This window comes from Streptomyces sp. AM 2-1-1 (assembly GCF_029167645.1).
Classification (GTDB): Bacteria; Actinomycetota; Actinomycetes; order Streptomycetales; family Streptomycetaceae; genus Streptomyces.
Map to the genome: position 1 here is coordinate 3601918 of NZ_CP119147.1, position 57220 is coordinate 3659137.

At 69.2% G+C, this 57220-nt stretch carries 53 protein-coding genes and 1 riboswitch (2 of these 54 running past the window's edge); of the genes, 26 read left to right on the plus strand and 27 right to left on the minus strand.

The features are described 5' to 3' along the window. The 6 genes from gyrB to dnaA form a co-directional block, all read right to left on the minus strand. Window positions 1-169: the start of a DNA topoisomerase (ATP-hydrolyzing) subunit B gene (gene gyrB, locus PZB77_RS15645; protein WP_275493218.1), read on the minus strand. It extends 1901 nt beyond the left edge of the window; 169 of the gene's 2070 nt are visible here — the first part of the coding sequence; the start codon lies at window positions 167-169; the stop codon falls past the left edge of the window. A gap of 452 nt (window positions 170-621) precedes the next feature. Beyond that, on the minus strand, window positions 622-1116 hold the full coding sequence (locus tag PZB77_RS15650; RefSeq protein ID WP_275496079.1) for a DciA family protein: 495 nt from the start codon (window positions 1114-1116) through the stop codon (window positions 622-624). 128 nt (window positions 1117-1244) lie between these two features. Beyond that, window positions 1245-2369, minus strand: coding sequence for a DNA replication/repair protein RecF (gene recF / locus PZB77_RS15655; protein WP_275493219.1), 1125 nt, complete (start codon window positions 2367-2369; stop codon window positions 1245-1247). Window positions 2370-2407: 38 nt separating this feature from the next. Then, window positions 2408-3286 (minus strand): phosphogluconate dehydrogenase (NAD(+)-dependent, decarboxylating), encoded by an 879-nt coding sequence (gene gnd, locus PZB77_RS15660; RefSeq protein ID WP_275493220.1) that lies wholly within the window; start codon window positions 3284-3286, stop codon window positions 2408-2410. Between the two features lie 156 nt (window positions 3287-3442). Continuing rightward, entirely contained in the window at window positions 3443-4573 is a 1131-nt protein-coding gene (gene dnaN, locus PZB77_RS15665; protein WP_275493221.1) for a DNA polymerase III subunit beta, read from the minus strand. 1240 nt (window positions 4574-5813) lie between these two features. Then, window positions 5814-7601 (minus strand): chromosomal replication initiator protein DnaA, encoded by a 1788-nt coding sequence (dnaA, locus tag PZB77_RS15670; protein WP_275493222.1) that lies wholly within the window; start codon window positions 7599-7601, stop codon window positions 5814-5816. Between the two features lie 381 nt (window positions 7602-7982). Between dnaA and rpmH the strand changes: the two genes are divergently transcribed. From rpmH to PZB77_RS15715, 9 genes are all read left to right on the plus strand, one after another. After that, complete coding sequence (gene rpmH / locus PZB77_RS15675; RefSeq protein ID WP_112448007.1) at window positions 7983-8120, plus strand: 50S ribosomal protein L34; 138 nt, start codon at window positions 7983-7985, stop codon at window positions 8118-8120. An 18-nt stretch (window positions 8121-8138) separates the two neighbouring features. Next, window positions 8139-8510: a ribonuclease P protein component gene (gene rnpA, locus PZB77_RS15680; RefSeq protein WP_275493223.1), complete on the plus strand. Its 372-nt coding sequence runs from the start codon at window positions 8139-8141 to the stop codon at window positions 8508-8510. Continuing rightward, entirely contained in the window at window positions 8507-8884 is a 378-nt protein-coding gene (yidD, locus tag PZB77_RS15685) for a membrane protein insertion efficiency factor YidD (protein ID WP_275493224.1), read from the plus strand. Before rnpA ends, yidD begins: the two co-directional genes overlap by 4 nt. 3 nt (window positions 8885-8887) lie before the next feature. Beyond that, entirely contained in the window at window positions 8888-10141 is a 1254-nt protein-coding gene (gene yidC / locus PZB77_RS15690; protein ID WP_275493225.1) for a membrane protein insertase YidC, read from the plus strand. Between the two features lie 14 nt (window positions 10142-10155). Beyond that, on the plus strand, window positions 10156-10665 hold the full coding sequence (locus PZB77_RS15695) for a R3H domain-containing nucleic acid-binding protein (protein ID WP_275493226.1): 510 nt from the start codon (window positions 10156-10158) through the stop codon (window positions 10663-10665). Between the two features lie 100 nt (window positions 10666-10765). Next, window positions 10766-11482, plus strand: coding sequence for a 16S rRNA (guanine(527)-N(7))-methyltransferase RsmG (gene rsmG, locus PZB77_RS15700; RefSeq protein WP_275493227.1), 717 nt, complete (start codon window positions 10766-10768; stop codon window positions 11480-11482). Window positions 11483-11793: 311 nt separating this feature from the next. Further along, the gene (locus PZB77_RS15705) at window positions 11794-12870 is read left to right on the plus strand and encodes a ParA family protein (RefSeq protein WP_275493228.1); all 1077 of its coding nucleotides are present in this window, start codon (window positions 11794-11796) and stop codon (window positions 12868-12870) included. Continuing rightward, window positions 12867-13961 carry a ParB/RepB/Spo0J family partition protein gene (locus PZB77_RS15710; protein WP_275493229.1) on the plus strand — a complete coding sequence of 365 codons (1095 nt, stop codon included), beginning with the start codon at window positions 12867-12869 and terminating at the stop codon, window positions 13959-13961. The genes PZB77_RS15705 and PZB77_RS15710 overlap by 4 nt, the downstream gene beginning before the upstream one ends. A 156-nt stretch (window positions 13962-14117) precedes the next feature. Further along, complete coding sequence (locus PZB77_RS15715) at window positions 14118-14735, plus strand: GNAT family N-acetyltransferase (RefSeq protein WP_275493230.1); 618 nt, start codon at window positions 14118-14120, stop codon at window positions 14733-14735. Between the two features lie 161 nt (window positions 14736-14896). On the opposite strand, the gene trxA is transcribed toward PZB77_RS15715, so the two are convergent. From trxA to PZB77_RS15750, 7 genes are all read right to left on the minus strand, one after another. Next, complete coding sequence (trxA, locus tag PZB77_RS15720) at window positions 14897-15229, minus strand: thioredoxin (protein ID WP_275493231.1); 333 nt, start codon at window positions 15227-15229, stop codon at window positions 14897-14899. A gap of 43 nt (window positions 15230-15272) precedes the next feature. After that, window positions 15273-16244 (minus strand): thioredoxin-disulfide reductase, encoded by a 972-nt coding sequence (trxB, locus tag PZB77_RS15725; protein ID WP_275493232.1) that lies wholly within the window; start codon window positions 16242-16244, stop codon window positions 15273-15275. 129 nt (window positions 16245-16373) lie between these two features. After that, window positions 16374-17345, minus strand: coding sequence for a hypothetical protein (locus PZB77_RS15730; RefSeq protein ID WP_275493233.1), 972 nt, complete (start codon window positions 17343-17345; stop codon window positions 16374-16376). Further along, window positions 17342-18061 carry an RNA polymerase sigma factor SigM gene (sigM, locus tag PZB77_RS15735; RefSeq protein ID WP_275493234.1) on the minus strand — a complete coding sequence of 240 codons (720 nt, stop codon included), beginning with the start codon at window positions 18059-18061 and terminating at the stop codon, window positions 17342-17344. The genes PZB77_RS15730 and sigM overlap by 4 nt, the downstream gene beginning before the upstream one ends. 30 nt (window positions 18062-18091) lie before the next feature. Further along, window positions 18092-19786, minus strand: coding sequence for a serine/threonine protein kinase (locus PZB77_RS15740; protein WP_275493235.1), 1695 nt, complete (start codon window positions 19784-19786; stop codon window positions 18092-18094). A 131-nt stretch (window positions 19787-19917) separates the two neighbouring features. Then, entirely contained in the window at window positions 19918-22077 is a 2160-nt protein-coding gene (gene murJ, locus PZB77_RS15745; protein WP_275493236.1) for a murein biosynthesis integral membrane protein MurJ, read from the minus strand. Between the two features lie 48 nt (window positions 22078-22125). Then, a complete protein-coding gene (locus tag PZB77_RS15750; RefSeq protein WP_275493237.1) occupies window positions 22126-24420 on the minus strand; it encodes a DUF6049 family protein in 2295 nt (764 codons plus the stop codon). 183 nt (window positions 24421-24603) lie between these two features. On the opposite strand from PZB77_RS15750, the gene PZB77_RS15755 reads away from it, so the two are divergent. Beyond that, window positions 24604-26046, plus strand: coding sequence for a CCA tRNA nucleotidyltransferase (locus PZB77_RS15755; protein ID WP_275493238.1), 1443 nt, complete (start codon window positions 24604-24606; stop codon window positions 26044-26046). Between the two features lie 95 nt (window positions 26047-26141). On the opposite strand, the gene PZB77_RS15760 is transcribed toward PZB77_RS15755, so the two are convergent. The 3 genes from PZB77_RS15760 to PZB77_RS15770 all read right to left on the minus strand — a co-directional run bounded on the left by PZB77_RS15760 (window position 26142) and on the right by PZB77_RS15770 (window position 29364). After that, window positions 26142-27413, minus strand: coding sequence for an MFS transporter (locus PZB77_RS15760; protein WP_275493239.1), 1272 nt, complete (start codon window positions 27411-27413; stop codon window positions 26142-26144). A gap of 123 nt (window positions 27414-27536) precedes the next feature. Beyond that, complete coding sequence (locus PZB77_RS15765) at window positions 27537-28619, minus strand: inositol-3-phosphate synthase (RefSeq protein ID WP_275493240.1); 1083 nt, start codon at window positions 28617-28619, stop codon at window positions 27537-27539. Window positions 28620-28680: 61 nt separating this feature from the next. Continuing rightward, window positions 28681-29364 (minus strand): PadR family transcriptional regulator, encoded by a 684-nt coding sequence (locus PZB77_RS15770; RefSeq protein WP_275493241.1) that lies wholly within the window; start codon window positions 29362-29364, stop codon window positions 28681-28683. Between the two features lie 385 nt (window positions 29365-29749). On the opposite strand from PZB77_RS15770, the gene PZB77_RS15775 reads away from it, so the two are divergent. Continuing rightward, window positions 29750-32527 (plus strand): transglycosylase domain-containing protein, encoded by a 2778-nt coding sequence (locus PZB77_RS15775; protein WP_275493242.1) that lies wholly within the window; start codon window positions 29750-29752, stop codon window positions 32525-32527. Between the two features lie 132 nt (window positions 32528-32659). Beyond that, window positions 32660-34159 (plus strand): glycosyltransferase 87 family protein, encoded by a 1500-nt coding sequence (locus PZB77_RS15780; RefSeq protein WP_275493243.1) that lies wholly within the window; start codon window positions 32660-32662, stop codon window positions 34157-34159. A 24-nt stretch (window positions 34160-34183) separates the two neighbouring features. On the opposite strand, the gene PZB77_RS15785 is transcribed toward PZB77_RS15780, so the two are convergent. From PZB77_RS15785 to PZB77_RS15795, 3 genes are all read right to left on the minus strand, one after another. Further along, window positions 34184-35215 carry an alanine racemase gene (locus tag PZB77_RS15785; protein WP_275493244.1) on the minus strand — a complete coding sequence of 344 codons (1032 nt, stop codon included), beginning with the start codon at window positions 35213-35215 and terminating at the stop codon, window positions 34184-34186. A gap of 121 nt (window positions 35216-35336) precedes the next feature. Continuing rightward, on the minus strand, window positions 35337-36455 hold the full coding sequence (locus PZB77_RS15790) for a peptidoglycan bridge formation glycyltransferase FemA/FemB family protein (RefSeq protein ID WP_275493245.1): 1119 nt from the start codon (window positions 36453-36455) through the stop codon (window positions 35337-35339). 168 nt (window positions 36456-36623) lie between these two features. After that, window positions 36624-36953 (minus strand): hypothetical protein, encoded by a 330-nt coding sequence (locus tag PZB77_RS15795; RefSeq protein ID WP_275493246.1) that lies wholly within the window; start codon window positions 36951-36953, stop codon window positions 36624-36626. 276 nt (window positions 36954-37229) lie between these two features. On the opposite strand from PZB77_RS15795, the gene rpsF reads away from it, so the two are divergent. The 4 genes from rpsF to rplI all read left to right on the plus strand — a co-directional run bounded on the left by rpsF (window position 37230) and on the right by rplI (window position 38950). Further along, on the plus strand, window positions 37230-37520 hold the full coding sequence (rpsF, locus tag PZB77_RS15800) for a 30S ribosomal protein S6 (RefSeq protein ID WP_266706588.1): 291 nt from the start codon (window positions 37230-37232) through the stop codon (window positions 37518-37520). A 71-nt stretch (window positions 37521-37591) separates the two neighbouring features. Next, the gene (locus PZB77_RS15805; RefSeq protein ID WP_275493247.1) at window positions 37592-38203 is read left to right on the plus strand and encodes a single-stranded DNA-binding protein; all 612 of its coding nucleotides are present in this window, start codon (window positions 37592-37594) and stop codon (window positions 38201-38203) included. Between the two features lie 44 nt (window positions 38204-38247). Continuing rightward, window positions 38248-38484: a 30S ribosomal protein S18 gene (rpsR, locus tag PZB77_RS15810; RefSeq protein ID WP_003967857.1), complete on the plus strand. Its 237-nt coding sequence runs from the start codon at window positions 38248-38250 to the stop codon at window positions 38482-38484. Between the two features lie 19 nt (window positions 38485-38503). Beyond that, a complete protein-coding gene (rplI, locus tag PZB77_RS15815) occupies window positions 38504-38950 on the plus strand; it encodes a 50S ribosomal protein L9 (protein ID WP_266706586.1) in 447 nt (148 codons plus the stop codon). A gap of 205 nt (window positions 38951-39155) precedes the next feature. Here rplI and PZB77_RS15820 read toward each other — a convergent pair whose 3' ends face one another. Further along, the gene (locus PZB77_RS15820) at window positions 39156-40493 is read right to left on the minus strand and encodes an MATE family efflux transporter (protein WP_275493248.1); all 1338 of its coding nucleotides are present in this window, start codon (window positions 40491-40493) and stop codon (window positions 39156-39158) included. A gap of 476 nt (window positions 40494-40969) precedes the next feature. Here PZB77_RS15820 and dnaB point away from each other — a divergent pair, with 476 nt between their 5' ends. The 3 genes from dnaB (at window position 40970) to PZB77_RS15835 (ending at window position 44905) form a co-directional block, all read left to right on the plus strand. Beyond that, the gene (gene dnaB / locus PZB77_RS15825) at window positions 40970-42436 is read left to right on the plus strand and encodes a replicative DNA helicase (RefSeq protein ID WP_275496080.1); all 1467 of its coding nucleotides are present in this window, start codon (window positions 40970-40972) and stop codon (window positions 42434-42436) included. 321 nt (window positions 42437-42757) lie between these two features. After that, window positions 42758-43072 (plus strand): hypothetical protein, encoded by a 315-nt coding sequence (locus PZB77_RS15830; protein WP_275493249.1) that lies wholly within the window; start codon window positions 42758-42760, stop codon window positions 43070-43072. Window positions 43073-43522: 450 nt separating this feature from the next. Next, the gene (locus tag PZB77_RS15835; protein ID WP_275493250.1) at window positions 43523-44905 is read left to right on the plus strand and encodes a serine hydrolase domain-containing protein; all 1383 of its coding nucleotides are present in this window, start codon (window positions 43523-43525) and stop codon (window positions 44903-44905) included. 261 nt (window positions 44906-45166) lie between these two features. Here PZB77_RS15835 and PZB77_RS15840 read toward each other — a convergent pair whose 3' ends face one another. Further along, window positions 45167-45619, minus strand: a complete 453-nt coding sequence (locus PZB77_RS15840) for a GNAT family N-acetyltransferase (RefSeq protein ID WP_275493251.1) — start codon at window positions 45617-45619, stop codon at window positions 45167-45169. A 148-nt stretch (window positions 45620-45767) separates the two neighbouring features. Beyond that, window positions 45768-46229 carry a MarR family transcriptional regulator gene (locus tag PZB77_RS15845; RefSeq protein ID WP_275493252.1) on the minus strand — a complete coding sequence of 154 codons (462 nt, stop codon included), beginning with the start codon at window positions 46227-46229 and terminating at the stop codon, window positions 45768-45770. Window positions 46230-46367: 138 nt separating this feature from the next. Between PZB77_RS15845 and PZB77_RS15850 the strand changes: the two genes are divergently transcribed. Next, window positions 46368-47588, plus strand: a complete 1221-nt coding sequence (locus PZB77_RS15850; protein WP_275493253.1) for an MFS transporter — start codon at window positions 46368-46370, stop codon at window positions 47586-47588. Window positions 47589-47662: 74 nt separating this feature from the next. Further along, on the plus strand, window positions 47663-48091 hold the full coding sequence (locus PZB77_RS15855) for a heme-binding protein (RefSeq protein ID WP_275493254.1): 429 nt from the start codon (window positions 47663-47665) through the stop codon (window positions 48089-48091). A gap of 79 nt (window positions 48092-48170) precedes the next feature. On the opposite strand, the gene PZB77_RS15860 is transcribed toward PZB77_RS15855, so the two are convergent. From PZB77_RS15860 to PZB77_RS15875, 4 genes are all read right to left on the minus strand, one after another. After that, window positions 48171-49067 carry a GNAT family N-acetyltransferase gene (locus tag PZB77_RS15860; RefSeq protein WP_275493255.1) on the minus strand — a complete coding sequence of 299 codons (897 nt, stop codon included), beginning with the start codon at window positions 49065-49067 and terminating at the stop codon, window positions 48171-48173. Between the two features lie 213 nt (window positions 49068-49280). After that, window positions 49281-49760, minus strand: a complete 480-nt coding sequence (locus PZB77_RS15865; protein WP_275493256.1) for an NUDIX hydrolase — start codon at window positions 49758-49760, stop codon at window positions 49281-49283. A gap of 283 nt (window positions 49761-50043) precedes the next feature. Then, window positions 50044-51168: a cystathionine gamma-lyase gene (locus PZB77_RS15870; RefSeq protein WP_275493257.1), complete on the minus strand. Its 1125-nt coding sequence runs from the start codon at window positions 51166-51168 to the stop codon at window positions 50044-50046. 83 nt (window positions 51169-51251) lie between these two features. Further along, window positions 51252-51629, minus strand: coding sequence for a phage holin family protein (locus tag PZB77_RS15875; RefSeq protein ID WP_275493258.1), 378 nt, complete (start codon window positions 51627-51629; stop codon window positions 51252-51254). Between the two features lie 80 nt (window positions 51630-51709). Here PZB77_RS15875 and PZB77_RS15880 point away from each other — a divergent pair, with 80 nt between their 5' ends. The 4 genes from PZB77_RS15880 (at window position 51710) to PZB77_RS15895 (ending at window position 54213) form a co-directional block, all read left to right on the plus strand. Further along, on the plus strand, window positions 51710-52027 hold the full coding sequence (locus tag PZB77_RS15880; RefSeq protein WP_275493259.1) for a cupin domain-containing protein: 318 nt from the start codon (window positions 51710-51712) through the stop codon (window positions 52025-52027). A gap of 352 nt (window positions 52028-52379) precedes the next feature. After that, window positions 52380-52601 (plus strand): DUF5326 family protein, encoded by a 222-nt coding sequence (locus PZB77_RS15885; protein WP_275493260.1) that lies wholly within the window; start codon window positions 52380-52382, stop codon window positions 52599-52601. Window positions 52602-52903: 302 nt separating this feature from the next. After that, window positions 52904-53674 (plus strand): helix-turn-helix domain-containing protein, encoded by a 771-nt coding sequence (locus PZB77_RS15890; protein WP_327270630.1) that lies wholly within the window; start codon window positions 52904-52906, stop codon window positions 53672-53674. Between the two features lie 101 nt (window positions 53675-53775). Continuing rightward, window positions 53776-54213 carry an SsgA family sporulation/cell division regulator gene (locus tag PZB77_RS15895; RefSeq protein ID WP_275493261.1) on the plus strand — a complete coding sequence of 146 codons (438 nt, stop codon included), beginning with the start codon at window positions 53776-53778 and terminating at the stop codon, window positions 54211-54213. Window positions 54214-54250: 37 nt separating this feature from the next. Here the strand turns inward: PZB77_RS15895 and PZB77_RS15900 are convergent, their stop codons facing one another. Beyond that, window positions 54251-55582, minus strand: a complete 1332-nt coding sequence (locus PZB77_RS15900) for a YibE/F family protein (RefSeq protein ID WP_275493262.1) — start codon at window positions 55580-55582, stop codon at window positions 54251-54253. A gap of 71 nt (window positions 55583-55653) precedes the next feature. Next, window positions 55654-55785: riboswitch (TPP riboswitch) on the plus strand. On the opposite strand from PZB77_RS15900, the gene thiC reads away from it, so the two are divergent. Next, a protein-coding gene (thiC, locus tag PZB77_RS15905) for a phosphomethylpyrimidine synthase ThiC (protein ID WP_275493263.1) crosses the window boundary here: on the plus strand, window positions 55778-57220 show its 5' portion. 354 nt of this gene lie beyond the right edge of the window; the window shows 1443 of its 1797 coding nt (coding positions 1-1443); the start codon lies at window positions 55778-55780; its stop codon lies beyond the right edge, outside the window. Its footprint overlaps the riboswitch before it by 8 nt.

The window sequence follows — 57220 nt, forward strand, 5'->3', positions numbered from 1 at the left end:
AGCCGATGTACATGCCGGGTCGCTTACGGACCGCGTCCAGTCCTTCGAGGACGGTGATCGCGCTGGCGTCGTACGAGGCGGTGACCTCGCCGTGTTCGCCGGCTGTGGACGGGTTGTTCTCGTTGGGGTTGCCGGAATCGGCCACGAAGCGCCCTTTCTGGCACAGCACAGGCCGTTCTCCGGCAGGAGGAGCGGCTGCGTCGTTCGGCTGGTAATCGACGACACCCGCTCAGTAGCGGGATTGTTCATCAGTCTACCGCTAGCGCCGACCCGAATGGGGGTTTGCGGGTACCTGAGTCCGCATGTGCCGCCCTGAACCGGCGGCTGACGACTCCCCATATCCGGGACGGGGCCCTGAGAGGCTCACGCGGGCATTGAGCGCTTCCGCCTGTCAACCTCCCACTACGGTGAGGGACACCCGCTCGGCCCTCCGAGGTTTCAACCACCGCAGAACGGCACAAGCCGGAAGTCCTCGGGGCGCCGGCACCGCGCGGGCACCCGGATGCCGGACGGCGAAAAGGGCCCGCCGACCGGGTCGACGAGCCCTGGACATCCGGGCCGGAAACCGCCCCGGGGGAGGCGGCCCCTCACGGGGCCCGGCCCGGTGCGGACGGCGGACCGTCAGCCGTACGTGTCGCCGGGACCGGTCGAACCGGGGGCGCGCAGCGGCCCGTACCGGCGCTGCGGTCCGCCGGGACCGAGCACCTTGATCACGCGGACCGTGCCCTGCCCGAGGTCGGCGTTGAGCCGCGCCACCAGCTGGGGCGCGAGCAGCCGCAACTGCGTCGCCCACGCCGTCGAGGTGCACTGGACCGTCAGCACCCGGGCCTCGGGTGCCTCGTCGTACTTCAGCGGTACGCAGTGCTTGGCCAGGTCGGCGCCCACGATCTGCGGCCACCGGCCCATCACGCCGCCCACCGCGGCGGGCGTCTCCCAGCCCCGTTCGGTGATCAGCCGGTTGATCGCCGAGCCAAGGGCCAGCGGGTCCCGGCCGTCGGACCGGGCGCCGGAGCGCAGTCCGCCCCCGCGTCCGGCCTGTCTGCGCTGCTGGACCGCCGCGCCGCGCGCCGCGGCCTGCTCCTTCGCCGCCCGCAGCGCCACCCGGGCCAGGTCCACCCCGGAGGGCTCGGGCGCTTTGCCCGCGGAGCCCTTCCCGCCGGCCCCACCGCTCTCGGCCCTACCGCCGTCCGCCGCGCCGCTTCCGGGGGTTTCGGGGACGCCCCGCGGACCGTCTTCCCTCCCGCTCACAGCCGGGTCACCTCGCCGGCCGCGACCTCGTACCGGGTGCCCGCGAGGACCCCCGGCACGTCGTCGTCCACGGCGGCCGTCACCAGTACCTGCTCGGCCGGCGCCACCAGCTCCGCGAGGCGCTCGCGGCGCCGCGCGTCCAGCTCGGCGAAGACGTCGTCGAGGACGAGCACCGGTTCGTTGCCCTCCGCCCGCAGCAGCTCGTACGAGGCGAGCCGCAGCGCCAGCGCGTACGACCATGACTCGCCGTGGCTCGCGTACCCCTTCGCGGGCATCTGGCGCAGGCCCAGCAGCAGGTCGTCCCGGTGCGGACCGACCAGGGTCACCCCGCGCTCGATCTCCTGCTTCCGTACGCCGGCGAGCGCGGCCAGCACCTGCTCGTACAGCTCGTCGCGGGTGCGGGCCGGGTTCTCGTCCACCGAGCTGCGGTACTCCAGGCCCACCGGGCCGCCACCCGGTGCGACGTCGCCGTACGCCTTGTCGGTGAGCGGCTGGAGGACGGCGATCAGGTCGAGCCGCTGCGCGAGCAGTTCGGCTCCGACCCGGGCCAGGTGCTGGTCCCAGACGTCGAGCGTGGACATGTCCATGGAGCGGCCACCGTGGCGGCGGGCCATCGCGGCGGACTTCAGCAGGGTGTTGCGCTGCTTCAGCACCCGCTCGTAGTCGGAGCGGACACCCGCCATCCGGGGTGTGCGGGCGGTGACCAGTTCGTCGAGGAACCGGCGCCGCTCCCCGGGGTCGCCCTTGACCAGCGCCAGGTCCTCGGGGGCGAAGAGCACGGTCCGCAGGATGCCCACCACGTCACGGGGCCGTACCTGCGAGGAGCGGTTGATCCGGGCGCGGTTGGCGCGGCCCGGGTTCAGCTCCAGTTCGATCAGCTGGGAGCGCTCGCCCTGGGTCACCGAGGCCCGGACGACGGCCCGCTCGGCCCCCATCCGCACCAGGGGGGCGTCCGAGGAGACGCGGTGGCTGCCGAGGGTGGCGAGGTAGCCGACCGCTTCGACGAGGTTGGTCTTGCCCTGGCCGTTGGCCCCCACGAACGCGGTGACGCCCGGGTCGAGAGGAACCTCGGCCCGGGCGTACGAGCGGAAGTCGGCCAGCGAGAGATGCGTGACGTGCATGGTCGCGGGCCTTCCGTCCGTCCTGCTGTGCGTGCGTACTACTTCTTGTTCTCCACCGCGTGGCCACCGAACTGGTTGCGCAGCGCGGCGATCATCTTCATCTGCGGCGAGTCGTCCTGGCGCGACGCGAAGCGCGCGAAGAGCGACGCGGTGATCGCGGGCAGCGGCACCGAGTTGTCGATGGCGGCCTCGACCGTCCAGCGGCCCTCGCCCGAGTCGGCGGCGTAGCCGCGCAGGCCGTCCAGGTGCTCGTCGTCGTCCAGCGCGTTGACCGCGAGGTCGAGCAGCCAGGAGCGGATGACGGTGCCCTCCTGCCAGGAGCGGAAGACCTCGCGCACGTCGGTGACGGAGTCGACCTTCTCCAGGAGCTCCCAGCCCTCGGCGTAGGCCTGCATCATGGCGTACTCGATGCCGTTGTGGACCATCTTCGCGAAGTGGCCGGCACCGACCTTGCCGGCGTGGACGGAACCGAACTCGCCCTCCGGCTTGAGCGCGTCGAAGATCGGCTGCACCTTCTCGACGTCCTCGGGCTTGCCGCCGTACATCAGGGCGTAGCCGTTCTCCAGGCCCCAGACACCGCCCGAGACGCCGCAGTCGACGAAGCCGATGCCCTTGATGCCCAGCTCGACGGCGTGCTTCTCGTCGTCGGTCCAGCGGCTGTTGCCACCGTCGACGACGATGTCGCCGGGCTGCAGCAGCTCGGAGAGTTCGTCGATGGTGGACTGCGTGGCGGCGCCGGCCGGGACCATGACCCAGACCACGCGCGGGCCCTTCAGCTTGCCCACGAGCTCTTCGAGGCTGTGGACATCGGCGACGTCCGGGTTCCGGTCGTAACCGATGACGGTGTGGCCAGCGCGGCGGATGCGCTCGCGCATGTTGCCGCCCATCTTGCCGAGGCCGACGAGACCGAGCTCCATCAGAGATTCCTTAAACGTTGTGCCGATACGTTCCCGGCTCCGAGCCTACGCCCGGGGCCGGGACACGGAGCGGCGGGCAAGCTCAGCGCCGAGCCTGCCCGCCGGATCCTCTGTCTTGGGTACGGGTACCTCGTGCCGGACGGCACGGACAGCGGGTCAGCCGGAGAGGCGGACCGGCATGATCAGGTACTTGTACGCGTCGTTCGCCTCCGCGTCGACGGCCGGACGGCCGCTGAGCAGGGCGGGCTTCGTGGAGGTGGTGAAGGAGAGCTGGGCGACCGGGGAGTCGATGGCGCTCAGCCCGTCCAGCAGGAAGGTCGGGTTGAAGGCGATGGAGATGTCGTCGCCCTCCAGCACCGCGTCGACGCGCTCCACAGCCTGTGCGTCGTCCGAGGAACCGGCTTCCAGGATGAGCACGCCCTGCTCGAAGCTGAGCCGGACCGGGGTGTTCCGCTCGGCGACGAGAGCCACACGCTTGACGGCCTCGACGAACGGCGCGGTCTCGATCACCGCGATGGAGTTGAACTCGGTCGGGAAGAGCGTGCGGTACTTCGGCAGGTCGCCTTCGAGCAAACGGGTGGTCGTACGGCGGCCGGCCCCCTCGAAACCGATCAGGCCCTCGCCCGCTCCGGCACCGGAGAGCGCCAGCGTGACCGTGTCGCCGCTGGTGAGCGCCTTGGCGGTGTCCAGCAGCGTCTTGGCGGGCACCAGGGCCACGGCGGAGGCGTCGGGGTTCTCCGGCTTCCACTGGAACTCGCGGACGGCGAAGCGGTAGCGGTCGGTCGAGGCCAGCGTGACGGTTTCGCCCTCGATCTCGATGCGGACGCCGGTGAGCACCGGGAGGGTGTCGTCGCGGCCCGCGGCGATGGCTACCTGGGCGGCGGCGGAGGCGAAGACCTCACCGGGCACCGTGCCGGTGGCGGTCGGCATCTGCGGCAGCGCCGGGTACTCCTCCACAGGCAGTGTGTGGAGGGTGAAGCGCGACGACCCGCAGAGGACGGTGGCGCGCACACCGTCGGTGGAGATCTCCACCGGGCGGTTGGGCAGGGCGCGGCAGATGTCGGCGAGCAGGCGGCCGGAGACCAGGACCGTGCCGTCCTCCTCGACCTCGGCGTCGACGGAGACCTTCGCGGAGACCTCGTAGTCGAAGCTGGAGAAGCTGAGGGAACCGTCCTCGGCCTTCAGCAGAAGGCCCGCGAGGACGGGCGCCGGCGGACGGGCCGGGAGGCTGCGGGCCACCCAGGCCACCGCCTCCGCGAGTACATCGCGCTCCACCCGGATCTTCACCGGAACCGCCTCCTGCTGTTGCTCGCTCGCCCTGCTGGCCTCGTCGTCGATCGGGTCCGTCGGCCGGGGGGCCGGGGAGGACGCCGGGGTCCAGTCTGACCTACGGCACCGACACTCGTCGCTGCTCGGGGTCAAGTCGCCCGCAGCGGTCCGAAAGCTCGGCAGGCCAAGTTGTGCACAGCCCCCACTTCGAAGCTGATTCCTTGCTAACTCTGAGGGGTAGTAGTAGTAGGGCCTGTGGAAACCGTGGATAACGTCGTTTTCGCAGCTCAGAGCCGGTTTTTTGTCCACCGCCCCTGTGGGCGCGGTCAGTGGATAACCAGGCACTTCTGTGGACACCCGGAAGTTGTGCACACCCGATGCACAGGAGGGGTCTACTTCTCCCCAGGCCTGTCCCCAGCTTTATCCGGGTTCCCCACAGGCCCACCGGTCCCCTCGGTGTGACGCCTTTCACTCCTCGTGGTGAGGAGGGGTGTCGTGTTGCCGAACAGTGGACAGCGGTGTGGAGAAGGGCGTCTCTCCTGGGGACAAGCCAGCCGATCCTGTGAGTTGCCGGTGGACAACCGGGGCAGCGTCCTGTGGACAGAAAATTTATCCACAGGCTGTGGATCATTGTTGACCACAAATCCCCAGGCGGTTGACCTGGCCTGATGGAGTATCGGCAGCCAGCCCTGTGGAAGCAATCTGGACAACTTCCCAGTCCCCAGGCTGTGGAGGGAAGATTCCGGCTCCATCTGTGGAGAAGCCAGGTCCCAGCTGATCCGTGACCTTCTGTTCGAACGGTGAGAAGCGGCGACACCGGGCGGAACGAAGGCACCACGGCCCTCCGCAGTGCTCGAAAACCCGCGGGCGAGCCCGCTCGGGACGGCGGAGGAGGGCCAGAAGGGGTCGACGGGAAGGGCGGAGAGGCTGCGGAAGCACTCCGTGGGAGGCCCCCGACCGTGGGACGCCCCCGGACGGGGAGACGCCCTCGGCCGAGGGGCGCCGGTGGCCGCGCGGACAGTGGGGGTACTCACCGGGGGCGGCGGTGGCGCGCACCGGGAACGCCGAAGGCGCCCCACCGGACCGCGAACGGGTCGGGTGGGGCGCCTCGTTGTCCACCGTCTGTGGGTGGAGTGCGCCGGGTGGGGTGCGCCGGTCCGGGAACGCCGGTCCGGGAACGCGGGAGCACGGGACCGCGGCCGACGGGGCGGCACGTGGCCTGGCCGCCCTTACGCCTGCGGGTGCGCCTTGGGGCGCGTCAGCCGTTCTTGATGCGGTTGGTGAGCTCGGTGACCTGGTTGTAGATGGAGCGCCGCTCGGCCATCAGCGCGCGAATCTTGCGGTCGGCGTGCATCACCGTCGTGTGGTCGCGGCCGCCGAACTGCGCGCCGATCTTCGGCAGGGAGAGATCGGTCAGCTCACGGCAGAGGTACATGGCGATCTGCCGGGCCGTCACCAGCACCCGGCTGCGCGAGGACCCGCAGAGGTCTTCGACCGTCAACCCGAAGTAGTCGGCCGTCGCCGCCATGATCGCGGGTGCGGTGATCTCCGGAGCCGAGTCCTCGCCGCCGGGGATGAGGTCCTTCAGCACGATCTCGGTCAGTCCGAGGTCCACCGGCTGCCGGTTGAGGCTCGCGAACGCCGTCACGCGGATGAGGGCGCCCTCCAGCTCACGGATGTTGCGTGAGATCCGCGAGGCGATGAACTCCAGCACCTCCGGCGGGGCGTTCAGCTGCTCCTGCACCGCCTTCTTGCGCAGGATCGCGATCCGCGTCTCCAGTTCGGGCGGCTGCACATCGGTGGTCAGACCCCACTCGAACCGGTTCCGCAGCCGGTCCTCCAGCGTCACCAACTGCTTGGGCGGCCGGTCGGAGGAGAGCACGATCTGCTTGTTGGCATTGTGGAGCGTGTTGAACGTGTGGAAGAACTCCTCCTGCGTCGACTCCTTGCTCGCCAGGAACTGGATGTCGTCGACGAGCAGGATGTCGACGTCCCGGTACCGCTTGCGGAAGGTGTCGCCCTTGCCGTCGCGGATCGAGTTGATGAACTCGTTGGTGAATTCCTCGGAGCTCACGTACCGCACCCGAGTCCCCGGGTAGAGGCTCCGGGCGTAGTGGCCGATGGCGTGCAGGAGGTGGGTCTTGCCGAGGCCGGACTCCCCGTAGATGAACAGCGGGTTGTACGCCTTCGCGGGTGCTTCGGCCACCGCCACCGCCGCCGCGTGCGCGAACCGGTTGGACGCGCCGATGACGAACGTGTCGAAGAGGTACTTGGGGTTCAGCCGGGCGTGCGGCTCGCCCGGGCCCGGCGCCGGGGACTGCTGCGAGCCCTGTCCCGGCATCCCGCCGCCGGCCCGCCCGTTCCGGTGCTGCTGGTCCTGGAGGTCGTGCCGCTCGGACCGCTGGGGCTCGTACCCCTGCCGCTCCGGTGGCTGCGACCGGTAGTCGTGGGTGGGCTGCTGCGGACGGCCGGTGCCGCCGTACGGCTCGCGCCACTGGTCCGCCGGCTGCTCGCGGTCCTGGTAGCCGCCGTGCCGGGGCTGCTGCCAGGAGAGGTCCTCCTGGGTGCGCGGCCAGGCGCCGGGCTCCGGACGCTGCTGGTACTCCGGATACGCGGGCCGGGCGGTCGGCATCCCGTCGTCCTGCGAGCGGTGACCGTAGGTGTCGTACGGGTCGCCGCGCTGCGGATCATCGTGCTGCGGGTTCGGGTACCGGTGGTTCTGCCGGCCCTGCTGGGTCTGGTGCAGCGGCGGAGCCGGAGGGGTGGGCTCGCCCACCGAGTCGTCGACGGTGATCGCGATCCGGATCGTGCGGCCGCACTCCCGCGTCAGCGTCTCACTGATGAGCGGCGCCAGCCGGCCCTCCAGGACCCGCTTGCCCCACTCGTTGGGTACGGCGAGCAACGCGGTGTCGGCCACCAGGGCGAGCGGCTGGCACCGCTCGATCCACTGCTTGTCCTTGGGCTCGATGCCCTGCTGGCCCTCACCGAGGAGATGTTCCAGCACGCGTGGCCACACTGCGGCAAGATCGGCGGGTACATCAGCCACAAGGCACGCTCTCTCGCATGTCCCACGAATGTGTGGTTCCCGGGACGGAATGGGTCGGGTCGGGTCGGGCCCGGCAGGGGGAACGAAAAGAAACCGGAGTTCAGCCACGGTAGTCACGGCGACCCGCCCGGTTCAAGTTGTTGTCCACAGCCTGTGCATAGTGGGGGGTCGGCCGAGGCGAGTTTGACCGGATGGCGTAGCCGCGCGTACCGTGACCAGGTCGAGTTGTCGATGGCTGCTGCCGCCTGCCTCCGATGGGCAAAGATCACGATCTGTGATTGTGAAGCGGTGCACTAAGGCGTTTACGCGAGTTCCCTCGTGGGCGCACGGTGACAGCCAGGCGATGTCCCGCCATCACCCGATTTATTCTGGAGCCCCCGAGTGAGCAAGCGCACCTTCCAGCCGAACAACCGCCGCCGCGCCAAGACCCACGGCTTCCGGCTGCGCATGCGGACCCGTGCCGGCCGCGCGATTCTGGCGAACCGCCGCGGCAAGGGTCGCAGCGCCCTGTCCGCCTGATCACCCACAGGTCATGACGTGCTGCCTACCGAGAATCGGCTGAGGCGGCGCGAGGACTTCGCGACCGCGGTACGACGAGGACGCAGGGCCGGTCGCCCTCTGCTCGTCGTCCATCTACGCAGCGGTACTACGGACCCGCACACGGTGGGGAAGACCCCTTCCCCACCGCGTGCGGGTTTCGTCGTCAGCAAAGCCGTGGGTGGTGCGGTCGTCCGCACCGCTGTGAAGCGCCGGCTTCGCCATCTGGTCCGTGACCGGCTGGCTCAGCTGCCCCCCGGTAGCCTGGTCGTGGTACGTGCGTTGCCCGGATCGGGCGATGCCGACCACGCCGAGCTGACCCGAGACCTGGACGCCGCCCTCGCGCGGTTGCTGGGAGGGGGCGCGCGATGAAGTACCCGCTGCTGGCTCTCATCAAGCTGTACCAGTGGACGATCAGCCCACTGCTGGGTCCTGTCTGCCGTTACTACCCGTCGTGTTCGCACTACGGGTTCACGGCGATAGACCGGCACGGTGCGATCAAAGGAACGGCGCTGACCGCCTGGCGCATTCTGCGATGCAATCCGTGGTCGCCGGGCGGTGTGGACCATGTCCCTCCGCGTAAGCGTCCGCGCTGGCACGAACTGCTGCGCAACGCGCTGCGCGGTGACAAGGGCGGGGACTCCGCCACTGATGTGCCCCCCGGGGACACGGCAGCCGCGTCAGCGGCGTCGGCCGTGCTGCCGGGCCCGGCCACAGAGACCTCGCCCAAAGCTCAAGGAGCCTGATTAGTGGACACGATTGCCAGTCTGTTCAGCTTTATCACCACACCCGTCTCGTGGGTGATCGTCCAGTTCCACAAGGTCTACGGGGCGATGTTCGGTGACGACACGGGCTGGGCCTGGGGCCTGTCCATCGTGTCCCTCGTGGTCCTGATCCGTATCTGCCTGGTCCCGCTCTTCGTGAAGCAGATCAAGTCGACGCGGAACATGCAGGTGCTCCAGCCGAAGATGAAGGCGATCCAGGAGCGCTACAAGAACGACAAGCAGCGTCAGTCCGAAGAGATGATGAAGCTGTACAAGGAGACGGGTACCAACCCGCTCTCCTCGTGCCTTCCCATCCTGGCGCAGTCCCCGTTCTTCTTCGCCCTCTACCACGTGCTCGCGGCCATCGCCAACGGCAAGACGATCGGCGTGATCGACCAGCCGCTGCTCGACAGCGCGCGGCAGGCCCACATCTTCGGTGCGCCGCTCGCGGCGAAGTTCATGAACAGCTCCTCCGAGGTGCAGGCCCTCGGCGCCTCGCTCGTCGACGTCCGTGTCGTCACCGCCGTGATGATCGTGATGATGTCGGCCTCGCAGTTCTTCACCCAGCGCCAGCTGATGACGAAGAACGTCGATCTCTCGGTGAAGACCCCGTACATGCAGCAGCAGAAGATGCTGATGTACGTCTTCCCGCTGATCTTCGCCGTCATGGGCATCAACTTCCCCGTCGGTGTCCTCGTCTACTGGCTGACCACCAACGTCTGGACCATGGGTCAGCAGATGTACGTGATCAGCCAGAACCCGACCCCGGGCAGCAAGGCCCAGGACCAGTACCTCGGACGGTTGCTGAAGAGCGTCACCCAGCACGGCGAGGTACGCGGCCGGACGCGTCGCAACACCGTCAAGCGCATCTACGCCAAGGGCACCGAGCGCAACGACATCGAGCGCAAGTTCATCAACGGTCTCACCAAGCTGGGCCTCGCCGCCCAGGAGGACGGGACCGTGGCGAAGAGCGAGACGACGGTGACTGAAGCCGAGGGGACCGCCCAGCGGCGCCACCAGCCCAAGCGCCAGACCAAGGCTCAGCGGCAGACGGCCACCGGCCAGGCCGAGGCGGCCAAGGAACCGCACCCCGGCGAGACCCCGGGTGCCACGACCTCGCTCCAGAAGCAGGACGACAAGCCGAAGCCGGCGGGCAAGCCCGCGTCGGGCTCCTCACGCCAAGCCAAGTCCGGACCGCGCAAGGGCCAGCAGCGGCCCAAGCACCCGTCCAAGAAGTAAGAAGGAGTCCATCCGTGTCGGAAGTCACCATCTCCACGGCCGCCGAGGGCAGCGACACCTTGACCCGCCTCGAGCAGGAAGGCGAGATCGCGGCCGACTATCTCGAGGGTCTTCTCGATATCGCTGATCTCGACGGTGACATCGACATGGACGTCGAGGCGGACCGGGCCGCGGTCTCCATCATCAGCGAGTCGGCGGGTGAACTGCAGAAGCTCGTGGGCCGCGACGGTGAGGTGCTGGAGGCGCTCCAGGAGCTGACCCGGCTCGCGGTGCACCGGGAGACCGGTGACCGCAGCCGTCTGATGCTGGACATCGCGGGCTTCCGGGCGAAGAAGCGCGAGGTTCTTGCGGTGCTCGGCGCGAAGGCGGCGGACGAGGTCAAGAGCTCCGGTGAGCCGGTGCGGCTGGAACCGATGACGCCGTTCGAGCGCAAGGTCGTGCACGACGCGATCGCTGCGGCCGGTCTGCGGAGCGAGTCCGAAGGCGAGGAGCCCCAGCGCTTCGTCGTCGTTCTTCCGGCCTGACCGGAACGTGTTCTGTCGGCCCCGTCTGTTCGCAGGCGGGGCCGATCTTTGTCAGCCTGATGGTCAGGCATTCACAGTGCGGTAGGGAAGGACGGTCCCCGTGACGGAGGAAGCAGCGCTCCCTCAGGCACCTGAGTCGGCCCAGGCGGTTTTCGGCGAGTTCCTTCCGGAAGCCGTCCGGTACGCGGAGCTGCTCGCGGACGCGGGCGTCAAGCGCGGCCTGATCGGTCCTCGTGAGGTTCCACGCCTCTGGGAGCGGCACCTGCTGAACTGCGCGGTGCTCGCCGAAGTGGTTCCCCAGGACGTGACGGTGTGTGATGTGGGTTCCGGCGCAGGGCTGCCCGGAATCCCCCTGGCCCTGGTCCGTCCCGACTTGAAGATCACGCTGCTGGAGCCGTTGCTCCGGAGGACGAACTTCCTCCAGGAGGTCGTGGAACTGCTCGGCCTCGACCATGTGACGGTCGTCCGGGGCCGGGCCGAAGAGGTCATGGGGAAGATCCCACCGGTCCATGTCGTCACGGCACGGGCAGTGGCTCCCCTGGACCGACTCGCGGGCTGGGGAGTGCCGCTGCTGCGACCGTACGGCGAGATGCTCGCGCTCAAGGGCGACGCCGCCGAGGAGGAGATCAACGGTGCGCGCGCCGCGCTGAGCAAGCTCGGCGTCGTGGAGACCGAGGTCCTGCACGCGGGGGCGGGCGTGGTGGACCCCACGACGACGGTGGTCCGCGTCGTGGTGGGCGAGAGCCCGGGCGGTGTGAGGTTCGCCGCAAAGAAGGCCAAGGCGGCCCGGGTGGGACGGACGCGTCGGCGGCGCTGACGCGCTGCGACCGCCCTTCCGACGGACGTGGGGCCCTCGGGGCGCGCCCTCGGGGACCGATCCTGGTGGACCGGTCGATGCTCCACAGAAGTAGCCCTGAGCGCTCCACGCGGAGTGTCGGTGCTGGGTAGTTGCTCTGCGGAGGCATCGTGTTTCACGTGAAACGTCGCTCTCTGCTGCAGGGAATCATCGGCCGCGGCCGTGCGGCCGCCACGCCGCGGGACCGCAACCCCGTACGAGCTACCAAGTTGTCCACATCGGCGGAGTCATCCACAGAAGAGCGGGCCTCGCTGGTTCACCACCCCGAAAGCATGGCAGGCTCTGCTCATTGCGAGCCTGAAGTCGAGGAGAGTGAATCCTTGCGGTCCGACGCCAACATCGCGGGACCGATGACCGATCCGGTCCCCGGTCCCCGAACCGAATCCCTGGGGGACGGTGTTTCACGTGAAACACCGCCGCCCGTGGATGACACCCCTATCGGCCGCGCGGCACAGCTGGCTGTGGAGGCCCTGGGCCGTGCCGGGGACGGGCTGCCACGCCCTGACCGGACGCGCGTCATGGTGGTCGCCAACCAGAAGGGCGGTGTGGGCAAGACGACGTCGACCGTCAACCTTGCCGCCTCGCTCGCCCTGCACGGCGCCCGCGTTCTGGTGATCGACCTGGATCCGCAGGGGAACGCCTCGACGGCTCTGGGAATCGACCATCACGCCGAGGTTCCCTCGGTCTACGACGTCCTGGTGGAGAGCGTGCCGCTCTCCGAAGTGGTGCAGCCCGTCCCGGACGTCGAAGGCCTCTTCTGCGCCCCTGCCACCATCGATCTCGCCGGTGCGGAGATCGAGTTGGTGTCGCTGGTGGCTCGCGAGAGCCGGCTCCAGCGTGCGATCCAGGCGTACGAGCAGCCGCTCGACTACATCCTCATCGACTGCCCGCCCTCTCTCGGCCTGCTGACGGTCAACGCGATGGTGGCCGGCGCGGAGGTACTGATCCCCATCCAGTGCGAGTACTACGCGCTGGAAGGGCTGGGGCAGCTGTTGAAGAACGTCGAGCTGGTACGGGGCCACCTCAATCCGGACCTCCACGTCTCCACCATCCTGCTCACCATGTACGACGGCAGGACCCGCCTCGCCTCGCAGGTGGCGGAGGAGGTGCGCAGCCACTTCGGCAAGGAGGTGCTGCGCACCAGCATCCCGAGGTCCGTGCGCATCTCGGAAGCTCCCAGTTACGGACAGACGGTGCTGACGTACGACCCGGGCTCCAGCGGAGCGCTGTCCTACCTCGAAGCCGCACGAGAGATCGCCCTGCGGGGCGTCGGAGTGCGGTACGAGGCCCACCCCGCCCACCCGGGCAATCAGAGCACCCCGCAGAGTATTTCGGAGGGCATCCAGTGAGTGATCGTCGTCGTGGGCTGGGGCGTGGGCTGGCGGCTCTGATCCCTGCGGCTCCCGTGGAGAAGCAGGTCGTGACCTCGGGCGCCGGGCAGTCGTCCTCGGTGCTGCCGTCCGAGCGGGGAGTGCCTGCCGCGAAGCTGTCCACCCTCTCGGCCAGGCCGTTGGTACCGGAGCCCAAGTCCGCAGAAGCACCCGTCGAGCAAGAGCCGGCCCCGGTCGGTGCGTACTTCGCCGAACTGCTTCCCGAGTCGATCCGGCCCAACCCGCAGCAGCCTCGCGAAGTGTTCGACGACGAGGCGCTCGCCGAACTGGTCACCTCAATCAAGGAGGTGGGACTTCTCCAGCCCGTCGTGGTGCGGCAGGTGGGTACCGACCGCTACGAGCTCATCATGGGCGAGCGGCGACTGCGGGCCAGTCGGGAGGCGGGACTGGAGCGCATCCCGGCGATCGTCCGGGAGACGGAGGACGACAAGCTCCTGCTGGACGCCCTTCTGGAGAACCTGCACCGGGCTCAGCTCAACCCGCTGGAGGAGGCGGCCGCTTACTCCCAGCTGCTCAAGGAGTTCCACTGCACCCAGGATCAGCTGGCGGACCGTATCGGCCGCTCGCGTCCTCAGGTGTCGAACACCCTGCGGCTGCTGCGACTGCCGCTCTCGGTCCGGAGCCGGGTCGCCGCCGGAGTCCTCTCCGCCGGGCACGCTCGCACCCTGCTCTCGTTGGAGGATCCCGAGGCGCAGGAGCAACTCGCCAGTCGCATCGTCCGTGAGGGACTCTCGGTTCGCTCGACCGAGGAGATCGTCAAACTCCTCGAGTCGGGAAGCGCTCGTGCCACGAAGCCGAAGGGGCCGAGGGCGGGAAGCCTGGTCTCCCCCGCGCTGAGCGATCTCGCCTCCCGGCTGTCGGACAGGTTCGAGACCCGCGTGAAGGTCGACCTCGGCCAGAAGAAGGGAAAGATCGTCGTCGAGTTCGCCTCGATGGAGGATCTCGACCGCATCCTCGGCAGCCTCGCTCCGGGTGAGGGACGCGTGCTGGATCGTGGCACCGCGGAGAAGCCGGCTCAGAAGCCCGCCGCGGGCCCAGACGCGGGCTGACGGTCTCCGGCAGCTCCACAGAAGGACGGGTTCTGTTCCGGGGAGGAACAGGACCCGTCCTTTGCTCGTTCCCGGGTGTGGGTTCCGTCTGGGTGGATACGATGCGATCCGGTAAGGGGCATCCAGTGTGTTCCAGGGAAGTGAGGGATCGCCTTCATGGGGCGTCGGCTCGTACCGCTCACCTTGGACAACCTTCCGGATCTCCCGCGGCGTTGTCGGTCCTGTGTGTTCTGGGAGCTGGATCCCGTCAGAGCCGACGTCGCGATCACGGAGGGCACGACGGAGTCGGCGAAGGAATCCTGGCTCTCCGCCGTCCTCCTGGAGTGGGGGTCCTGCGGACGTCTGGTCCACGTCGACGACACACCCGTGGGCTACGTGCTCTACGCCCCTGCGGCCTACGTCCCGCGTTCCATCGCCTTCCCCACCAGTCCGGTCTCACCGGACGCGGTACAGCTGATCACCGGATGGATCGATCCGGCGTACCAGCGCCAAGGGCTCGGCCGAACCATGGTGCAGACGGTGGCGAAGGATCTGTTGCAGCGGGGGTTCAAGGCGATCGAAGCGTTCGGTGAGGCGCGGTGGAAGGAACCGGCCTGCTTGCTCCCGGCGGATCATCTCCTGGCGGTGGGATTCAAGACCGTCCGTCCCCACCCCGTCCATCCCCGCCTGCGGCTGGACCTGCGTACGACTCTCTCGTGGAGGGAAGACGTGGAACTGGCATTGGACCGGCTCCTCGGAGCGGTCCAGAAGGAACCCGTACTCCGCCCACTGTGACCACGGTCCCGGAGAGAAGGAGCCTGGCTCGCCGGAGCCTTGGTGTGCTCCCGCTCCCCTTACCCGCCCCAGCAGAACGGGTCGGCCTCTTCATGAGGCCGACCCGTTTCACGTGAAACATGCTCCGTGGCGGCCTCGTGGCACGCGCACGGCAGGGAGCGCTACTTCGCGACGATGAATTCCTCAAGGTCGCGGATGATCGCGGCCTTGGGCTTGGCGCCGACGATGGTCTTGGCGACCTCGCCGCCCTGGTAGACGTTGAGCGTGGGAATGGACATCACGCCGTACTTCGCGGCGGTATCCGGGTTTTCGTCGATGTTGAGCTTCACGATCTCGATCTCGTCGTGCTCAGCCGCGATGGCCTCCAGGGAGGGGGCGATCTGGCGGCACGGACCGCACCAGGCGGCCCAGAAGTCCACGAGAACGGGCTTGCCGCTCTTCAGGACCTCTTCCTCGAACGTAGCGTCGGTAACTTCCTTCAGCGCGCCGGCCACGGCGGCCTCCTTCATACAGGGGGGTGGGGTGAGGTGAAGCGGTTCAGACGGCCGGGGTCTTCTCCGGCTCGGCGAGCTTCTCGTCCGCCAGAGCGGCGAGGAAGCGCTCGGCGTCGAGGGCGGCCGAACAACCGGTACCGGCTGCCGTGATGGCCTGGCGGTACGTGTGGTCGACGACATCGCCTGCGCCGAAGACGCCCGTGAGGTTGGTGCGGGTCGAGGGGGCCTGGACCTTGAGGTAGCCCTCCTCGTCGAGGTCGAGCTGACCCTTGAAGAGTTCGGTGCGCGGGTCGTGGCCCACGGCGATGAAGAGACCGGTGACCGGCAGCTCCGAGGTCTCCCCGGTCTTGGTGTTGCGCAGGGTCAGGCCGGACAGCTTCTGCTCTCCGTGGACCCCGGCAACCTCGCTGTCCCAGGCGAATGTGATCTTCGGGTCGGCGAAGGCCCGCTCCTGCATCGCCTTGGAGGCGCGGAGCGTGTCACGGCGGTGGACGATCGTGACCGACTTCGCGAAGCGGGAGAGGAAGGTGGCCTCCTCCATGGCGGTGTCACCGCCACCGATCACAGCGATGTCCTGGTCCTTGAAGAAGAAGCCGTCGCAGGTGGCACACCAGGAGACGCCGCGGCCGGAGAGAGCGTCCTCGTTCGGGAGACCGAGCTTCCGGTGCTGGGAGCCGGTGGTCACGATGACGGCCTTGGCGCGGTGGACCGTGCCCGCCGTGTCGGTGACCGTCTTGATCTCACCGGTCAGGTCGACGGAGATCACGTCGTCCGGAACCAGCTCCGCACCGAAGCGCTCGGCCTGGGCACGCATGTTGTCCATGAGGTCGGGACCCATGATGCCGTCCTGGAACCCGGGGAAGTTCTCCACGTCGGTGGTGTTCATCAGCGCACCACCGGCGGTGACGGCACCCTCGAAGACCAAGGGCTTCAGCGAGGCGCGAGCGGTGTACAGGGCGGCCGTGTATCCAGCCGGCCCGGAGCCGATGATGATCACATTACGGACGTCGCTCACGGGTGTCTTCCTCGTCTCTGCGGGCTTCCTACTGCCTGATGGGGTCGGTTCTACGACTCTCACCCCACCCAACGGATCCTACGGGGCGTGCATTCCCGATACTCCCCGCGCACGGCGGACTCCTCGGGGTCAGGCCCTGGGGTAGGTGTGGGTGAGCAGGAGGGAGCCCGTACCGGAGGGGTCGGAGACGGCGCATTCCGCGTCGACGACGGCGGCGGTGACGAGGCGGTCGTCCGTGGGGTGCGGCACGACCACGAGATAGGCACCGGTGCCCTGGTAGGCGCCTGCCTCCGCTCCGAGGGCGGTGGCCGCATGTCCGAGTGCGCGCAGCACGCAGCCGGGGACGTCGGGCTTCCGCATCGCCTCGGGGGCGGAGGGCTGGGCCCCCGAGGGCGCGAGACCCTCGTCCTTCCCCCCCTGCGGTGGCGCCGGGGAAGCGCCCAGGAGGAGGTGCACCTGGTCCGGGAGGTTCGCCTCGGTGAACTCCGGAGAGACCGACGACTTCCCTCCCTCTTCCGGGTCGGGGGTGGGCGCGTCCATGGCGGCCGAGGAAGCTGCCTTCTCGTCCGAGGTGCCGGCCGTCTGGGAGAAGAGGATACCGACGCCCAGCATCGCGACACCGAACACGGCGCCGAGAACGGCCTTCCGCCGCGGGTACCGCGCGGAGCGGCGGCCGGGGCCCGCTGAAGCGAGGGGCGGCCCGGCGGAGGGGCGGGATGCCGACCGCTCCCGCAGCGTGCCGGAGTCCGCGCCGGGGGTCTGCTCCCGGAGGGGGCGAACCGATGCGAGCCGCGATGTTTCACGTGAAACATCGCTGCTCTCTCTCGACATGCCCGCCGGGGCGGAGGCACCGAGAAGCGCCTCCGCGTCGAGAGCCGCTTCGATCCGTCCGGCGATGTCGGCGGGCATCGGTCCCGGTGCCGGCGTCGTGCCGAGCAAGGACCGGATCTCCTCCAGTGAGGAGTGCACCTCGGCACAGGACGCGCAGGTGAGGAGATGCAGCCGGATTTGGGCGGCCCGGTCGGAGGGGAGCAGATCCTCACCGAAGGCCGAGATCTCCGGGACGTCAGGGTGCTGGGTCGTACCGGTCGTGGATGTCACGCGTGTCCGCCTCCGCCCCGCACTGCGGCAGGATCATCCGTTTCTGCGTCTCTCGGCCCCGCCGCCCGTGGGACGGATGGACCGCGCGATCGGTTCCGTTCGGCTCCGGGCGGGCCGCCGCGCACCGGAGTGTCCTCCGTGCCGGGGCCGCGCAGATGAGTCAGCAGAGGCAGGAGCCGGGCTCGTCCCCGGGCGCAGCGGCTCTTCACCGTACCGGTGGGCACGCCGAGCATCAGGGCGGCCTCCGCGACGGGGTACCCCTGCATGTCCACGAGGACCAAGGCGGCCCGCTGGTCGGGAGGGAGCGTAGAGAGTGCGGTCAGCAGTTCACGGTGCAGGTCCTGGCGCTCGGCCGGTGCCTCGGCCGACTCGTGCGGCTCCACCAGCTGATCGAGGCGTTCCGCGGTGTCCACGGGAGAGGTCTTCCGGGAGGCGGCTCTGCGGGCCCGGTCCAGACAGGCGTTCACGGTGATGCGGTGCAGCCAGGTGGTGACGGCGGAGTGTCCCCGGAAGGTGTGCGCGGACCGGAACGCGGAGACAAGGGCGTCCTGGACCGCGTCCGCCGCCTCCTCCCGGTCCCCGAGCGTCCGCAGCGCCACGGCCCACAGGCGGTCCCGGTGCCGGCGCACCAACTCACCGAAGGCGTCCGGCTCGCCCGCCACGTGCTGGGCCAGAAGTTCCTGGTCGTCGGTGCCGGCGAATCTGTCGTCGTCCAACGGTGAGCCCCCGCCCCCTGTATCCGTCCGTCAGCCGGTGACCTTGATCTCGGTGACCTTGCCGCGGTAATCCTTCCCGCTGCCGGGCAGTTCCGTGAGCCAGACGAGAAGATACCGCGCCTGGACGGGGTGCTGGGGAGTGAGCTTCACGTCCGTCCCCGAACCGTCGGCCACCGTGGTGAAGCCGTCGGGCATGGACGGAATCGACGCCTTCTCGGTGGTGCGGAGCTCGACCGAGGTGGTGCCACCGAGGAAGGAGACGTTCACCGAGCCGACCTGCTGGACCTTGCCGAGGTCGAGCACGACTCCGACGCCCGTCTTGAGGCCGCCGAACTTGGCGGTGTAGTAGGTCTGGGTGTACCAGGAGGTGGCGGAGTCGCCGTCGAAGAGGTTCTTTATCAGCTCCGGCTTCTCGCCTCCGTCGGTGCCCAGGGGGTCGAAATCGTCGGCGTCGACGATGGTGACCGGCTTGCCGGAGACGAGGACGTTCTTGTCGGTGCTGTCGCTGTCCGTCGTGCGGGTGGTGTCGGTCTCCCCGGTGTCCTTCTTGCCGTCCAGGAGGGCTTCGGCCAGTTGCCAGCTGCCGAGACCCAGCGCGGCGATGAGGAGCGCGGAGACGGCCCACTTCAGGGCCCTGCCGGTGCGACTCTCGAGCGGGGCCGGCGGCACGGCCATGACCGGCGCCGTCTGGACGAGCCGTGCGGAGGGACGCCCGTAGGTGCCCTGCTGGTAGGTGGTCCGCTGGTACTCGGGCGGAGCGGCGAAGGTCGGCTCGGGGGGCAGGATGCGGGGCATCGCGGCGACGGCTTTGGCCAGTTCGTCGGGGGTGGTGCACGGCGGTTCCTGCCGTGAGGCCGTGGCACCGTCGTTCACGAGCGCGCGCATGGCGAGCTCGGAGAGGCCGCGGTGGACACCCGCCCGGACCTGATCCGGAGCGATGAGGCCCATCCCCTTGGGCAGGCCGACGAGCCCGTAGGCGTCGTTCTCGTACGGCCACCGCTGAGTGAGCGCCGCGTACAGCAGGGCGCCGATCGCCTCGGTGTCCGTACGCAGCGGACGCTCGGCGGTGATGCCGCGCAGAGCGGCGTCCACGGCGAGGCCGCGGATGCGGTACTGCCCGGTGGAGCTGCGCAGCACGGCGCCCGGAGTCAGGCGCAGGTGGGCCAGCCCTTCGCGGTGTGCCGCCGCCATGGCCTGGGAGAGCTGAGCGACGAGCTGGAACGCGTCGTGCGCCTCCATCGGGCCCGCGGCGAGCAACGCGGTCAGTTCGACCGCGTCCGGAAGCCATTCGTGGACGACGTAGACGAAGTCGCCCTCCTCCACGGCGTCCAGCACCTGTACGAACCGCGGGTCTCCGAGCAGCGCCGACGAGCGGGCCGCCGCGAGGACGGGCCGGGCGCGGGGGTGGTTCGCGCTGAGGAGGTGGACGCCCACCGCGCGCCGGAGCTTCTCGTCCATCGCGCGCCAGCTGCTGAACCCGTCCAGCCGCGTGACGCACTCTTCGAGTCGGTACCGTTTGGCCAGCTTGTGGCCGCTGTGCAGGTCGGGTGCCGAGGGCTCCGCGGGGAGACCGGTGTTCTTGCCGTCCACGCCGGGGGAGGTCTCACCCGCCGCGTTCCCGGCTTCAGCCGTTCCGTCGGTCGTGGGCTCGTCCGCCGTGGCGGTCAGCGGCTCGTCGCCGCCGTTGTCGGCCACGTCGACGGCAGCCGTGCTTCGTTCCGCCACGGTCGTTCCTGCCTCCCCATCCGTTGCGCGATGCCAGCCAGCTCTGCTCACAGTCACGCCAATTGTGCCCACACTCCGGCGCTATGCACGACACACGGAGACCGGCGATGGTTGTGTGCGGCGGTGCCCGTTCAGCGGCCGAGCCGTCCCCGGACCATACCCAGCAGGCCGTTCACCTCTTCGATCCGCATCTTCTTGGCCGCGCCGAAGAAGATGCCCAGCAGGAGCAGACCGCCGCAGATCAGCGCGACGATCGATCCGAACACACCTTCGCCGAGGAGTTCGAGGAGCGCGACCCCCACGACGCCTCCGACCAGTGCGGCCGGGATCGCCGCCATGCAGAGCCGGGCGTACGTACGCACGACGAGGGCGCCGTCCAGATCGCCGCCGAGCCGGTTGCGCAGCCGGCGCCAGGCGACGCCCACCCCGACCGCGTAGGCGAGGCCGTAGGACGCCGCCATGCCGACCACCGCCCAGCGGGCCGGGAGCACGACGTAGCAGAGGGCCGAGGCGGCGGCGTTGACGGCCGCGACGATGACCGTGTTGTAGAACGGGGTGCGGGTGTCCTCGTAGGCGTAGAAGCCGCGCAACACGACGTACTGCACGGAGTACGGGATGAGACCCAGCGCGAAGGCCATCAGGATGAAGCCCATCGACCGGGACGCCTCGGACCCGCTGGACCCGTAGAGCAGGGTGCACATCGGCAGGCCGAGCGCGAGGAAGGCGAAGGAGACCGGCACGATGGCGACGGCGGAGTTCCTCAGGCCCTGGGAGATGTCGTCGCGGACCGCACCGGGATCGTTGTCGTGCGCGGCCCGCGAGATGCGGGGCAGCAGGGCCGCCATGACGGAGACCGTGATGATCGCCTGCGGCATGCCCCAGATGAGCTGCGCGTTGGAGTAGGCGAGGAAGCCGGTGCCGTCCTGGCCGGAGAGTTTCCCGGCCGAGGTGGCGAGCTGGGTGACGACCAGGACGCCGGCCTGGTTGGCAAGGACGAAGAGCACCGTCCACTTGGCCAGCTTGACCGTCTTGCCGAGGCCGTGGCCCTTCCAGTCGAAGCGCGGCCGGAAGCGGAAACCGGCCTCGCGCAGGTACGGGATCATCGCCAGGGCCTGCACGGTCAGCCCGAGGAGGGTTCCGATGCCCAGCAGCCGCACGCCGTCCTGCGGGATGGTCTCCACTCCCATGTGGGACTCGGCCGAGGTGCCGTAGACCCAGATGAAGAGGCCGAACGTGGCGATCATGACGATGTTGTTGAGGACGGGGGTCCACATCATCGCGCCGAACTTACCGCGCGCGTTCAGGATCTGGCCCATCACGACGTGGACGCCCATGAAGAAGATCGTCGGCAGGCAGTAGCGCGCGAAGGTCACGGCCACGCTGTTGGCGTCGGGATCGTTGGCGATCGAGAGCGACATCAGCCGGATGAGCAGTGGCGCGGCGAACACCGCGGCGGCCACGATCACGCCCAGCGCGACCATCACCAGGGTGAGCAGGCGGTTGGCGTACGCCTCGCCGCCGTCCTCGTCGTCCTTCATGGAGCGGACGAGCTGGGGGACGAACACCGAGTTGAGGCCGCCGCCGACGGTGAGGATGTAGATCATCGTCGGGAGCGTGTAGGCGATGGTGAAGCTGTCGCCGAGCAGGACGGCGCCGAGCGCCGCCGTGATGACCAGGCTCCGGACGAATCCGGTGAGCCGAGAGACCAGTGTTCCCGCCGCCATCAGGGCACTGGACCGGAGCAGCCCCGAAGCCCGTCCCCCTGATTTCTTCTGCGGCGCCGGCTCGCGGGCGGGCTCCTGCTCCGGGTGGCCGGCGTGCCGGCCTCCGGGGCGCTCCTGGTCGCGGAAGAGGTGGGCGAAGGCGTCCTGCTCCTCCTCGTCCTCGGAGGCACGGGTGACCAGGTCGTCGACCCCCACGAACTGGGTCGTCCGGGCATCGTCGCCGTAGGGGAGGTTCCGGGAGGGCCCTGCGGGCTCCGGTGCGGGTGTGGGGGCCCACACCCGGGGGTCGGGGGGGTACTGGGCGGCGGGAGGCTGCTGGTAGAGCGGCTGCGGCTCCTGGTACGTGCCCGGGGGCGGCGGCGGGTGGGCCGCCCGGTCGTACAGGGCCTCGCCGACCGGGTCCTGGGCGGCCAGATCCTGCGCCCGGTAGGGGTCGTAGTCGTAGGCGTGCTGAAGGTACGGGTCGGGCGGCACCGTCCCGTCCGGCCCCGTCTCCGGGGGCACACCACGGTCGGCGCCCGTCCCGCCCGCGCCATGCACGCGGTCACCGTCGTACGGCGCGTTCATCGAACCCCACCTCATCGTCCGCGGCCGACCGGCCTCGACAGACATCGCTCAACGGTCCACTTTCTCACCCGTGCCGGACGGGTCCCCGCTTTCCGGTCCGGTGTCCGGTGTCGGGTCACTCGGCTGCTCGGGTTCGTCGCCGCCGCCGTCCGACGTGTCGCTTGCGACGGAGCGCTTCCGGTGGTTGTACATCCTGACACCCGCGAGAACCAGCAGCAGCAGGCCACCGGCGATCACCAGCAGCACGGTCGGCGTCAGTTCGGAGACCTTCACCGTGAAGGTCATCTCGTCGCCGTAGGGCGTTCCGTCCTTGGTGAAGAGCCGGGCCGTGATCGGGATCTGGCCGTTGACGTTGGCGTCGGCGTCGAACTTCACCGACTGGCTGTGACCACCGGCGATCTTCACCGGTTGCGTCGCGACGGCGCCGCCCTCGTTGAGCTTGAGCCGGGTGGCGTTGCCGGAGGTCAGCTGGAGCACCAGGTCGTCGACGCCCTGCACCAGCTGGTTCTGCACGGTGACCGGGATCGTAGCGCTACGGCCGGAGAGGGTGACGTCCGACTTCTCGATCAGGCTCACCTGGCCCACCAACCCTTGCAGGTAGGTCCGTACGGAGTCCCGGTATTTCTGGGCCTCCGTCGGCTCGCCCCGCCACGAGGTCGACAAGGAGCGGTTGATCGCGTTGCCGAACGGGGTCACCACCCGGTCCGACTGGGTCAGGATGACCTGGAAGCTGTTCAGCGAATCCTGGATGGCCCTGATGTCCTGGAACGCCTGGGTGGGCAGTTCCTGGCTGCGCAGCTTCTTCGGGTACGCCGACGAGGCGGGCACCCTGGTCGTCGCCTCGGAGTCCGGCTTGACGTCCGCGGCGGCCACCAGGTCCAGCGGCTCCGTCCAGCGGTCACCGTCCAGCGAGTGGAGAGCGCGCGCCATCGTCTGGGCCTGGGCGACGGTGGGCATCCGCTGGGGAGCCACCACGATGCTGCGTTCCTTCTCCTCGTCCTGCTTGGTGAGTGCCAGGGTCTGGGCGAGGAAGTTCTGGACGGCGAGCGTGGAGCGTTCGCCCCCCGTCATGTCGCCGCTGAAGGAGGTGGAGAGCCGGTGGTCGGCCACGACGGCGGTGGTGCCGCCGCCGATGGGCCGGGCCGCCGTAGGCGTGTACAGCAGGTCGCCGGTCTCCTCCAGGCTGTCGCTGCGGGCGATCACCTTGTGGGCCCCCGCCGAGGTGGCGACATCGACGATCGACGGATCGACGGCACCGTCCACGGGCCAGGCGAAGTCGGTGGTCGGCGTGGTGTGCAGCACCGCCTCCACCGTGGTCGTCGCCGCCTCGGTGGCGGTCTGCAGGTGGCTGAGGGTGCCCGAGACGTTCTTGCCCCGGTGGGCGATGGAGGCGAGATCGGGGTCGGCGAACGGGAGGGCGACCACCTTGCCGCCGCTCACCGCCTTCTGCAGGGCGTCGAGCCACTTCCTGGCGACCGCCTGGCTGGTACCCGGGACCGTGGTCTCCCCGGCCCTGACCCGATAGGTCCCGGCCATCGCGTCGACGCTCGCCAGCAGGTCCGGGTCGACCACCCAGGTCACCGGGAGGTCACTGCCCAACGAGACGAGCTGCTCCAAGCGGCCGCCGGGCGCCAGCTCGGCGGCGAGCTCGTCGTCCTGGAAGACAGGGGTCTGCTGCTCGTCCGAGGCGGTCTCGGCCGTGATGTGCGCGGAGGCGATCAGCGGCCAGAGGACGGTGAGCTTCGTCTTGGCGCTGTCCTCCTCCGGTTGCCAGGGAAGGAACGTGCGCTGGATGCCGAGAACGCGGTCGTAGGAGCTTCCGGACGTCTGACCCGACAGGGAGACGGCCAGCAGGTAGACACCGGCGGAGTCCAGCGGCATCTTGTCGACCGGTACGGAGAGCTGGAAGTCCTCGCTGACACCCTTGCGGAGCTTCGCCACCTTCACGGTGTACGGATCGCCGAGGCGTTCCGCGTCGACCCCCGGCAGGTAGCCGGTGCGCTTCGCGTTCGCGTCGACCGAGGACCGTCCCGTGAGCCGAGGACCGACCCGGAGGTCCACCTCGGCGTTGTTGATCGTCTCCTTGCCCCGGTTGGTCAGCGTGCCGGAGACGACCAGCGTGTCCCCTTCCTCCGGTGCGCTGGGGGTGAGCGAGTTCAGCGCGACATCGACCGTGCTGGAGACGGAGGCCTTCTCCGTCGGACCGGTGAGGGGAGCCGGCATGGCCGGCCCGGCCAGCAGTCCGGTCAGCAGGGGCACGCCCAGCAGCACGGACGCTGTACGCCGCATCCACCGGCGAGCAGGAGAGGGATGCGTCCCCTGGGGGTCTGCCGCCTCGGCCACGCGTGTACCTGTCCCTCGTCGTCGTCAGCTGGGGTGTCGATCACCGTCGGTTCTGCGTCCCCGCATGGTAACGAGGTGCGCTGTGACGGAGTGCTCCGGAGTGCCCCATGATCGGCAGAGTCTCGCAGGGCCCGGAAAAACGGTGACGCCGGGGGCCGGTCGGGGCACGTACCCTTTTCTGTTGTGCCGAACGCCAACGAAGACAAGCCCAGCGCCCAGAGTCCGGCGGCCCCCCACGCGGTCGGCGAACCGCTGCGGGTCTCCCCCGTCGCCGAGGACCTCGCCCGCCGATTCGAGGCGGCGGGGTTCGCCCTCGCCCTGGTCGGTGGCTCGGTCCGGGACGCGCTGCTCGGGCGGCTCGGGAACGACCTGGACTTCACCACCGACGCTCGCCCCGAAGACGTGCTCAAGATCGTCCGGCCCTGGGCCGACTCGGTCTGGGAGGTCGGGATCGCGTTCGGCACCGTGGGCTCGCAGAAGGACGGCTACCAGGTGGAGGTCACGACCTATCGGTCCGAGGCGTACGACCGGACCTCCCGGAAGCCCGACGTCTCGTACGGGGATTCCATCGAGGAAGACCTCGTCCGCCGTGACTTCACGGTCAACGCGATGGCCGTCGCGCTCCCGGAGAACGTGTTCATCGATCCGCACGACGGTCTGAAGGACCTGGCGAACAGGGTCCTGCGCACGCCCGGGACCCCCGAGGCGTCCTTCTCCGACGATCCGCTCCGCATGCTGCGGGCCGCGCGGTTCGCCGCGCAGCTCGACTTCGAGGTGGCCCCCGAGGTCATCGCGGCGATGACGGAGATGGCGGCGCGCATCGAGATCGTCTCGGCCGAGCGGGTCCGGGAAGAGCTCAACAAGCTGCTCCTCTCCGACCACCCCCGTAAAGGGCTCGGGCTGCTGGTCGACACCGGCCTCGCCGGGTATGTGCTGCCCGAACTGCCGGCGCTGCGGCTGGAGAGCGACGAGCACCACCGTCACAAGGACGTCTACGAGCACTCCCTGATCGTCCTCGAGCAGGCAATCGATCTGGAGGAGGACGGGCCGGACCTCGTCCTTCGGCTGGCCGCGCTGCTCCACGACATCGGCAAGCCCCGGACCCGGCGTTTCGAGAAGGACGGCCGCGTCTCCTTCCACCACCACGAGGTGGTGGGCGCCAAGATGGTGAAGCAGCGTCTGATGGCGTTGAAGTACTCCAACGACATGGTCAAGGACGTCTCCCGGCTGGTCGAACTCCACCTTCGCTTCCACGGCTACGGCGACGGCGAGTGGACCGACTCCGCTGTCCGCCGGTACGTGCGCGATGCGGGGCCCTTGCTGGAGCGGCTCCACAAGCTCACCCGTTCCGACTGCACGACCAGGAACAAGCGCAAGGCGAACGCGCTCTCGCGGACGTACGACGCCCTGGAGGAGCGCATCGCGTTGCTCCAGGAGCAGGAGGAGCTGGACTCCATCCGTCCCGACCTGGACGGCAACGCGATCATGCGGATTCTCGGCGTCGGGCCGGGGCCCGTCATCGGCCGGGCGTACGCGTTCCTCCTGGAGTTGCGACTGGAGAACGGTCCGATGGGGGAGGAAGCCGCCGCTGCGGCTCTGACCGACTGGTGGGCCGCCCAGAACTGACCGCACCCTCCGGGCGCGGACGTGTTCCACGTGAAACACGTCCGCGCCCGGCGAGGCGGGAAGAGTTTCACGTGAAACACCGGCCACGCGGTCGGTCAGGAGGCGGAAGCCGTCGTGTGCCGCCATCGGAACATCGCCACCGCGACGGCCGCGTAGAGGACCGCCACCCCTGCCACGAGGGGGACGGACCGGCCGTCGGAGGGAAGGACCAGGGCGGCGACGGCTGCCGCGCCCACGAAGGCCACGTTGAACAGCACGTCGTAGAGAGAGAAGACGCGCCCGCGGTAGGTGTCCGCGACCGCGGTCTGCACCACGGTGTCTGTCGCGATCTTGGAACCTTGTGTCGCCATGCCGAGGGCGAAAGCCGCGACCATCATCGGCACCAGGGCGAACGACAGAGCGAGGGCTGGTTCCAGGACGGCGGCTCCTCCCGCGCAGACGATGATCCAGCCGTCCCGGCCGAATCGGCCGACGGCCCACGGCGTCACGACCGCGGCGACGAAGAAACCGGCGGCGGAGAGTCCCAGCGCCAGCCCGAGCAGCGCCAGCCCTTCGGACTCCTCGTCGGACCAGGCGTAGCGGCAGAGCATGAGCACCATGACGGTCAGCGCCCCGTAGCAGAAGCGGAGCACCGTCATGGCGAGCAGGGCACGGCCGGCCTCCCTGCGGTCCACCAGATGCCGCATCCCGGCCACGAGCCCGTGTGCGGTGGTGCTCAGCGCCGCTCGCAGGCGGAGCGGGCTCTCCTCGGCGTCCGGGCCCAGAAGCTTCCGGGGCAGGGTCAGCGAGACCAGTGCGGAGAACAGGTAGAGCAGGGCGCCCAGCAGGACCACCGCCGCGTCGGAGTCGCCGGCCAGCAGGCGCACCGCGAAGGCGAGTCCTCCGCCGGCCGTGGCGGCGAGGGTCCCGGCTGTCGGAGAGAGCGAGTTGGCAAGTACGAGGCGATCGGCGTCGACGACGCGGGGCAGGGCCGCGGAGAGCCCGGCGAGTACGAAACGGTTGACCGCGGTGACGCAGAGGGCCGACACGTAGAAGAGCCACTCGGGCACGGAGCTGAGGATGAGCAGCGCGGTGCAGCAGGCGAGAGCGGCTCGGAGGAGGTTCCCGTGCAGGAACACCTGGCGGCGCGGCCAGCGGTCGAGCAGCACGCCCGCGAAGGGGCCGACCAGCGAGTACGGGAGGAGCAGGACCGCCATGGCTGAGGCGATCGCGCCGGCCGACGCCTGTCTCTCCGGCGAGAAGACGACGTGCGCGGCGAGCGCGACCTGGTAGACGCCGTCCGCCGACTGGGAGAGAAGCCGTACGGCGAGGAGGCGACGGAAGTTCCGCAGGCGCAGGAGTATGCGCAGATCACGCGCGACAGCCATGGGAGCAAGGGTCACACACGCCTGAGGTCCCCGAGCACGCGGCTCGGGGACCTCAGAATGCCAGGCGCGGGTGGGAGCGAGGACGCCCCCACCCGGGGCGGCGCTGTCAGCCGTGGGGCTGGATCAGCGCTCGACCTCGCCCTTGATGAACTTCTCGACGTTCTCGCGGGCCTCGTCGTCGAAGTACTGGACCGGCGGGGACTTCATGAAGTACGAGGACGCGGAGAGGATCGGGCCACCGATGCCCCGGTCCATCGCGATCTTGGCGGCGCGGACGGCGTCGATGATGACACCGGCCGAGTTCGGGGAGTCCCACACCTCGAGCTTGTACTCGAGGTTCAGCGGGACGTCGCCGAAGGCGCGGCCCTCGAGGCGGACGTACGCCCACTTGCGGTCGTCCAGCCACGCCACGTAGTCCGACGGACCGATGTGGACGTTGTCGGCACCGAGATCACGGTCACGGATCTGCGAGGTGACGGCCTGCGTCTTCGAGATCTTCTTGGACTCCAGGCGCTCACGCTCGAGCATGTTCTTGAAGTCCATGTTGCCGCCGACGTTCAGCTGCATCGTGCGGTCCAGGACGACGCCCCGGTCCTCGAAGAGCTTCGCCATCACGCGGTGCGTGATGGTCGCGCCGACCTGCGACTTGATGTCGTCGCCGACGATCGGGACACCGGCCTCGGTGAACTTGTCCGCCCACTCCTTGGTGCCGGCGATGAAGACCGGGAGGGCGTTGACGAACGCGACCTTGGCGTCGATGGCGGCCTGGGCGTAGAACTTCGCCGCGACCTCGGAGCCGACGGGGAGGTAGCAGACGAGAACGTCGACCTGCTTGTCCTTGAGGGTCTGGACGATGTCCACGGGGGCCTCGGTGGACTCCTCGATCGTCTGGCGGTAGTACTTGCCCAGACCGTCGTGGGTGTGGCCGCGCTGGACGGTGACTCCGGTGGAGGGCACGTCCGCGATCTTGATGGTGTTGTTCTCGCTGGCACCGATGGCGTCCGCGAGGTCGAGGCCGACCTTCTTCGCGTCGACGTCGAACGCGGCGACGAATTCGACGTCACCGACGTGGTACTCGCCGAACTGGACGTGCATCAGGCCGGGCACCTTGCCGGCCGGATCGGCGTCCTTGTAGAACTCGACGCCCTGCACCAGCGAGGCGGCGCAGTTGCCCACGCCAACGATGGCTACGCGAACCGAACCCACGGTTGCTCCCTGTGTGTGATGGTGATCCCGACGAAGGCCCCCGCGAGCTGCGGAGGTCTGGTCAGGCGGTGTCATCGGACGGATCCGGCGGGGTGTCATCCCGGCGCCGGGGCAGGCCGTCCGTCTTCTCTGAGGTGTCCTGCTGAGGGGAACCCTCGGGTGCGGACCGTCGCCGGTCCCGTCCCGAGCGCTCGCTCTCGATGAGCTCGTTCAGCCAGCGCACTTCGCGCTCCACGGATTCCATGCCGTGCCGCTGCAGCTCAAGTGTGTAGTCGTCGAGTCGTTCCCGGGTGCGGGCGAGGGAGGCGCGCATCTTCTCCAGGCGCTCCTCCAGCCGGCTGCGCCGGCCTTCCAGGACGCGCATCCGCACATCGCGTTCGGTCTGACCGAAGAAGGCGAACCGGGCGGCGAAGTGCTCGTCCTCCCAGGCGTCCGGGCCGGTCTGCGCCAGCAGCTCCTCGAAGTGCTCCTTGCCCTCCGCCGTCAACCGGTACACGATCTTCGCCCGGCGCCCCGCGAGTGACGAAGCGGGGGCCACCAGATCGGCGGGGGCCGTGCTCGGTTCCTCGATGAGCCAGCCGCTGGCGACCAGCGTCTTGAGACAGGGGTAGAGGGTGCCGTAACTGAAGGCGCGGAAGATGCCCAATGAGGTGTTGAGACGCTTGCGCAGCTCGTAACCGTGCATCGGAGACTCGCGGAGCAGACCGAGGACGGCGAATTCGAGGATGCCGGAGCGCCTGCTCATCGTCGCCTCCTCCGCTGTCGCCGGTCCCGCGATGCCTCGGGGTCCTGGTGATGCCGCCCCGATGTATCGACTCGATACATCAGCACGATAGATCGGTCCGCGAGGTTCGACAAGGGCTGCCTTCGTGAACGGCGTCACATCACTAATTCGTAGCAAGCGACTTGCGTCATTTGGGGTGAACTTCGGCCCTAGAAGGGTTTTGACCGTGCGTAGTCTGTCCGGGATGCAGATCACGGGAACCGTGTGGCGCCGTTGGGCGTCAGTCTTCGCGGACTGCCGGATGTACTGCGGATGAGCCTTCCGCAGGGCCTGTCCGCAATTCGGGGGGACCGGATCTCAACTGCCGCTTCCAGGCGCTCTCGCCTGCCCGAGGAGTAGTCGTTCGATGAGCGAGCACCGTCGCAAAACGCCTCAACCGCAAGACGGGGGGCGTGCCGCGGCCCGACGGGCCGCGCCGCAGTCACCAGGACGCCGCGCGGCGCCATCACCCAGAGTGACGGACGAGTCACCTGCTGAGCCGTACGCCGGGGAACGCCCGCCGGGCGGCCGAGCCGAGGCGCGCCGCGCGGCTCAGCGCGGCAGCCGTCGGCGGGGGGCCGAAGGCCCGGGCGGTGGCGGCCCGGGGGGTGCCGGCGGAGGCGGTGGCCGACGGCGTGGCGGTGGAGCCGAGGGAGCCGGAGGCGGCCGCCGTGACGGCCGGCCCGGCAAGAAACGGATCATCGACTACCCGCGCGCCGGTAGGTACGGGTACCGCCGGTGGGTCCCCTCGTGGAAGCTCGTCTCGGGGTGTTGCCTGAGTTTCCTCGGGCTCCTGATGGGCATCGCGGGCGTCTCGTACGCGCTGGTCAAGACCCCTGAGGTCAGCAAGGCGGCACAGGCGCAGAACAACGTCTACTACTGGGCCGACGGCTCGCAGATGGTCGCCACCGGTGGTGAGGTGAACCGCCAGGAGATCAGCTACGCGCAGATCCCGGCAGCCATGCGCAACGCGGTGATCTCCGCCGAGAACAAGTCGTTCGACACGGACCACGGCATCGACCCCATGGGTATCGGGCGCGCCCTGTTCAACATGGCCAAGGGCGGCGAGACCCAGGGCGGATCGACGATCACCCAGCAGTTCGTCAAGAACTCGATGCTCAGCCAGGAACAGACCCTGAGCCGCAAGTTCAAGGAGCTGTTCATCACGCTGAAGGTGGGCAGCGAGATGGACAAGGACGACGTGATGACGGGGTACCTCAACGTCTCCTATTACGGCCGGGGCGCCTCAGGGCTGCAGGCCGCGGCGCGGACGTACTACGACAAGGACGCCACCGACCTCGACCCCAGCGAGTGCGCCTTCCTGGCCACCCTGCTCAAGGGGGCGAGCTACTACGACCCGGCCGGTGCTCCCGAGGTGGACCCGGTCGGGGCTACCGCCGAGAAGAACCTGACCCGGGCCCAGATCCGCTGGAAGTGGATCCTCGACGAGGAGGTCAAGGACGGCCGCCTCGACGCGGCGGAGCGGGAGAAGTACACGAAGTTCCCCATGCCGGTCGCGCCGAAGAAGAGCGCCCAGCTCAGTGGCCAGACGGGTTACCTGGTGGAACTCGCCAAGAAGGACTTCCTGAGCAGCAACAAGCGGCAGGTCGACTCCGACCTCCTCGCCCAGGGCGGCTACGAGATCCACACGACCTTCGACAAGAAGAAGGTCCAGCAGCTCAACACCGCCGTCCAGCGGGTCTACGACGAGAAGATCGACCCCGAGAAGCGCCCCGCCGACGACACCTACGTCCAGTTCGGCGGCGCGTCGGTGGACACCGGTACCGGGGCCATTCTCGCCATCTACGGCGGCCAGGACGCGACCAAGCACTACACCAACAACGCCAACCCCACGGGCGCGCAGGTCGGTTCGACCTTCAAGCCGTTCGTGCTCGCGGCCGCCATGGAGTACGGCAAGAAGGATCCCGACCTCGGAGACGAGCAGAGCGATTCCGAGCGCACTCCGGTCTCGCCGAAGAGCATCTACAACGGCGACAACAAGCTGAAGATCGAGAAGTACACGGGGGAGCCCTGGGAGAACAAGAAGGGCGAGCAGTGGCTCCAGACCAACGACGACGACCAGTCCTACGGGAACGTCGACCTGCGGTATGCCATGCAGGAGTCGATCAACTCTCCCTACGTCCAGCTCGGCATGGACGTCGGTACGGACAAGGTGAAGAAAGCCGCGATGGCGGCGGGCCTGCGCGACGACGAGTACATGGCCGACGACTCCGTTCCGTCGTTCTCCATCGGTACCTCCTCGCCGAGCGCCATCCGGATGGCCGGCTCGTACGCCACGTTCGCCACCAGCGGCCGGCAGCACGAGCCGTTCTCGGTCACCGAGGTCAAGAAGGGCGGTGAGGTCATCTACCAGCACGAGAAGACGACCAAGACCGCCTTCGACCCCGCCGTCGCCGACAACGTCACCGACGTGCTGAAGAACGTCGTGGAGCACGGCACCGGTACGGCAGCGAAGATTCCCGGCCGGGACGTGGCGGGCAAGACGGGTACCACGGACGAGAACATGTCCGCCTGGTTCGTCGGATACACCCCGCAGATCTCCACCGCGGTCAGCATGTTCCGGCTGGACGACAACGAGAAGCACGCCGACCGCGCCTTCCTGGAGATGTTCGGCACCGGTGGGGAGAAGAAGATCCACGGCGCGTCGTTCCCCGCGCAGATCTGGCACGACTACATGGTCGGTGCGGTGAAGGGCTCGAAGGCCGTGCAGTTCCCGAAGCCCGGTCCGATCGGCGAGAAGGTCTACGGCGGCGGCGCCAGCCCGAGTCCGAGCCCGACCCCGAAGCCGACCCCCAGCCCTTCGTCGGCCACACCGTCCGAGAAGCCGACCGTGAAGCCGACGCCGTCGACCGTGTCCCCCACCCCCTCGCCGAGCGACACCTGCACCCAGTGGGGCTGGAACACCTGCACCGCGGCCGGAGCCACCACCACGGGAGCGGAGGGCGGTATGGACACCGGCGGCACGACCGACGGCACGGACACCACCGGCACGACCGACGGAACCGACACCGCCGGCACGGACACCACCACCGACGGCAACACCAACGGGAACTCCAACCCCACGTCCAACGGCGGCAACGGCAACAGCAACAACAGCGGATTCATCACCACCGGCGGTACCTGACCCCAGGCATCTCCAGGCCCTGATCAGGGCCGTGCCGGAGGGCCGTCCACACCTGGCGAGGTGGGGGCGGCCCTCCGTCGCGTCCGGCGGTCCCGCACCTCCCGCACAGCGCCGTACGGCAGGATGTTGCGCATGCCAAGCGCAGAAGAGACCAGCGAGGACCGGGAGCGTCCCGTCGCTCCTACGCGGGTGGACGAGATCGCCGCCGCGGGAGCCGAGTCGATCGGCGGACCGGCGGGCCGTTTCGCCCGGTTCGGCGGCGGTCCGCTGACGGCCGTACGCGTGATCGCCCTCACGGCGATCGGGGTGTTCGCGCTCGGCATGGTGCAGAAGCTCCCCTGCTACAACTGGGCCTGGTTCAGAGGGTCGAGCTCCCAGTACACGCACGCCTGCTACTCGGACATCCCCCACCTCTTCGTCGGACGGGGCTTCGCGGACGGGCTGCTGCCGTACTTCGACCGGATCGGGGGCGACATGCAGTACCTCGAGTATCCGGTCCTGACCGGGCTGTTCATGCAGGTCGCCTCCTGGCTCACGCTCACCCCGGACAGCGACCCGGTCCAGCAGCGGGAGCAGATGTACTGGCTCGTCAACGCCGGCCTCCTGATGATCTGCGCGGTCGTGACGGCGGTGTGCGTCGCGCGCACCCATCGCCGGCGCCCCTGGGACGGGCTGCTGGTCGCCCTGGCGCCCGCCCTCGCGCTGACCGCCACGATCAACTGGGACCTGCTGGCCGTCGCCCTGACCGCCGCCGCGATGCTCATGTGGTCGCGCGGGCGGGCGGTCGCGTTCGGCGTCCTGATCGGTCTCGCGACAGCGGCGAAGCTCTACCCCGTCCTGCTGCTCGGACCGCTCCTCGTGCTCTGCTGGCGCGCGGGTAAGTGGCGTCCGTTCCTCGTCGCCGCGTTCTCGGCCGCCGCCGCCTGGCTGGTGGTGAACCTGCCGGTGATGCTGTACGCACCCGAGGGGTGGAAGAAGTTCTACACCTTCAGCCGGGAGCGCTCCATCGACTTCGGGTCGTTCTGGCTGGTCATCACGGAGCGCACGGGACGGCCCATCGAGGTCTCGGTCGTGAACACGGCCTCGGTGGTGCTGATGGGGCTCTGCTGCCTCGGCATCGCCGCGCTGGCGCTGGCGGCGCGGCGCAGGCCGCGGTTCGCGCAGCTCGCGTTCCTCGTGGTGGCCGCCTTCGTCCTGACGAACAAGGTCTACTCACCGCAGTACGTGCTCTGGCTGATCCCGCTGGCGGTGCTGGCCCGCCCGCGCTGGCGCGACTTCCTGATCTGGCAGACGTGCGAGGTGCTCTACTTCCTCGGCATCTGGATGTACCTCGCCTACACGACCAGTGGGGAGAAGCACCTGGGGCTGCCGCAGGACGGCTATCAGCTCGCCATCGTGGCTCATCTGCTGGGAACGCTCTACCTCGTGGCCCTGGTCGTCCGGGACATCGTGCGGCCCGACCGGGACGGGGTGCGGCAGGACGGTGCGGACGATCCCTCGGGCGGCGTGCTCGACGGGGCGCCGGACGTGTTCGTGCTGGCGCCGATGGGCACCCGGGACTTCGACGAGGAGGAGTTCTGGGGCGAACCGGCGGCCTGGGGCGCGGCATCCGGCGGCAGGCCCGGCGACTGACCGGACCCGCCGCCGGACCGTCGGTCAGTGCTCGACGAGACGGTCGAACTGCGTCGTGGTGTGCCGCAGGTGCGCGACGAGCTCGTCGCCGACCCGCGGTTCCTGGGCGTCCGACGGCACGAACAGGATCGACACCTGCATGTGCGGCGGCTCGGCGAACCAGCGCTGCTTTCCCGACCAGACGAACGGCGACAGGTTGCGGTTGACCGTGGCCAGTCCCGCCCGGGCGACCCCCTTGGCACGCGGCATCACGCCGTGCAGGGCCTTGGGAGCCTCCAGCCCGACCCCGTGCGACGTACCACCGGCGACGACGACCAGCCAGCCGTCCGAAGCCGCCTTGCCCTGGCGGTAGCCGAAGCGGTCGCCCTTGACGACCGGTGTCACGTCCAGGACGGCACCGCGGTACTCGGTGGCCTCGTGGTCACCGAGCCAGAGCCGGGTGCCGATACGGGCGCGGAAGCGGGTCTGCGGGAACTGCTGCTGCAGCCGCGCCAGTTCCGCGGACTTGAGGTGGCTGACGAACATGGTGTGCAGCGGCAACCGGGCGGCCCGCAGCCGGTCCATCCAGCCGATGACCTCCTCCACCGCGTCCGAACCGTCGGTGCGGTCCAGCGGCAGGTGCAGCGCGAAACCTTCGAGCCGCACGTCCTCGATGGCGGCGTGGAGCTGTCCCAGCTCCTCCTCCTTGACGCCGTGGCGCTTCATCGAGCTCATGCACTCGATGATGACCCGGGCACCGACCAGGCCGTGGACCCCGTCCACGGAGGAGACCGAGCGGATCACGCGGTCGGGCAGCGGAACCGGCTCCTCGCCCCGCCGGAACGGGGTCAGGACGAGCAGGTCGCCGCTGAACCAGTCCTTGATCCGGGCGGCCTCGTAGGTGGTTCCGACCGCCAGGATGTCCGAGCCGAAACGGATGGCCTCGTCGGCCAGCCGCTCGTGGCCGAAGCCGTAGCCGTTGCCCTTGCAGACCGGTACCAGACCGGGGAACTGGTCGATCACCGACTTCTGGTGCGCCCGCCAGCGCGCGGTGTCGACGTAGAGGGAGAGCGCCATGGCCGGCCCGGAACCTTTCTGGTGGCTGCGGTGTGTCTGAGATCGCAGAGAGCGGAGCGTGCGGAGGAGTACAGCGGAGAACGGAGCGGACGGGCCCGGTCGTTCGCCGGGCCCCGTCGCCTCAGCGCCGCGACATGTAGATGTCGAGGGCCTTGTGCAGGAGCTTGTTGAGCGGGAAGTCCCACTCGCCGACGTACTCGACGGCTTCCCCGCCCGTGCCCACCTTGAACTGGATCAGGCCGAAGAGGTGGTCGGTCTCGTCGAGGGAGTCGCTGATGCCGCGCAGGTCGTAGACGGACGCGCCCATCGCGTACGAGTCGCGCAGCATGCGCCACTGCATGGCGTTGGAGGGCCGGACCTCGCGCCCGATGTTGTCGGAGGCGCCGTAGGAGTACCAGACGTGCCCCCCGACGACGAGCATGGTCGCGGCGGAGAGGTTGACCCCGTTGTGGCGGGCGAAGTAGAGCCGCATCCGGTTGGGGTCCTCGGAGTTGAGGACCGTCCACATGCGCTCGAAGTACGAGAGGGGGCGCGGGCGGAAGTGGTCGCGCACGGCGGTGATCTCGTACAGCCGCTGCCACTCGGCGAGGTCCTGGTAACCGCCCTGGACGACCTCGACACCGGCCTTGTCGGCCTTCTTGATGTTGCGGCGCCACAGCTGGTTGAAGCCCTTGAGGACGTCTTCCAGAGAGCGGTTCGCCAGGGGCACCTGGAAGACGAAACGGGGCTGCACGTCGCCGAAGCCGGCGCCGCCGTCCTCACCCTGCTGCCAGCCCATCTTGCGCAGCCGGTCGGCGACTTCGAAGGCCCGCGGCTCGATGACCGTCGCCTCCACGTCCCGCAGGCGCTTCACGTCCGGGTCCTGGATGCCGGCCTTGATCGCGGTGGAGTCCCAGCGGCGGATGACGACCGGCGGGCCCATCTTCACCGAGAAGGCGCCCTGCTGCTTGAGGTGGGCGAGCATCGGCTGGAGCCATTCGTCCAGATTGGGGGCGTACCAGTTGATGACCGGGCCCTCGGGGAGGTACGCGAGGTACCGCTTGATCTTGGGGAGCTGGCGGTACAGCACCAGACCGGCACCGACGATCTGGCCGTTCTTGTCGAACCAGCCGAGGCTCTCCGACCGCCATTCCGTCTTCACGTCAGCCCACGCCGGGACCTGGCAGTGACTGGCCGCGGGCAGACTCTGGATGTACGCCAGATGCTGCTCGCGGCTGATGGTCCTCAGGGTCAGGCTCATACGGGGGGCTCCTCGGCAGGTGTGTCCCCATCGGTCAGGGGCTCCGGCTCTCGCGCCGAAGCCTACTGTGAGCCGGGAGCGGCCGTTCTGGCCCGTACGGCACTTGGCCGCGAGCGGCATGCGTACGGGCCCCGGCGGGCTCGCCGCCGGGGCCCGCGCCCGGGTGGTTCAGTCGATCACGCTGCCGAACAGGCCCCCGTGGGCCATGCCGAGGTAGAAGCCCAGGGCCGACGAGCCCAGACCCATGATCAGGGCGAACCGCTCCCAGGTCGTCCTGGACACCCACATCCCGTATCCGCCGGTCAGGATGCCGATGAGTCCGGCCCACGAGCTGAGCAGGTGCAGGTTGTGGAACATCGCGGTCACGAAGGCGAGGACGCCGAGCACCCCGGTGACCAGGATCAGGGTGTCCTGGAGCGGATGGGGCCTGCCGTCGGTTGCGAAGAGCGAGCCGGTGGGGCGGCGGTTCCGCGGGCGGGTGTGCGCTACCTGGGCCATGAATTGCCTCCTGACGAAGGGGCGGCGGGCTGAGACGCCGCTCACATCCGATATGTACAGATTGCGCATCCTTGGCCCAGGATTTCAACCCGAGGGCTCATGGCAGGTAGTCTGTACGGTCTGCACCGGTGTCTGCCTTGAGCCGGCCCGCCAGTCCTCTCCCTGAGGCCCCTGCCGAGCCCGCTGTTCCGCCCGACGGACACCGATGCGTACGCATCACGACCCTCCTGCCACGGAACGACCGTGGCCGCTGAGTCCAAAGGAGGTGGGTTCCACATGCGTCACTACGAAGTGATGGTCATCCTCGACCCCGATCTGGAAGAGCGCGCTGTCTCTCCCCTGATCGAGAACTTCCTCTCCGTCGTCCGTGAGGGCAACGGAAAGGTGGAGAAGGTCGACACCTGGGGCCGTCGTCGGCTCGCCTATGAGATCAAGAAGAAGCCCGAGGGCATCTACTCGGTCCTCGACCTGCAGGCGGAGCCTGCGGTCGTCAAGGAGCTCGACCGCCAGATGAACCTGAACGAGTCGGTCCTCCGGACCAAGGTCCTCCGTCCCGAGACCCACTGAGCATCTAGCTCAGCGGTCATCGGGTTCGAGTAGCAGCAAGCAGCAAGCAATCCCCGCCGAGAGGTTCATCCATGGCAGGCGAGACCGTCATCACGGTCGTCGGCAATCTCGTCGACGACCCCGAGCTGCGCTTCACCCCGTCCGGTGCGGCGGTCGCGAAGTTCCGTGTCGCGTCCACACCCCGCATCTTCGACCGTCAGACCAATGAGTGGAAGGACGGCGAAGGCCTGTTCCTCACCTGCTCGGTCTGGCGTCAGGCGGCGGAGAACGTCGCGGAGTCGCTTCAGCGAGGCATGCGCGTCATCGTGCAGGGCCGGCTGAAGCAGCGGTCGTACGAAGACCGTGACGGCGTCAAGCGCACGGTCTACGAGCTGGATGTCGACGAAGTCGGCCCCAGCTTGAAGAGCGCCACGGCCAAGGTCACCAAGACCTCCGGTCGCGGTGGCCAGAGCGGTGGCCAGCAGGGTGGATACGGCGGCGGCCAGCAGGGTGGCGGCAACTGGGGCGGCGGTCCCGGTGGCGGTGGCCAGCAGGGCGGCGGCGGTGCTCCCGACGCCGACCCCTGGGCATCCGGCGCACCCTCCGGCGGCCAGCAGGGCGGGGGCCAGGGCAGCTGGGGCGGAAGCTCCGGCGGCTCCGGCGGCTCCAGCGGCGGCGGCTACTCGGACGAGCCTCCTTTCTAGGTCCGGCTCGTACCCCCACTTCTTGATCACACAGGAGAAACACCATGGCGAAGCCGCCTGTGCGCAAGCCTAAGAAGAAGGTCTGCGCGTTCTGCAAGGACAAGACCCAGTACGTGGACTACAAGGACACGAACATGCTGCGGAAGTTCATTTCCGACCGTGGCAAGATCCGTGCCCGCCGCGTCACCGGCAACTGCACGCAGCACCAGCGTGACGTCGCCACGGCAGTCAAGAACAGCCGTGAGATGGCGCTGCTGCCCTACACGTCCACCGCGCGATAAAGGGAAGGGTGACGCACACATGAAGATCATCCTCACCCACGAGGTCACTGGCCTCGGTGCCGCAGGCGACGTCGTCGACGTCAAGGACGGTTACGCTCGCAACTACCTGGTCCCGCGTGGCTTTGCCATCCGCTGGACCAAGGGTGGCGAGAAGGACGTGGCGCAGATCCGCCGCGCCCGCAAGATCCACGAGATCGCGACGATCGAGCAGGCCAACGAGATCAAGGCCAAGCTCGAGTCCGTGAAGGTCCGTCTGGCTGTTCGCTCCGGCGACGCCGGCCGCCTCTTCGGCTCCGTCACCCCGGCCGACGTCGCTTCGGCGATCAAGGCCGCCGGTGGCCCGGAGGTCGACAAGCGTCGCGTCGAGTTCGGTTCGCCGATCAAGACGCTCGGCGGCCACCAGGTGTCCGTGCGCCTGCACCCTGAGGTCGCAGCGCAGCTCGGCGTCGAGGTCGTCGCTGCCTGAGGCAGCGCTCGTACGCGTGAAGTGAAGGGCCGCACCCTCGGGTGCGGCCCTTCGTCGTTCCACGTGAAACATGAGCTGTGGAGAGAGCAGCGGCCGGGCTGAGGAAGACCGCGGCTGTTTCACGTGAAACGGGGAGCTGCGCTGGGGCTCCGACGGGGTGGGGTGACGAACTCCGATGCGCCCCTGATCCGTTCCGGTGTGCCGCTCAACGGCTGGCGCCGGTGACGATCCACCGCCCTGAGCGGGCGCGGACCCACAGCGTGATCAACCGGACGGCCATCATCAGGTCCATTGCCCACCAGAGCGCGGTGAGCCCGCCGCCGAGGGTGGGGATCAGCAGGGCCACCGGGGCGAAGACGCCCAGCGTGATGAGCATGGCCCAGGCCAAGTAGCGTCCGTCCCCGGCTCCCATGAGTACGCCGTCCAGGATGAAGACCACGCCGGCAATGGGTTGGGAGACCGCTACCACCAGCAGTGCGGGCAGCAGGGTGTCCCGGACCGACGAGTCGCTGGTGAACAGGGGGATGAAGAGCGGCCGGGTGAGCACGATGAGCAACCCGAGCGCGACTCCCGCCGCGACGCCCCACTCCACCATCCGACGGCACGCCTCGCGGGCGCCGTCCGCATCATCGGCGCCGAGGTAGCGGCCGATGATCGCCTGGCCCGCGATGGCGATGGCGTCCAGGGCGAAGGCGGTCAGGGTCCAGAGCGAGAGGACGATCTGGTGTGCCGCGATGTCCACGTCCCCGAGACGGGCGGCGACCGCGGTGGCGATGACCAGGACCGCGCGGAGGGAGAGTGTACGGATCAGCAGCGGAACCCCGGCCCGGGCGCTCGCACGGATACCCGCCGTGTCGGGACGCAGCGATGCTCCGTGGCGGTGGGCGCCCCGGACCACCACGACCAGATAGGCCAGGGCCATGCCCCATTGCGCGATCACGGTGCCCCAGGCGGATCCGGCGATGCCGAGGCCGGCGCCGTAGACCAGAGCGGCGTTGAGGATCGCGTTGGCGGAGAAGCCGCCGATGGCGACGTACAGCGGAGTGCGGGTGTCCTGGAGTCCGCGCAGTACTCCGGTGGCCGCCAGTACCACGAGCATGGCGGGTATCCCCAGCGTCGAGATACGGAGGTACGTGGTCGCGTACGGCGCCGCCGTTCCGGAGGCGCCGAAGATGTCGACGATCCCGGGTGCGGTGGGGAGGACGGCGGCGACCACCAGGGCACCGAGAAGCAGGGCGAGCCAGATACCGTCCATGCCCTGCCGGATCGCGGAGGCGAGATCGCCCGCGCCGAGGCGCCGGGCTACTGCTGCCGTGGTGGCGTAGGCGAGGAAGACGAAGATGCTGACGGCGGTGGAGAGAAGGGCGGCGGACACGCCGAGACCCGCCAGTTGCGGAGTGCCGAGATGGCCCACGATGGCGCTGTCCACCATGAGGAAGAGGGGCTCGGCGACGAGGGCGCCGAAAGCGGGCACGGCGAGGGCGATGATCTCTCGATCGTGCCGTCGTCGACCGGTTGCCGGTGTCACGGGAGCCTTGGTCACGAGACCCCATCCAATCTTCCACAGGTAATACATGCAAGCCATCTGAGGCTATTACTTTCACCGGTCCCGCACGCAGGGCCGCGCGCGGTGCAGGGCGATCTTGCGAGAAGCGGAAAAGTTTTTCTCCCCCACAGTCAGTGGACAGAAGAACACCAGGTCAGAGCGGTGAGTATGCAGATCCTATGAGTTTGTCCACAGTACTGTCCCCCGGTCCGTGCACAGGATCGGCGGACTTCTCCACAGCATCTGGTCGGTCGTCCACATGGCCTGTGGATAACTGGATTGGCTGACGGTGCGGGGCGGCCTACCGTGGACCGTCGCCCCGCCTCCGACCGTGCCGGCGAACGCGCTCACATCGAAGCGCCGGAAGCGGAGTCGGGTGTCCTGTTTGTCGGTGCCGTGCCGTAAGAAAGAGTGGCATGGCTAGGTCCGCGAAGCGGACGGGAGGAGGTGGCCCGGTGAGCATTCCCGAGCCTTTGGACGAGCCCTGGGCCGACGTCGGTCCCAGCGACCGTCTGCCTGTTTCCCGACAGCGCCGCGGTGACCGCGGTGACCGCGGTGGACGGGACGACCAGCACGACCGGGGCCGGGACAACGGCTGGGACGGCGGTGCTCCGAGCTTCGAACGGGTACCCCCGCAGGACTTGGACGCCGAGCAGTCGGTGCTGGGCGGCATGCTGCTCTCCAAGGACGCCATCGCCGAGGTCGTGGAGGTCATCAAGGGTCATGACTTCTACCGTCCCGCCCACGAGACCGTCTTCACGGCGATCCTCGATCTCTACGCCAAGGGCGAGCCGGCCGACCCGATCACGGTCGCCGCTGAGCTGGTCCGGCGCGGCGAGATCACCAAGGTCGGTGGCGCTCCGTATCTCCACACCCTCGTCCAGTCGGTGCCGACGGCGGCGAACGCCTCGTACTACGCCGAGATCGTCCATGAGCGAGCCGTGCTGCGTCGCCTGGTCGAGGCGGGTACGAAGATCACACAGATGGGATACGCGGCCGACGGGGACGTCGACGAGATCGTCAACTCCGCCCAGGCCGAGATCTACGCCGTCACCGAGCAGCGCACCAGCGAGGACTACCTGCCGCTCGGCGACATCATGGAGGGGGCCCTCGACGAGATCGAGGCGATCGGCTCCCGCAGCGGGGAGATGACGGGTGTACCCACGGGCTTCACCGACCTCGACGCGCTGACGAACGGTCTCCACCCGGGCCAGATGATCGTCATCGCGGCCCGCCCCGCCATGGGCAAGTCCACCCTGGCCCTGGACTTCGCGCGTGCCTGCTCGATCAAGGGCAATCTGCCGAGCGTGATCTTCTCGCTGGAAATGGGGCGGAACGAGATTGCGATGCGTCTCCTGTCCGCCGAGGCGCGGGTGGCGCTCCACCACATGCGCTCGGGCACGATGACGGACGAGGACTGGACGCGGCTGGCCCGGCGGATGCCGGACGTGTCGGCGGCTCCGCTGTACATCGACGACTCCCCGAACCTCTCCATGATGGAGATCCGGGCGAAGTGCCGTCGGCTGAAGCAGCGCAACGACCTCAAACTGGTGGTCATCGACTACCTCCAGCTGATGCAGTCCGGCGGGGCGAAGCGCGCGGAGAGCCGCCAGCAAGAGGTGTCGGACATGTCGCGAAACCTCAAGCTTCTCGCCAAGGAGCTGGAGCTCCCGGTCATCGCGCTCTCCCAGCTGAACCGCGGGCCCGAGCAGCGTACGGACAAGAAGCCGATGGTCTCCGACCTCCGTGAGTCCGGCTCCATCGAGCAGGACGCCGACATGGTCATCCTGCTGCACCGCGAGGACGCGTACGAGAAGGAGTCGCCCCGCGCCGGTGAGGCGGACCTGATCGTCGCCAAGCACCGCAACGGTCCCACCGCCACGATCACGGTGGCGTTCCAGGGCCACTACTCCCGCTTCGTGGACATGGCGCAGACCTGAGCCGACTCGTGCGGGGCCTCACCTCTCGCACCCTTGTCCCGGATCAACCGGATCAACCGGATCAACCGGATCAACCGGGTCGACCGAGAGCTCGGCGGGCCGCTGTCGGCCAGAGCCGAACGCGGCTGGCCCATGACGCTGCTCCCCACCGTGCCCCGGCCAGGGTCTCAAGGGATCAGCCCGTCCCGAGCACCGGATGCACGATCCCCCTGCCGCTTCCCGGTTCGCTCCCACCTCCCCGTCGGACGGTCAGCCTCGGCGAGGATGAAGGGTGTCGCACTCCAGCGAAGACCATCCGTACACCCCCGCCATCATGGGCTCATGAAGACATGGATGCGCTGCTACTGGGACGAGGAAGACACCTGGTTCTACTTCGAAGTCGACGCCGACGGCTGGGTGATCCGGCAAGTCGAACTCGAAGGGCCTGAGCTGACGCCGATCGCGGCTGCCTCCCTCACCGAGTGGCAGCGGGCCTACGACGCAGGCCGCCTCGACGACTACGGCAGCGAGTTCGGGATCACAGCCGAGAGCCCCGTCTCAGCATGGGAAGGCCACGACCCCGAACAACTCACCTCCCAGGAGTTCGAGGAGGTCTGGGGGTCTGCGCGTCGCCGGATCGCCTCCCGGTCCGCCTGACCTCTCGGCTCCGCGGTATCCCCTTGGCCTCATCGCGACACTTTCCAAGCCGTCCGCACCGTTCAGCTCCTGGACCTGGGCCTGACTTGGGCCAGGAGGCCGCACCGCACGCTCTCAGCCGGCGCCTGGTCGCCCGACTCCGGACGGGGGCGGCTGGACGTCGGTCTCTCCGGTGCAGGTCCACGAGACGATCGCGTCATGGCGGAGAACGGGCTGATGTCCGGCCCCGGAGTCATGGCCCCTCCGTCCAGGAGGAGAGCGCGGATCCTGCTCCGCACAGGCCGACAACACCCGCGCCGAGGCTCGCCTCCCTCATGAGGTTCTGAGCGCCGCTCTCACCGCTGTCGCCCGGGGCGACCACGCCTCCGCGTGGTGGCAGAGGGCGGGCAGGGGAGCGGGGCACACTTATGGACTCGCCATACGGTCGGTGTTTCGGTATTCCTACACCTCATGACCTCATGGAGTGAAGAACTGTTGCCGGCCACGTGCCGGGCCCTGCTGCACCGCACGGCCACCGCACAGGTGGAGGGAAGGACCCCCTCGCTGGTGGCCGGGGTGCTCCGACAGGGGCGGATCGGCTGGAGCGGGGGCCGGAGCTGCGTCGACGGGCATGAGCCGGACAGCGACACCCAGTACAGGATCGGCTCGATCACCAAGACCTTCACCGCCGTGCTGGTACTCCGGCTGAGGGAAGAAGGGCTAATTGATCTCGACGACCAGGTCGAAAAGCACCTGCCGGACTCCGGAGTCGGAGGGGTGAGCATTCGTCAGCTCCTCGGCCACGGTGCCGGGATCACCGCTGAGACGCCTTCCCCGTGGTGGGAGCGGACTCCCGGCGACTCACGGCCGGATCTGGCCGCCGTCCTCGGTGAACGGCCCTTCCGGCATCCTGCCGGAGTACGCCACCACTACTCGAACCCCGGCTACACCGTGCTCGGTTCCCTCGTCGAGGCCGTGCGCGGGGTCTCCTGGGAGGAGGCGCTCCGGAAGGAGATCCTGGAGCCCTTGGGGATGGGGCGGACGAGTGTGCGGCCCGAGGCGCCGCATGCGGGAGGGTGGGCCGTACACCCCTGGGCGGACGTGATGCTGCCGGAGCCCAGCCATGATCTGGGGCTGATGGCGCCTGCCGGACAGCTCTGGTCGACCGTGGGGGACCTGCTCGTTTTCGCCGGTTTCCTGGCGCGGGGGGACGAGCGGGTCCTGAGCGCCGCCGTGGTACGCGAGATGCGTGTCCCCTCGGTGCCGGTCGAGAGCGGTGACTGGGCGAACACCTACGGAACAGGGCTTCAGATCGTCCACAGGGACGGGCGCACGCTCTTCGGGCACGCCGGCTCGCTGCCCGGCTTCCTGGCCTGTCTCTGGGTGTGCGCGGAGGACGACGTGGCCGCAGTGGTTCTGGCCAACGCGACGTCCGGTCCGCCCATCACCGAGGTGGCCCAGGACCTCGTACGGATCGTCGCCGAGGCCGAGCCTCGCATCCCGGAGCCCTGGCGCCCCCTCACCGAGGTCGATCAGGAGCTGCTGGCTCTGACCGGCCTCTGGTACTGGGGAACCCAGCGATACGGTGTGAGGCTGCTCGCGGACCGCGATCTCGAGCTGGCACCGCTGCTGGGAACGGGCCGGGGTGCCACCTTCCGGGCGGAGCGGGACGGCAGTTGGACCGGGTTGAGCGGTTACCACGCGGGGGAGTCGTTGCGGATCGTGCGGAACCCCGACGGATCGGTGGCCCATCTCGACCTCGGCTCCTTCGTCTTCACCCGTGAACCCTATGACCCCGCGGCGGACATCCCCGGAGGCGTAGACGCCGACGGCTGGCGCGGGCTCTCCCTCTGACCAAGGCGGCCAAGGCGGCCAAGGCGGCCAAGGCGGCCAAGGCGGCCAAGGCGGCCAAGGCGGCCAGGGCGGCCAGGGCGGCCAATGCGAGCGGGGCGAACCCGATGGCCGACCCGGCTACGGCTCGAACGTGTTTCACGTGGAACGGGGAGGCGCGGTCCGATGAGACGCCCTGCTGGGTGTGCGGCGAGCGGTCGCACCGTAGGGGGTGAACCCTCGGCCGCGGGCGGCTCTCCGCAGTGTTCGTGGCGGACCTGCGCGTCAGAGCATGAGCTTGAAGCCCACATGACTGGGGGTGAAGCCGAGGCGCTCGTAGAAGCGGTGGGCGTCGGTGCGGGTGGCGTCAGAGGTCAGCTGGACCAACTGGCACTCCTGGCGGCGGGATTCGTCCACGGCCCACTGGATCAACCGCGTCCCCAGGCCGCTGCCGCGCTCCTCCCCGTGCACGCGGACCCCTTCGATGACGGAACGGGTGGCGCCGCGCCGCGACAGTCCGGGGACGATGGTGAGCTGGGCCGTACCCACGATCCGGTCTCCGCGGACGGCGACCATCAGATACTGGTTCGGATCGTCCGAGAGGCGCTGGTAGGCCTTCTCGTACGGGGAGAGGTCGTCGGGCGACTCGCGTCCCGCGCCCAGGGGGTCGTCGGCGAGCATCGCGACGATGGCCGGGAGGTCGGCCGGCGAAGCGGGCCGTATCAGCAGTTCTCTCATGATCGGCACCCTACGCAGCGGGCACTGCGAAGGGCGCCGCACCCTCTGCGGGGGGCACTGCGTGGGGCGTCGCCCCCTCGGCGGGGGGCGCGGTGAGGGGCGCCGTTTCCCGTCCACGCGAGCTTCGGCGCAGTCGGCCCGGCCTCGCTCACACCGTGGCCTTGAGCCCTTCGACCGTCCTGACGAGCGGCTCCAGCTCGGGATGGTCGGCCGCCGCTTCGTCGAGGGCGGCGCGGAGGGCGGCGTCGTTGGTGGGGCGGGCCTCGGCGAGCAGAGCGAGGCCCGCTTCGGTCACGTCGGTGTAGATGCCCCGTCGGTCCGTGTCGCAGAGGTACCGGGTGAGCAACCCACGGTCCTCCAGGCGGGTCACCAGGCGCGTGGTGGCGCTCTGACTCAGCACGACCGCATCCGCCACCTGCTTCATCTGGAGGTGGCCACCGGTGCCGTGGTGCTGCCGGCTCAACACGTCCAGCAGGGAGTACTCCCTGACGCTCAGGTCGTGACCGGTCTGCAGGGCCCGCTCGATATGCGCCTCGATCTTCCCGTGCAGCAGGGAAAGAGCACACCAGCCCTGTGACAGGGCGGTCAGGGCGGGGTCCGTGGCGGTCATCGTCTCTCCTCCGTGCTGGAGCTGCTTGGTTCCAGGATAGGCGACTCCTGCAATAGCCCGCGTTTGCAATTAGTCAGCGTCTGCAATTATTGTCAACGCTTGTAAAACGCAGACGCAACTTTCAGGAGAGGTCTACTCATGCCGCTGGCGCTTCTCGCCCTCGCCATCGGGGCTTTCGGGATCGGGACCACCGAGTTCGTGATCATGGGGTTGCTCCCCGAGGTGGCCGCGGACTTCCAGGTGTCCATCCCGGCCGCGGGCTTCCTGGTCACGGGATACGCGCTCGGCGTGGTCGTCGGCGCTCCGCTCATGTCACTGCTGGGCACACGGATCAGCCGCAAACGGATGTTGATGCTGCTGATGGGCCTCTTCATCATGGGCAACGTGGTCTCGGCCCTGGCTCCCGTCTTCGGCGTCATGATCGTCGGAAGGGTGATCGCCTCGCTCGCCCACGGCGCCTTCTTCGGCATCGGATCGGTCGTCGCGGCCGACCTGGTGGCGCCCGAGAAGAAGGCCGGAGCCATCGCCCTCATGTTCACCGGGCTGACGGTCGCCAACGTCGTGGGCGTTCCGCTGGGTACCTACATCGGTCAGACCGCGGGATGGCGGGTGACCTTCTTCGTCGTCGCCGCCCTCGGAGTGCTCGGCCTGCTCGGCGTGGCGAAGCTCGTACCGGAGCAGTCCCGCCCCGACGGCGTGCGACTCCGCCACGAACTCGCGGCCTTCCGGAACGTGCAGGTGCTGCTCGCCATGGCGATGACGGTGCTGGGCTTCGGCGGGGTCTTCGCCGCGATCACCTACATCACTCCGATGATGACCGGGGTCGCCGGATTCGCGCCGTCCTCGGTCACCTGGCTGCTGGTCCTCTTCGGGGCCGGCATGGTGGTCGGCAATCTGCTGGGCGGGAAGTTCGCCGACCGGCACCTCATGCCCATGCTCTTCGTCACGCTCGGGGCGCTCGCGGTCGTGCTGGCCCTGTTCACGGTGACCGCGCACAACAAAGTCGCCGCCGCCGTCACCATCGTCCTCATCGGAGCTCTGGGGTTCGCCACGGTGCCGCCGCTGCAGAAACGCGTACTGGACCAGGCATCAGGTGCTCCGACGCTCGCCTCCGCCGTCAACATCGGCGCCTTCAACCTGGGCAACGCACTCTCCGCCTGGCTCGGCGGCATGGTGATCGCGGCCGGCTTCAGCTACACCGCGCCCAACTGGGTCGGCGCGGCCCTCGCGGGAGCCGCCCTGATTCTCGCCCTCGTCTCCAGCCTGCTGGAGCGCCGGCAGGCGGAGGAGAACCGGACCGCCCCCGCCCCCGCCCGCGTCCCCGAGCCGGCCGGCGCATCCGCCGCGGCCGGTTCCTGAACTTTCCTTCACCCCCACGGGCGGTTCCGCGACCGCCCGCCCCCACCGCATCAACGATCACGTTGGAGAACACCATGAGCACGCCCACCCGCACCGCGGTCGCCCCGCTCACCGTCGACGACGCCGAGTCCCTGATCGAGGCGGCCCGCACCGCCGCCGAGGCAGCGGGTGTCGCCGCCGCCGTCACCGTGCTGGACGCGGGCGGCCACCTGCTCGCCTTCCGCCGGGACGACCGCGCCGTTCTCATCGCGGGGGAGACCAGTACCCGCAAGGCCTACACCGCCCTGCAGCTGAACTCCCCCACGGCCGACCTCGTGGACGCCGTCCAGCCCGGCGGACTCTTCCACTCGCTGCCGACCGCGCTCGATCGCCCGTTGCTCTTCATCGCGGGTGGCGTGCCGGTGCACCGCGACGGTCGGCTGATCGGCGCTGTCGGCGTCGGCGGCGGTGCCCCCGCTCAGGACCACCGGTTCGCCACGGGCGCCGTGGCCTCGCTGGTCTGACGGTTTCGACCCATGTGCGGAGGCCGACGAGTCCGCAGTGCATCCGTCGACCCGGCAGCCTCGGGGAGCGGCTGCCGGGTCAGCCCGTCGCCACCGTCAGCGGTGCGAACCTGCGGCTCCAGTCGCCGGGCAGGTCGGTACGGCCCCGGACCATCACGGCCGTACGGGATACGGCCGTGAGCCCGTGCTCGGCGAGCCAGCCGCGCAACTCGGTGTGGCGGGTGTCGATCTCCGTCCGCAGCGGGAGGCTCGTCTCCGAGGCGAGCGAAGCCACCAGTGCCTTCGCGGTGGCCGTGTCCGAGGCCACGAGCGGACCGATCACATGGCTCCCGTCGCTGGGCCAGAGCGCCGCGAACCCCATCAGTTCACCGGCCCGTTCGGCGATGCGGAAGTGGTCCGAGAAAGCGGGCAGGCGGGCGAGCATCCGGGTCCGCTCGACACCGAAGACGGCCGTGTCGAGCGTCAGGAGCGCCGGCAGGTCCCGGGCCGTCGCCGCACGCGTCGTGGTCGCGGACGAGCCGCGCGTCCCTCCGTCGGCCTCCCCCTGGACGTGGCCCGGCAGAAACCGCCCGACCGACCTCTCCACGCTCCCCACGACGGTGAAACCGAGCCCTTCGTAGAGCGGTCGGCCCTGGTCCGTCGCGAAGAGGGTCAGCGGGACGTGGCCGTGCTCATCCAGGGCATGGAGCAGCAGACGGCGGCCCATGCCCTGGCGTGCGAACCGTTGCGCGACCAGCATCATGCCGAGCGCCGCGTGCACGGGCTCGTACGACGTCACCACACAGGCGGCGGCCAAGCCCTTGCCGCTGGGATCGTCGATGCCGTACGTCGTACCCGCCCCGAGGAGGAGACCCCACCGGTGCTCGTCCCGGGGCCAGCCCCGGTCCTCGCTGAGGTCCGAACAGGCGACAAGGTCGCCCCGGCCGAGGCGCCGGATGGGCAGGTCATCGGCGAGGCCGTGTCGCGTGGGGGGCATGGCAGTCAGGCTGGCGGACGCCGGGGCGGCCCGTCCACCTCCTTCTCCCTTCCTTCGCCAAGGTTTTCCACGAAGGATTCCCTCACGTGTCCCCCCAGATGGCCTTTCCGGCCCGTCCGGGGGCGGAAGATCCTGATGCCGGGGCGCCCAACCGTCCGTGGCATCGCGGTCGGGGCCGCGTGTTTCACGTGAAACGGCCGCGCGTATCCGACATCAGCTCAGGTCAAGCGCGAGCATCGCCCGTACGCCTTCGATGTTGCCGTCCAGGTAGTGGCGGAGGGAGAGCGGCACCAGGTGGACGGCGGCGATGCCGACCCGGCTGAAGGGGACCCGGACGATCTCGTACTCCCCGCAGGGGTTTTCGATCTCGGGGCCGTGGCGCTTCGACGGGTCCATCGACTCCAGTCGGCAGACGAAGAAGTGCTGGACCTTCACTCCCGCCGCCCCGCCGTCCGCGATGTGTTCGACGGTGTCGACGAAGCAGGGCACCACGTCGAAGATCTTGGCACCCAGCTCCTCGTCGATCTCACGGTGCAGGGCGTCGACGACGGTGGCGTCCTCGGGCTCGACCCCGCCGCCGGGTGTCACCCAGTAGGGGTCGACACCCGGCTTCGTCCGCTTGATCAGGATGAGGTGGTCGCCGTCGAGCAGGAGGGCGCGTGCGGTGCGCTTGACCACAGGGCGTTCGGTCATGGCAAGAGCGTGGCCCGCGGGCTCTCTTCTGAAACTCCCGGCGGGCCGATACCCGGATGACGGACATCGGTACCGACCGCGTGATGGCTTCCCGTTCGCCCCCGTCCGTGCGATCCGGGAAGACGGCGCACAGGTCGGCGCCCCGCAACCGCCCACCCGCTCACGTGGCTCCCCGCGGTGGAGGGGCTCCGGCGGCACGGGGCACCCCCGTGCGACCGGAGCGCGGCCGGCCTCGGGCACCCCCCGTGCGACCGGAGCACGGCCGGCCTCGGGCGGCCCGGCTTCAGCGGGTGGCGGCGTCCAGCGCCTGTGCCACGTCGGCGAGCAGGTCCTCCGGGTCCTCGGCCCCGACCGAGAAGCGGACGAAGCCCTCGGACACCGCGTCGCCGCCCCAGCGGCCGCGCCGTTCGGCGGTGGACCGCAGGCCTCCGAAGCTCGTGGCGTCGTCGACCAGGCGCAGGGCCTCCAGGAAGCGCTCCGCGGTCTGCCGGTCCGCCAGCTCGAACGACACCACCGAGCCGAAGCGCCGCATCTGCCGTACGGCGACGGGGTACGACGGGTCGGACGGGAGCCCCGGGTAGCGCAGCCCGGTGACCTCGGACCGCTCGACGAGCGCCTCCGCGAGCGTGAGCGCGGTGGAGCACTGCCGCTCGATGCGCAACTGGAGCGTGGCGAGCGACCGGTGGGCGAGCCAGGCTTCCATCGGGCCGGGGATGGCGCCGACCACCTTGCGCCAGCGGCGCACCCCGGCGGCCAGGTCGGTGTCGCGGCAGGTCACGTGACCGAGCAGGATGTCGCCGTGTCCGGTCATGCCCTTGGTGTCGCTGGCCACCGAGAAGTCGGCGCCCAGGTCCAGCGGCCGCTGGCCGATCGGTGTGGCGAGGGTGTTGTCGACGGCCACCAGGGTGCCGCCGGCGTGCGCCGCCTCGACCAGTCGCCGGATGTCGCAGACGTCCAGGCCCGGGTTGGAGGGCGTCTCGATCCAGAGCAGCTTGGCACCTTCGAGGGCGGTCAGCTGGCCGTCGCCGCCGGTGGGGGCGGTGCGGACCTCCACGCCGTACGCCTCCAGCTGCTCCCGTACCAGCGGCAGCGCCTGGTATCCGTCGGTCGGCAGGACGACGATGTCGCCCGCGCGCGCCTGGGAGAAGAGGACCGCCGAGATCGCGGCCATGCCGGAAGCGAAGACGGTCGTCACGACCTCCTCCCCCGGCGCTTCCAGCTCGCCGATGGCCTTCTCCAGGTGGGTCCACGTCGGGTTGGTCTCCCGGCCGTAGGTGTACGGACCGACCGGTTCTCCCGAGAGGTGGAAGTGGGCGGCGAAGACGGGTCCCGGGAGGGTGGGTTCGTACTGCTGCGGCTCGGGGAGACCCGCCCGTACCGCTCTCGTTCCGTCGCCGATGCTGCTCATGCTGCGCTCCTCGCTTCCTTCCCGGGCTGTCGCCGGTGCTGCCTGCACCTTCTCAGCACGTGCGCGGTGGCCGTCGGGGTGTCTCAGTCCTCGTCCGGGAGGACGACGTGCAGGGCCCAGGAGACGACCGAGATGATCAGACCACCCAGCACGGCGGTCCAGAAGCCCTCGACATGGAAGCTGAGGTCGGCCGCACCCGCCAGCCACGACGTCAGTTTCAGCATGAGGGCGTTGACGACCAGGGTGATCAGACCCAGGGTGAGGACGAAGAGCGGCAGCGTGAGGAGCTGGACGACCGGCTTGACGAGGAAGTTGACCAGTCCGAAGAGCAGAGCGACCAGCAGGAGGGTGAGTATCTCGCGGCCGGTGGTGCCACCGGTCAGCGTGATGTCCCCCAGCAGCCAGATGGCCACCGCCAGAGCGCCTGCGTTGGCGGTCGTCTTGACGACGAAGTTCTTCATGTGTCTGATCGTGGCAGACACGGATGACGGGGTACACCGACCGTACGGAACCCAGGACGAGCACGAGGGGCGCACCGCACATGAAGGCATTCAGGCTCGACGAACTGGAAGCGGAACGGGCCGCCAACGACGGGGCCTATCTGCAGTTCCTGCGCGAGCGGAACATGTCCGTGGGTCTGTACGCGCTCGACGCCGGCGCGCTCGATCCGCAGCGTCCGCACGGTCAGGACGAGGTCTACCTCGTCGTCAGCGGACGTGCGTCGATCACCGTCGGGATGGAGACGACCCAGGTGGCCCGGGGGAGCGTCGTGTACGTACCGGCCGGGGTGGCCCACAAGTTCCACCACATCACCGAGGACCTGCGGGTCATGGTGGTCTTCTCCCCGCCGGAGGCCTGACCGGGCGGGGCCGGACCCGCCGACCCCCGCGACCCGCTGCGCCGTCGCCCGGCCGCCGGCCTGATCCGCGGGGTCGCCGTGTCACCGGCGGCCCGCCGTGCCTCGACTGAGCCGTGAGCCGTGAGCCGTGAGCCCTGTGCCCTGTGCCCTGTGCCCGGGTTCTGCCCCGAGGGCGGGCCCCGTTCCGAAGGGGAGACCCTAGGGGATCGATCAGGGGAGTACGGGGGATGCGGACCGTCTCCAGAGCCCGGGGCCGCTCTAGCATCGGTGTCGGGAACCGGGAAGCCGGGGACCGGGAACCGGGAATCCCCCGGCTCGGCGGGACTGGGTCACGAGAGACGAGGTAAGGACGATGGCGGTCCGGGAGATGTTCGCGGGTATGCCCTGGTGGGTGAAGTGGATCGCGGTGCCGGTGATCGCGATCGCGGTGTTCGGCGGACTGATCGCCAGCGTGGTCACCTTCGTGGTGACCCTGCTCTTCAAGGTGCTGCTCTTCGTCGTCCTCGTCGGCGGACTGATCTTCGTCGTACGCAGGTTCCTCTCGTCGTCCTCGGACTCCCGGCGCGACTGGTAAGAAGCGGCGTCCGGCCCGGGTCCGGGCACTCCTGTACACGAACGTGCGGCGCACGCACCCACCGTGGTCACGGAGTGTCGCGCGGATTAGCCCGGCAGAGGTAAGCGCGCCCCGAATCCGCCCCGCGCACGGCCCCTGCGGCTACAGTGACGCTTCGCTGCCGCCGCCTGGGAATCAACTGTCCGTCACCATCCTGACCAATGGTTCCGCGACAGCCGACTCCGCGCCCGGGCTCGCGGCACGCCCGTGGGGGCGGCCTCCACGGGAGGGCTGACCGCCCGTCACCATGCCTGGGGGTGACCGTGACCACGGCATCGACCACCGCTGTTCCGACGCTGATCGGTTCGGTCCAGCGGGCCCTGAGACTGCTGGAGGCGGTGGGCGCCCATCAGGACGGCGCTCCCGCCAAGCAGCTCGCGCGGGAGGCGGGGCTGCCCCTGCCGACCACGTACCACCTGCTGCGTACCCTGGCCCATGAGGGCTATCTCCGGCGGGAGAACGGGGTCTTCGTCCTCGGTGCCGCCGCCGAGCGGATGTCCGGCCGGGCGGCGGAGGAGAGCAGGCGCGGAAGACTCAACGACTCGCTCGCCCGGTGGTGCGACGAACTGGGTGCCCCGGTCTACTGCGCCGTGTACCGCGAGGGCGAGATCGAGCTGGTCGCCGTGGCGGACTCCGCCGAGACGCCGGCCGTCGACGAGTGGGCTCCCATCGCCGAGACGGGCCATGCCCATGCGCTGGGTCAGTGCCTGCTCGGACAGCTCGACGAGGACGCACGCGAGGACCATCTGCTCCGCCATCCGGTGCGTCCCCTGACCCGTTACTCAGTGCGAGATCGCCCGGTCTTTCTTGAGCGATTGCGTTCGATGGAACGTATGAAACCTGTCATTGAGCGACAGGAGTACGCACTGGGGACGGTCTGCGCCGCCATCCCCATCACCGCAGGTTCGGCCGTCGCCGCGATGGCCATTTCTCTACCCCTGGATCGGCAGGAGCAGTTGCTCCCCGCAGTCGAACAACTACGGAGTGAAGTGGCGCGGCTCTTGCGTTCGTTCGTGTTCTCTATCAGTATCTGAAAAATCACTCCTTGTGATCTGCTATCGCGTGCACCACGATGGCGTCAATAGGGCCAGGGGGGATCATTCCTGGCCAGATTCATCTACTGCGGGGTTGAACGATGCGCGAGTCGGTTCAAGCAGAGGTCATGATGAGCTTCCTCGTCTCCGAGGAGCTCTCGTTCCGTATTCCGGTGGAGCTCCGGTACGAGGTGGGTGATCCGTACGCGATCAGGATGACCTTCCATCTGCCGGGCGATGCCCCGGTCACCTGGGCTTTCGGCCGTGAGCTCCTGCTCGACGGCCTCAACAGCCCCAGCGGCGACGGTGATGTGCACATCGGGCCCACCGAGCCGGAAGGGCTCTGTGACGTGCACATCCGACTCCAGGTCGGAGCGGACCGGGCTCTGTTCCGGGCCGGCACGGCGCCGCTGGTGGCGTTTCTCGACCGGACGGACAAGTTGGTGCCGCTGGGACAGGAGCACACGCAGGGTGACTTCGACGGGAATCTCGAAGAGGCGCTCGGCAGGATCCTCGCCGAGGAACAGAACGCGGGCTGACACGGTGTCGGCCCGTTAGCTTTTCGGGCATCCGCGCTCACCTCTTGCGGCGGCGCCCCCTCCCGGTCCGTACGGGTGCAGGAGCCTTGGCTTCCGCGCCGAGCCCTGTGCGGTCCGCGGACACCACCAGAGCGGCGAGCACCGTCGTGACGGGCACCGACGCGACGAGTCCGATCGAGCCGACGAGGGTACGGACGATCTCCGCGGCCACCAGCTCGCTGTTGGCGACCGTGCCGACACTGCTCTGCGCGATCGAGAAGAGCAGCAGCAGCGGCAGTGCGGCGCCCGCGTACGCCAGCACCAGGGTGTTGACCACCGACGCGATGTGGTCACGCCCGATCCGGATGCCCGCGCGGTAGAGCCCGCGCGCCCCCATGCTCGGGTCCGCCTGGTGCAGTTCCCAGACCGCCGACGTCTGGGTGACCGTCACGTCGTCGAGGACGCCGAGCGAGCCGATGATCACACCGGCCAGCAGCAGACCACTCATGTCGATGTCGGGGTAGAGGCCGTGGATGAGCCCCGTGTTGTCGTCGGTGTTGCCGGTCAACCCCGCCCAGTCGATGAAGACGGAGCCCAACAGGCCGATCAACACCAGCGAGATCAGGGTGCCGATCACCGCCACCGAGGTGCGCGCGGTGATTCCGTGGCAGGTGTACAGCGCGATGAGCATGATCGCGCTCGCTCCCACCACCGCCACGAGCAGCGGGTTCGACCCCTGCAGGATCGCCGGGAGGATGAAGAGCGTCAGCACGGCGAAGGAGACCGCGAGCGCCACCAGCGCCATCAACCCGCGCAGGCGGCCCACGACGATGACGGCCACGGCGAAGATTCCGGCCAGCAGCGCCATCGGAAGCTTCCGGTCCACGTCGGTGACCGAGTACTGCAGGTCGTGCGGCGCGTCCGGCGCGTATGCCAGGACCACCCCCTGACCCTCGCTCAACTGCCGTGACGCGTCGGGCTGGATGATCTCCGCGAAGGTGCGGCCCTTGTCGTCACCGCTGGTCACCTCGATGGTCGCCTTCTTGCAGTCGCCGGTGTCGCCGGCCGCCGCACCGGGCCCGGAGCCCGTGGAGGTACCCCCCGTGGCGGGTACCTGGGCGGCATTGACGTCCGCACAGTTCACCCGGTCGACCTTCACCACCTGCCCCTGCTCGGTCTGCCGGTCGAAGCCCACACCGGTGTGCTCGTGTGCGGGGGTGCCGCCGGGCCAGAGCACCGCGAGGCCGACGACCACCGCCGCGGCGAAGGGGATCAGCACGCACGCGATGACCTTGCGCAGGTGGGTCGAGACGGGCGCCGCGGGGCCATGACCGTGCGTGTGGGCGTGTGAGTGGTCCGGGGGCTCGGGACGGTCCTGGGAGGTAGTCACGGAGCGATCATCGCAACATCGGGGGAGGCCCCCTGGTCAGCACGGCCGGGCGGGCGCTAGCGTGGTGGCACCTTTGCACACGCGGGAGCTCGGAGCACCGGGCTGAGAGGGCGCTGACCTCGTGATTCCCACGGGACACGCTGCGCCGACCGCCGAACCTGTTACCGGGTAATGCCGGCGTAGGGAGTAGGTCTCATGACCACATCGGACACACGCACGCCTGCCTCCACGACGAACGAGAGCGTCGGGGCGGGTCGGTCCATCGGCTGGCACAAGGGGTACGTCGAGGGCACGCGCCCCGGCCTCCGGGTGCCGGTCCGTCAAGTGCACCTGACCAACGGCAAGGACGTGACGCTCTACGACACGTCCGGTCCGTACACCGATCCCACCGTCACGACCGACGTCCGCCGGGGCCTCGCCCCGGTGCGGGGCGGCTGGATCGAGGACCGGGGCGACACCGAGGAGTACGAGGGACGGCCGGTGCGGCCCGAGGACGACGGCCGCTCCGCCGCCTCGCGCGACGGACTGCGCAACCTCGACGCGGTCTTCCCCGGCGGCGCGCGCCGGCCCCGGCGCAGCCGCGACGGACGGCCCGTCACCCAACTCGCGTACGCCCGGCGGGGGGAGATCACCCCGGAGATGGAGTACGTCGCGATCCGGGAGAACGTCGGCCCCGAGGTCGTGCGGGAGGAGATCGCGGCCGGGCGGGCGGTGCTGCCGGCCAACGTGAACCACCCGGAGATCGAGCCGATGATCATCGGCAAGAGGTTCCTGGTGAAGGTGAACGCCAACATCGGCAACTCGGCCGTGACCTCCTCGATCGAGGAGGAGGTGGACAAGATGACCTGGGCGACGCGATGGGGCGCCGACACGGTCATGGACCTGTCCACCGGCCGCAACATCCACACCACCCGTGAGTGGGTCCTGCGGAACTCCCCCGTGCCCATCGGCACCGTCCCGCTCTACCAGGCCCTCGAGAAGGTCGACGGCCGGGCGGAGGAGCTGACCTGGGAGATCTACAAGGACACCGTGATCGAGCAGGCCGAGCAGGGCGTGGACTACATGACGGTGCACGCCGGCGTGCGCCTGCCGTACGTCCCGCTCACCGCGCGCCGCAAGACCGGCATCGTCTCGCGCGGCGGCTCGATCATGGCGGCCTGGTGCCTGGCGCACCACAAGGAGTCGTTCCTCTACGAGCACTTCGAGGAGCTCTGCGAACTCCTCGCGACGTACGACGTGACGTACTCGCTCGGCGACGGGCTGCGGCCCGGGTCCATCGCGGACGCCAATGACGAGGCCCAGTTCGCCGAACTGCGCACGCTCGGCGAGCTCAACACGATCGCCAAACGGTACGGCGTGCAGACGATGATCGAGGGCCCGGGGCACGTCCCGATGCACAAGATCAAGGAGAACATCGACCTTCAGCAGGAGATCTGCGAGGAGGCGCCGTTCTACACCCTCGGCCCGCTGACCACCGACGTCGCGCCCGCGTACGACCACATCACCTCCGGCATCGGGGCGGCGATGATCGCCTGGTGGGGCACGGCGATGCTCTGTTACGTGACGCCCAAGGAGCACCTGGGGCTGCCCGACCGGGACGACGTGAAGACCGGGGTCATCACCTACAAGATCGCGGCC

What these genes read in the sequence shown, in the direction of transcription:
- PZB77_RS15795 (WP_275493246.1), bottom strand. Translation starts at nt 36,953, where the DNA reads ATGGCCCAGGTAGCGCACACCCGCCCGCGGAACCGCCGCCCCACCGGC.
- PZB77_RS15875 (WP_275493258.1), bottom strand. Translation starts at nt 51,629, where the DNA reads ATGAAGAACTTCGTCGTCAAGACGACCGCCAACGCAGGCGCTCTGGCG.
- PZB77_RS15850 (WP_275493253.1), top strand. Translation starts at nt 46,368, where the DNA reads ATGCCGCTGGCGCTTCTCGCCCTCGCCATCGGGGCTTTCGGGATCGGG.
- yidD (WP_275493224.1), top strand. Translation starts at nt 8,507, where the DNA reads ATGAAGTACCCGCTGCTGGCTCTCATCAAGCTGTACCAGTGGACGATC.
- PZB77_RS15775 (WP_275493242.1), top strand. Translation starts at nt 29,750, where the DNA reads ATGAGCGAGCACCGTCGCAAAACGCCTCAACCGCAAGACGGGGGGCGT.
- PZB77_RS15835 (WP_275493250.1), top strand. Translation starts at nt 43,523, where the DNA reads ATGACCTCATGGAGTGAAGAACTGTTGCCGGCCACGTGCCGGGCCCTG.
- rpsF (WP_266706588.1), top strand. Translation starts at nt 37,230, where the DNA reads ATGCGTCACTACGAAGTGATGGTCATCCTCGACCCCGATCTGGAAGAG.
- PZB77_RS15780 (WP_275493243.1), top strand. Translation starts at nt 32,660, where the DNA reads ATGCCAAGCGCAGAAGAGACCAGCGAGGACCGGGAGCGTCCCGTCGCT.
- PZB77_RS15715 (WP_275493230.1), top strand. Translation starts at nt 14,118, where the DNA reads ATGGGGCGTCGGCTCGTACCGCTCACCTTGGACAACCTTCCGGATCTC.
- gnd (WP_275493220.1), bottom strand. Translation starts at nt 3,286, where the DNA reads ATGGAGCTCGGTCTCGTCGGCCTCGGCAAGATGGGCGGCAACATGCGC.
- PZB77_RS15705 (WP_275493228.1), top strand. Translation starts at nt 11,794, where the DNA reads ATGGCAGGCTCTGCTCATTGCGAGCCTGAAGTCGAGGAGAGTGAATCC.
- rplI (WP_266706586.1), top strand. Translation starts at nt 38,504, where the DNA reads ATGAAGATCATCCTCACCCACGAGGTCACTGGCCTCGGTGCCGCAGGC.
- PZB77_RS15865 (WP_275493256.1), bottom strand. Translation starts at nt 49,760, where the DNA reads ATGACCGAACGCCCTGTGGTCAAGCGCACCGCACGCGCCCTCCTGCTC.
- PZB77_RS15770 (WP_275493241.1), bottom strand. Translation starts at nt 29,364, where the DNA reads ATGAGCAGGCGCTCCGGCATCCTCGAATTCGCCGTCCTCGGTCTGCTC.
- PZB77_RS15860 (WP_275493255.1), bottom strand. Translation starts at nt 49,067, where the DNA reads ATGCCCCCCACGCGACACGGCCTCGCCGATGACCTGCCCATCCGGCGC.
- PZB77_RS15870 (WP_275493257.1), bottom strand. Translation starts at nt 51,168, where the DNA reads ATGAGCAGCATCGGCGACGGAACGAGAGCGGTACGGGCGGGTCTCCCC.
- PZB77_RS15790 (WP_275493245.1), bottom strand. Translation starts at nt 36,455, where the DNA reads ATGAGCCTGACCCTGAGGACCATCAGCCGCGAGCAGCATCTGGCGTAC.
- PZB77_RS15885 (WP_275493260.1), top strand. Translation starts at nt 52,380, where the DNA reads ATGGCGGTCCGGGAGATGTTCGCGGGTATGCCCTGGTGGGTGAAGTGG.
- murJ (WP_275493236.1), bottom strand. Translation starts at nt 22,077, where the DNA reads ATGAACGCGCCGTACGACGGTGACCGCGTGCATGGCGCGGGCGGGACG.
- PZB77_RS15805 (WP_275493247.1), top strand. Translation starts at nt 37,592, where the DNA reads ATGGCAGGCGAGACCGTCATCACGGTCGTCGGCAATCTCGTCGACGAC.
- PZB77_RS15880 (WP_275493259.1), top strand. Translation starts at nt 51,710, where the DNA reads ATGAAGGCATTCAGGCTCGACGAACTGGAAGCGGAACGGGCCGCCAAC.
- PZB77_RS15855 (WP_275493254.1), top strand. Translation starts at nt 47,663, where the DNA reads ATGAGCACGCCCACCCGCACCGCGGTCGCCCCGCTCACCGTCGACGAC.
- recF (WP_275493219.1), bottom strand. Translation starts at nt 2,369, where the DNA reads ATGCACGTCACGCATCTCTCGCTGGCCGACTTCCGCTCGTACGCCCGG.
- PZB77_RS15760 (WP_275493239.1), bottom strand. Translation starts at nt 27,413, where the DNA reads ATGGCTGTCGCGCGTGATCTGCGCATACTCCTGCGCCTGCGGAACTTC.
- PZB77_RS15830 (WP_275493249.1), top strand. Translation starts at nt 42,758, where the DNA reads ATGAAGACATGGATGCGCTGCTACTGGGACGAGGAAGACACCTGGTTC.
- PZB77_RS15845 (WP_275493252.1), bottom strand. Translation starts at nt 46,229, where the DNA reads ATGACCGCCACGGACCCCGCCCTGACCGCCCTGTCACAGGGCTGGTGT.
- PZB77_RS15840 (WP_275493251.1), bottom strand. Translation starts at nt 45,619, where the DNA reads ATGAGAGAACTGCTGATACGGCCCGCTTCGCCGGCCGACCTCCCGGCC.
- rpsR (WP_003967857.1), top strand. Translation starts at nt 38,248, where the DNA reads ATGGCGAAGCCGCCTGTGCGCAAGCCTAAGAAGAAGGTCTGCGCGTTC.
- PZB77_RS15785 (WP_275493244.1), bottom strand. Translation starts at nt 35,215, where the DNA reads ATGGCGCTCTCCCTCTACGTCGACACCGCGCGCTGGCGGGCGCACCAG.
- PZB77_RS15895 (WP_275493261.1), top strand. Translation starts at nt 53,776, where the DNA reads ATGCGCGAGTCGGTTCAAGCAGAGGTCATGATGAGCTTCCTCGTCTCC.